Annotated in this window: 55 protein-coding genes (2 of these 55 running past the window's edge); 14 read left to right on the top strand and 41 right to left on the bottom strand. The window is 61.3% G+C overall.

Going from position 1 to position 55819, the window contains the following annotated elements; translation table 11 throughout:
- The 23 genes from PMI24_RS12570 to tssA form a co-directional block, all read right to left on the bottom strand.
- A protein-coding gene (locus PMI24_RS12570) for a serine/threonine-protein kinase (protein ID WP_007954392.1) crosses the window boundary here: on the bottom strand, nt 1-230 show its 5' portion. Its footprint begins 772 nt before the window's first position; the window shows 230 of its 1002 coding nt (coding positions 1-230); the start codon lies at nt 228-230; the stop codon falls past the left edge of the window.
- Nucleotides 227-955: a PP2C family protein-serine/threonine phosphatase gene (locus tag PMI24_RS12565; RefSeq protein WP_007954391.1), complete on the bottom strand. Its 729-nt coding sequence runs from the start codon at nt 953-955 to the stop codon at nt 227-229. Before PMI24_RS12565 ends, PMI24_RS12570 begins: the two co-directional genes overlap by 4 nt.
- Entirely contained in the window at nt 955-4494 is a 3540-nt protein-coding gene (tssM, locus tag PMI24_RS12560; RefSeq protein ID WP_007954390.1) for a type VI secretion system membrane subunit TssM, read from the bottom strand. The genes PMI24_RS12565 and tssM overlap by 1 nt, the downstream gene beginning before the upstream one ends.
- Before the next feature lie 13 nt (nt 4495-4507).
- Nucleotides 4508-5383, bottom strand: a complete 876-nt coding sequence (gene icmH / locus PMI24_RS12555; protein WP_007954389.1) for a type IVB secretion system protein IcmH/DotU — start codon at nt 5381-5383, stop codon at nt 4508-4510.
- Nucleotides 5384-5388: 5 nt separating this feature from the next.
- The gene (tssK, locus tag PMI24_RS12550) at nt 5389-6720 is read right to left on the bottom strand and encodes a type VI secretion system baseplate subunit TssK (protein ID WP_007954388.1); all 1332 of its coding nucleotides are present in this window, start codon (nt 6718-6720) and stop codon (nt 5389-5391) included.
- A gap of 2 nt (nt 6721-6722) precedes the next feature.
- Entirely contained in the window at nt 6723-7223 is a 501-nt protein-coding gene (gene tssJ / locus PMI24_RS12545) for a type VI secretion system lipoprotein TssJ (RefSeq protein WP_007954386.1), read from the bottom strand.
- 5 nt (nt 7224-7228) lie between these two features.
- Entirely contained in the window at nt 7229-8422 is a 1194-nt protein-coding gene (tagH, locus tag PMI24_RS12540; protein WP_007954384.1) for a type VI secretion system-associated FHA domain protein TagH, read from the bottom strand.
- Nucleotides 8423-8440: 18 nt separating this feature from the next.
- On the bottom strand, nt 8441-8581 hold the full coding sequence (locus PMI24_RS12535; RefSeq protein ID WP_003229566.1) for a hypothetical protein: 141 nt from the start codon (nt 8579-8581) through the stop codon (nt 8441-8443).
- A 93-nt stretch (nt 8582-8674) separates the two neighbouring features.
- The gene (locus PMI24_RS12530) at nt 8675-10201 is read right to left on the bottom strand and encodes a sigma-54 interaction domain-containing protein (protein ID WP_007954383.1); all 1527 of its coding nucleotides are present in this window, start codon (nt 10199-10201) and stop codon (nt 8675-8677) included.
- Nucleotides 10202-10211: 10 nt separating this feature from the next.
- Nucleotides 10212-12869 (bottom strand): type VI secretion system ATPase TssH, encoded by a 2658-nt coding sequence (tssH, locus tag PMI24_RS12525; protein ID WP_007954382.1) that lies wholly within the window; start codon nt 12867-12869, stop codon nt 10212-10214.
- Between the two features lie 11 nt (nt 12870-12880).
- Nucleotides 12881-13888, bottom strand: a complete 1008-nt coding sequence (gene tssG, locus PMI24_RS12520) for a type VI secretion system baseplate subunit TssG (protein ID WP_007954381.1) — start codon at nt 13886-13888, stop codon at nt 12881-12883.
- Complete coding sequence (tssF, locus tag PMI24_RS12515; RefSeq protein WP_007954380.1) at nt 13852-15639, bottom strand: type VI secretion system baseplate subunit TssF; 1788 nt, start codon at nt 15637-15639, stop codon at nt 13852-13854. Before tssF ends, tssG begins: the two co-directional genes overlap by 37 nt.
- A gap of 27 nt (nt 15640-15666) precedes the next feature.
- Entirely contained in the window at nt 15667-16098 is a 432-nt protein-coding gene (locus PMI24_RS12510; protein WP_045121734.1) for a hypothetical protein, read from the bottom strand.
- 17 nt (nt 16099-16115) lie between these two features.
- The gene (locus tag PMI24_RS12505; protein ID WP_007954377.1) at nt 16116-16559 is read right to left on the bottom strand and encodes a hypothetical protein; all 444 of its coding nucleotides are present in this window, start codon (nt 16557-16559) and stop codon (nt 16116-16118) included.
- Nucleotides 16556-16957 carry a hypothetical protein gene (locus PMI24_RS12500; protein WP_007954376.1) on the bottom strand — a complete coding sequence of 134 codons (402 nt, stop codon included), beginning with the start codon at nt 16955-16957 and terminating at the stop codon, nt 16556-16558. Before PMI24_RS12500 ends, PMI24_RS12505 begins: the two co-directional genes overlap by 4 nt.
- The gene (locus PMI24_RS12495) at nt 16954-17121 is read right to left on the bottom strand and encodes a hypothetical protein (RefSeq protein ID WP_162130478.1); all 168 of its coding nucleotides are present in this window, start codon (nt 17119-17121) and stop codon (nt 16954-16956) included. The genes PMI24_RS12500 and PMI24_RS12495 overlap by 4 nt, the downstream gene beginning before the upstream one ends.
- On the bottom strand, nt 17118-17462 hold the full coding sequence (locus PMI24_RS28845) for a hypothetical protein (protein WP_238553821.1): 345 nt from the start codon (nt 17460-17462) through the stop codon (nt 17118-17120). Before PMI24_RS28845 ends, PMI24_RS12495 begins: the two co-directional genes overlap by 4 nt.
- On the bottom strand, nt 17452-18276 hold the full coding sequence (locus PMI24_RS12490) for a hypothetical protein (protein ID WP_007954375.1): 825 nt from the start codon (nt 18274-18276) through the stop codon (nt 17452-17454). Before PMI24_RS12490 ends, PMI24_RS28845 begins: the two co-directional genes overlap by 11 nt.
- Nucleotides 18277-18290: 14 nt before the next feature.
- On the bottom strand, nt 18291-18791 hold the full coding sequence (locus PMI24_RS12485) for a PAAR domain-containing protein (protein ID WP_007954374.1): 501 nt from the start codon (nt 18789-18791) through the stop codon (nt 18291-18293).
- Between the two features lie 11 nt (nt 18792-18802).
- The gene (gene tssE, locus PMI24_RS12480; RefSeq protein ID WP_007954373.1) at nt 18803-19210 is read right to left on the bottom strand and encodes a type VI secretion system baseplate subunit TssE; all 408 of its coding nucleotides are present in this window, start codon (nt 19208-19210) and stop codon (nt 18803-18805) included.
- Between the two features lie 9 nt (nt 19211-19219).
- Nucleotides 19220-20695: a type VI secretion system contractile sheath large subunit gene (tssC, locus tag PMI24_RS12475; protein ID WP_007954371.1), complete on the bottom strand. Its 1476-nt coding sequence runs from the start codon at nt 20693-20695 to the stop codon at nt 19220-19222.
- A 28-nt stretch (nt 20696-20723) separates the two neighbouring features.
- Nucleotides 20724-21227: a type VI secretion system contractile sheath small subunit gene (gene tssB / locus PMI24_RS12470; RefSeq protein ID WP_003229587.1), complete on the bottom strand. Its 504-nt coding sequence runs from the start codon at nt 21225-21227 to the stop codon at nt 20724-20726.
- 32 nt (nt 21228-21259) lie between these two features.
- The gene (gene tssA, locus PMI24_RS12465) at nt 21260-22822 is read right to left on the bottom strand and encodes a type VI secretion system protein TssA (RefSeq protein WP_007954369.1); all 1563 of its coding nucleotides are present in this window, start codon (nt 22820-22822) and stop codon (nt 21260-21262) included.
- Between the two features lie 692 nt (nt 22823-23514).
- Here tssA and PMI24_RS12460 point away from each other — a divergent pair.
- The 3 genes from PMI24_RS12460 to PMI24_RS12450 are packed head-to-tail and all read left to right on the top strand — an operon-like array spanning nt 23515 to nt 25674.
- Complete coding sequence (locus tag PMI24_RS12460; RefSeq protein ID WP_007954367.1) at nt 23515-24147, top strand: CDP-alcohol phosphatidyltransferase family protein; 633 nt, start codon at nt 23515-23517, stop codon at nt 24145-24147.
- A complete protein-coding gene (locus tag PMI24_RS12455; RefSeq protein ID WP_007954365.1) occupies nt 24134-24733 on the top strand; it encodes a lysophospholipid acyltransferase family protein in 600 nt (199 codons plus the stop codon). The genes PMI24_RS12460 and PMI24_RS12455 overlap by 14 nt, the downstream gene beginning before the upstream one ends.
- Entirely contained in the window at nt 24730-25674 is a 945-nt protein-coding gene (locus tag PMI24_RS12450) for a phosphatidate cytidylyltransferase (protein WP_007954358.1), read from the top strand. Before PMI24_RS12455 ends, PMI24_RS12450 begins: the two co-directional genes overlap by 4 nt.
- 102 nt (nt 25675-25776) lie before the next feature.
- On the opposite strand, the gene PMI24_RS12445 is transcribed toward PMI24_RS12450, so the two are convergent.
- From PMI24_RS12445 to PMI24_RS12435, 3 genes are all read right to left on the bottom strand, one after another.
- Complete coding sequence (locus tag PMI24_RS12445; protein ID WP_003213368.1) at nt 25777-26052, bottom strand: HU family DNA-binding protein; 276 nt, start codon at nt 26050-26052, stop codon at nt 25777-25779.
- Between the two features lie 190 nt (nt 26053-26242).
- On the bottom strand, nt 26243-27391 hold the full coding sequence (locus tag PMI24_RS12440; protein ID WP_007954356.1) for an NAD(P)/FAD-dependent oxidoreductase: 1149 nt from the start codon (nt 27389-27391) through the stop codon (nt 26243-26245).
- 21 nt (nt 27392-27412) lie between these two features.
- Nucleotides 27413-27580, bottom strand: a complete 168-nt coding sequence (locus PMI24_RS12435; protein ID WP_007954349.1) for a rubredoxin — start codon at nt 27578-27580, stop codon at nt 27413-27415.
- A gap of 199 nt (nt 27581-27779) precedes the next feature.
- On the opposite strand from PMI24_RS12435, the gene PMI24_RS12430 reads away from it, so the two are divergent.
- Both PMI24_RS12430 and ubiA read left to right on the top strand, forming a co-directional pair.
- Nucleotides 27780-28331 (top strand): chorismate--pyruvate lyase family protein, encoded by a 552-nt coding sequence (locus PMI24_RS12430; RefSeq protein WP_007954348.1) that lies wholly within the window; start codon nt 27780-27782, stop codon nt 28329-28331.
- Entirely contained in the window at nt 28331-29221 is an 891-nt protein-coding gene (gene ubiA / locus PMI24_RS12425; protein ID WP_007954347.1) for a 4-hydroxybenzoate octaprenyltransferase, read from the top strand. The genes PMI24_RS12430 and ubiA overlap by 1 nt, the downstream gene beginning before the upstream one ends.
- 113 nt (nt 29222-29334) lie before the next feature.
- Here ubiA and PMI24_RS12420 read toward each other — a convergent pair whose 3' ends face one another.
- Complete coding sequence (locus PMI24_RS12420; RefSeq protein WP_007954346.1) at nt 29335-29718, bottom strand: COG4315 family predicted lipoprotein; 384 nt, start codon at nt 29716-29718, stop codon at nt 29335-29337.
- Between the two features lie 151 nt (nt 29719-29869).
- On the opposite strand from PMI24_RS12420, the gene phoB reads away from it, so the two are divergent.
- The 3 genes from phoB (at nt 29870) to PMI24_RS12405 (ending at nt 33372) form a co-directional block, all read left to right on the top strand.
- Complete coding sequence (gene phoB / locus PMI24_RS12415; protein WP_003229608.1) at nt 29870-30559, top strand: phosphate regulon transcriptional regulator PhoB; 690 nt, start codon at nt 29870-29872, stop codon at nt 30557-30559.
- A 74-nt stretch (nt 30560-30633) separates the two neighbouring features.
- The gene (gene phoR, locus PMI24_RS12410; protein WP_218887987.1) at nt 30634-31920 is read left to right on the top strand and encodes a phosphate regulon sensor histidine kinase PhoR; all 1287 of its coding nucleotides are present in this window, start codon (nt 30634-30636) and stop codon (nt 31918-31920) included.
- A 111-nt stretch (nt 31921-32031) separates the two neighbouring features.
- The gene (locus tag PMI24_RS12405) at nt 32032-33372 is read left to right on the top strand and encodes a hemolysin family protein (protein ID WP_007954342.1); all 1341 of its coding nucleotides are present in this window, start codon (nt 32032-32034) and stop codon (nt 33370-33372) included.
- A gap of 6 nt (nt 33373-33378) precedes the next feature.
- Here the strand turns inward: PMI24_RS12405 and PMI24_RS12400 are convergent, their stop codons facing one another.
- The 8 genes from PMI24_RS12400 to PMI24_RS12365 form a co-directional block, all read right to left on the bottom strand.
- Nucleotides 33379-34275, bottom strand: a complete 897-nt coding sequence (locus tag PMI24_RS12400; protein ID WP_007954336.1) for a peptidoglycan DD-metalloendopeptidase family protein — start codon at nt 34273-34275, stop codon at nt 33379-33381.
- A 207-nt stretch (nt 34276-34482) separates the two neighbouring features.
- Nucleotides 34483-35439 carry a response regulator gene (locus tag PMI24_RS12395; protein WP_007954335.1) on the bottom strand — a complete coding sequence of 319 codons (957 nt, stop codon included), beginning with the start codon at nt 35437-35439 and terminating at the stop codon, nt 34483-34485.
- Nucleotides 35440-35616: 177 nt separating this feature from the next.
- The gene (gene phoU, locus PMI24_RS12390; protein ID WP_007954334.1) at nt 35617-36378 is read right to left on the bottom strand and encodes a phosphate signaling complex protein PhoU; all 762 of its coding nucleotides are present in this window, start codon (nt 36376-36378) and stop codon (nt 35617-35619) included.
- 71 nt (nt 36379-36449) lie between these two features.
- A complete protein-coding gene (pstB, locus tag PMI24_RS12385) occupies nt 36450-37283 on the bottom strand; it encodes a phosphate ABC transporter ATP-binding protein PstB (RefSeq protein WP_007954333.1) in 834 nt (277 codons plus the stop codon).
- 82 nt (nt 37284-37365) lie between these two features.
- Nucleotides 37366-39036, bottom strand: a complete 1671-nt coding sequence (pstA, locus tag PMI24_RS12380; protein WP_007954332.1) for a phosphate ABC transporter permease PstA — start codon at nt 39034-39036, stop codon at nt 37366-37368.
- A 16-nt stretch (nt 39037-39052) separates the two neighbouring features.
- On the bottom strand, nt 39053-41086 hold the full coding sequence (locus tag PMI24_RS12375; RefSeq protein WP_177323247.1) for an ABC transporter permease subunit: 2034 nt from the start codon (nt 41084-41086) through the stop codon (nt 39053-39055).
- A gap of 424 nt (nt 41087-41510) precedes the next feature.
- Nucleotides 41511-42512: a phosphate ABC transporter substrate-binding protein PstS gene (locus PMI24_RS12370; protein ID WP_007954316.1), complete on the bottom strand. Its 1002-nt coding sequence runs from the start codon at nt 42510-42512 to the stop codon at nt 41511-41513.
- 154 nt (nt 42513-42666) lie between these two features.
- Nucleotides 42667-43965, bottom strand: a complete 1299-nt coding sequence (locus PMI24_RS12365; protein WP_007954313.1) for an MFS transporter — start codon at nt 43963-43965, stop codon at nt 42667-42669.
- Nucleotides 43966-44343: 378 nt separating this feature from the next.
- Between PMI24_RS12365 and PMI24_RS12360 the strand changes: the two genes are divergently transcribed.
- Complete coding sequence (locus PMI24_RS12360; protein WP_003229628.1) at nt 44344-44748, top strand: acyl-CoA thioesterase; 405 nt, start codon at nt 44344-44346, stop codon at nt 44746-44748.
- 57 nt (nt 44749-44805) lie between these two features.
- Nucleotides 44806-45705 carry a D-hexose-6-phosphate mutarotase gene (locus PMI24_RS12355; RefSeq protein WP_007954310.1) on the top strand — a complete coding sequence of 300 codons (900 nt, stop codon included), beginning with the start codon at nt 44806-44808 and terminating at the stop codon, nt 45703-45705.
- Nucleotides 45706-45751: 46 nt separating this feature from the next.
- On the opposite strand, the gene PMI24_RS12350 is transcribed toward PMI24_RS12355, so the two are convergent.
- The 5 genes from PMI24_RS12350 to PMI24_RS12330 form a co-directional block, all read right to left on the bottom strand.
- Nucleotides 45752-46288, bottom strand: coding sequence for a DUF3299 domain-containing protein (locus tag PMI24_RS12350; protein ID WP_007954308.1), 537 nt, complete (start codon nt 46286-46288; stop codon nt 45752-45754).
- Between the two features lie 103 nt (nt 46289-46391).
- The gene (locus tag PMI24_RS12345) at nt 46392-46637 is read right to left on the bottom strand and encodes a GlsB/YeaQ/YmgE family stress response membrane protein (protein WP_003229635.1); all 246 of its coding nucleotides are present in this window, start codon (nt 46635-46637) and stop codon (nt 46392-46394) included.
- A 112-nt stretch (nt 46638-46749) separates the two neighbouring features.
- On the bottom strand, nt 46750-47832 hold the full coding sequence (locus tag PMI24_RS12340; RefSeq protein WP_007954299.1) for a 5-(carboxyamino)imidazole ribonucleotide synthase: 1083 nt from the start codon (nt 47830-47832) through the stop codon (nt 46750-46752).
- A gap of 10 nt (nt 47833-47842) precedes the next feature.
- Nucleotides 47843-48334, bottom strand: a complete 492-nt coding sequence (purE, locus tag PMI24_RS12335; RefSeq protein WP_007954291.1) for a 5-(carboxyamino)imidazole ribonucleotide mutase — start codon at nt 48332-48334, stop codon at nt 47843-47845.
- A 216-nt stretch (nt 48335-48550) separates the two neighbouring features.
- Complete coding sequence (locus PMI24_RS12330) at nt 48551-49468, bottom strand: LysR substrate-binding domain-containing protein (RefSeq protein WP_007954288.1); 918 nt, start codon at nt 49466-49468, stop codon at nt 48551-48553.
- Between the two features lie 180 nt (nt 49469-49648).
- Between PMI24_RS12330 and aspA the strand changes: the two genes are divergently transcribed.
- The 3 genes from aspA (at nt 49649) to PMI24_RS12315 (ending at nt 54065) form a co-directional block, all read left to right on the top strand.
- On the top strand, nt 49649-51073 hold the full coding sequence (gene aspA, locus PMI24_RS12325; protein WP_003229645.1) for an aspartate ammonia-lyase: 1425 nt from the start codon (nt 49649-49651) through the stop codon (nt 51071-51073).
- Nucleotides 51074-51515: 442 nt separating this feature from the next.
- Nucleotides 51516-52961, top strand: coding sequence for an alanine/glycine:cation symporter family protein (locus PMI24_RS12320; RefSeq protein ID WP_007954286.1), 1446 nt, complete (start codon nt 51516-51518; stop codon nt 52959-52961).
- Between the two features lie 99 nt (nt 52962-53060).
- Entirely contained in the window at nt 53061-54065 is a 1005-nt protein-coding gene (locus PMI24_RS12315) for an asparaginase (protein ID WP_007954284.1), read from the top strand.
- Between the two features lie 69 nt (nt 54066-54134).
- Here the strand turns inward: PMI24_RS12315 and PMI24_RS12310 are convergent, their stop codons facing one another.
- Nucleotides 54135-54542, bottom strand: a complete 408-nt coding sequence (locus tag PMI24_RS12310; protein ID WP_007954282.1) for a hypothetical protein — start codon at nt 54540-54542, stop codon at nt 54135-54137.
- A 352-nt stretch (nt 54543-54894) separates the two neighbouring features.
- Here PMI24_RS12310 and PMI24_RS12305 point away from each other — a divergent pair, with 352 nt between their 5' ends.
- A protein-coding gene (locus tag PMI24_RS12305) for an AraC family transcriptional regulator (RefSeq protein ID WP_007954280.1) crosses the window boundary here: on the top strand, nt 54895-55819 show its 5' portion. The gene runs 74 nt beyond the window's last position; the window shows 925 of its 999 coding nt (coding positions 1-925); it begins with the start codon at nt 54895-54897; the stop codon falls past the right edge of the window.

Here is a 55819-nt window from a genome sequence, read left to right as displayed (position 1 = left end):
TCGTGCAGCAGATCCCGGGCCCGGTAAACCGCACCCATGCCACCGGCCCCGAGCAGGCGCTCGAGGTGGTAACGGCCTGCCAGAACATCCGGCAGTTCGCCGACGCTGGCCTTGGTCGGCGCCAGCGCGGGTTCGGCGTTGTGCTGCTTTGCAAAAGCGAAATAGGTCAGGTTGTTGGCCTGCTCTTCGCTCATCAGCAAGTCGTCGACTGAGGATTCGAGTTCAGTCATTGGCGGATCACCACGGCAGTCAGATTGTCCCGGGCGGCGCCACGCAGGGCGCCGTCGAACAGACGTTCCAGCGCCACGTGTGGCGCCGCCAGGCTGAGGGCGTTGCCGAGGGCGTCGCTGCTCAGGCCTTGATACAAACCATCGCTGCACAGCAGGAACACATCGCCCGGATAAACTTCGAGTTCCAGCACATCCAGCGTCAGTTGTTCCGCCGCGCCGACCGCCCGGGTCAAGGCCTGGGCTGCCGGGTGCGCCGCTGCCTGTTCGACGCTCATCTGCTGCTCGTCGATCAGTTGTTGCTGCAGCGAGTGATCCTTCGACAGCTGATACAACCGCTGCCCGCGCCACAGGTAGCAACGGCTGTCGCCGGCCCAGATGCAGGCCGCGCGATTGCCGTCCACCAGCAACGCCACGACGGTGCTGCCCATGATGCTGTCGTGACGCCCGGCGGTGACGGTCAACTCCTGCCCCAGGCGCCGGTTCAGCCAGTGCAGGCACTGCCGGATGGCTTTGAGGCGTTCGTCGAAGTCCTCGTGTTGCGGCAGTTCAGCCAGGCTGGCGACGATCAACTGGCTGGCGATATCGCCACCCTGATGACCGCCCATGCCGTCCGCGACCACCCACAGCCCATGCTGCGGGGTGTCGAGGAAGGCATCTTCGTTGCGCGACCGCACCTTGCCCGGGTCGGTTCGCGCCGCGCTGCGCCAAGGACTGGCCACCAGCATCAGAGCTGCACCGGCATACGGAAGGTACGCATCACGCCCATGTCGAACGGGTTCGGCGTGCGCTGGCTGGTCAGCAGGTAGTTGGCGCGCAGTCCACCTACGTCGGCTTTCAGCACCAGCACGTCGCGACCGGTCAGGTACTCGGTCTGCATCAGGTCGAACAGACGGAACAGCGACCACGGGCCGGAGTTCTTCTCGATGCCGATCGGGCGCCCGGCCATCTTGTCCATGACCAGGCTGGTGCGACCGTCTTCAGCATCGGTCGGCCACTTGAAGTTCATGGGCAGGATCGGACCGTGGCGGTATTCCATGGTCTTGTCGCCGAACTTGAACTCGGAACGGCTGACCGCCGGATCGAGGGTGTACGGCTCCAGCTTGAACTGCACGGTCGGCTCGGCCGGGTTGATCGAGAAGAAGCTCTGGCGAATGTTCAGTGCAGCCGCCATCTGGTCGAGGAACACCTTCGACACCGGCAGGCTGCGACCGTCGATGCTGCGCATCCGGTAGTTGCCCGGATCACCGCTGACGAACGGACGCATGTAGCTGTCGAAGAAGCGGTCGATGGTGCCTTGAGCCCGGAAGAACTCGCGGAAATCGCTGATCGCCACGTCGCTGGTGCTCGACGCGCTGAACGGGTAACGCTTGCTGATGGTTTTGCCATACACGCTGTACAGCTCGTTCTGATAACGGCCGTTCAGGTATTGGTAGGCATCGTTGAGCACCAGGCGCCACGAGTCTTCGGCCAGCACGTTGAACCACACGCTCAGCGGACGCGGCAGGCGACCGGACGCATTGCGCAGGTTGGTCATCGCATCACGCTGGCCGCTCATGCGGGTCTTGGCCAGTTCGAACGCGGCCTGCTCCGGCGTGCTGGAACGGGCCAGGCCCGCCAGTTGCAGTTGCAGGTCGTTGAGCGCTGTGAATGCCGGGGTCAGGTCAGCGGCCGGGCCGTTGTTGTCGTCGAGCAACTTGTGCAGCGGTTCGAAGCGACGTTGCAGGGACTTCTTGGCGGTGTCCGGCAGGTTCTTCGCCACGTTCATGGCCGAAGCCTTGTCCGCGACAGCGGAAGCGAGTTTGCCGACCTTGCCCAGTTTGCCCTTCTGACCCGCCAATGCATCGGCGGCATCACCGGCTTCATCCACCGGCTCGGGAGCCGCCGGGAAGCGAGTGTTTTCACGCACTTCGGTCAGCAACGCCAGCACCGGCGAGTTGGCCGAGGTCAGGCCCGCCAGTTGCTCGGCGCCTTCACCGGCATCGCTGATCGGCGGCAGTGCCACCTGGCCAACGGCCTCGCTCCAGTAGTTGGCGTAGTCGCGGAAGTACAGTTGCTCCAGCTCGACCATCAGGCGACGCAGATCCATGTCGCTGATGCCGGCGCCTTCGCCCAGCACCCAGTTGTCACGCAGGATGTCGGTCACCAGCGACGCACCTTGTACCGAGAAATACTGCTGATAACCGGTCTGGGTGTAGAAGCCCGGGATCACGTATTCGGTGCCGATGAACAGCGAGCCCTGCGGCCCGAGGTGTTGGCTGAAGCGATAGTCCGGCAGGTTGCGCGCCTGCTCGCGGAGCATGCGATAAACCACGTTTGCCAGCGATTCACTGCGCAGAACCTGACGCGCCTGAGTCACCAGTTGCTCGTTGAGCGGATAGATAAACGGCAGCTTCAGCAGACGCTCCAGATGCGCATTCAAACCGTTCTGCACCGCGGTGTTGCCGTTGTAGCGCTGGGACCAGTCGGTAGCGACCCAATCCTTGAGCCACGCCGCGTCACGACGATCCTTCATGTTCAGCATCAGGTACGCGCGCAGGCTGTTGATCAGCTTTTCGCGGTCCTTCATGTTGGCGCGGATCTGGCCTTCAAGCATGGTTGCAACGCGTGGCAGCAGTTGCTTTTCAAGCTCGCGCTCGTAAGCCTCCTTGACCACCGGATTGACGTCCTGGCCCTGATACAGCCCCATCCGCTCGTGGTACGCAGCGTCCCCCTTCTTCGGGAACACCTGAGTCGCGGCGTAGCTGGTGTCGAGGGTTTTCAGCGTGCCCATGGCGTCATCACGCGGCGACAGTGCCGTGCGCTGCTGGGTCCAGTTCTGCGCCAGGTTGCGCAGGTTTTCCAGACGCTCCCAGTTGGCCGAGAAACCACCGGCCCAGAGCATGCCGAACAGCACCAGCGCGCCCAGTGCACCGACGTACAACGCACGCTGGCCCCAATGGATGCGGCTGCGCTCACGCTTGTCCAGACCGGCGAGGTCGGACTCGGGGAAAATCACCCGGCTGAGCAAATGGTGGATGAAACGCGAACGACCGCTGCGCAGTGTCGGCAACACGCCGGCGCTCATGCCCAGACTCGCGCCGATACCGGCGGTGGTCGAATCCATTTCGTGGGTCAGGTGCGGTGCGCTGGTCAGGTAGAAACCACGCAATAGCGTCGCACGCTGGTAGCGGTTGCCGGTGAACGCCATGTCGACGAACAGGCACAGGCGCTCGCCGATCTGGCCCATCTGGTGCGGGAAGTCGAGGATGCGGCCACGGCGCTGGGTGTCGCGCTCGGAGTGCATGCGCATGATCACCTGGCTGTTGAGGCGACGCAGCAGCTCTTCGAATTCGCCGCGCAGCACAGCCACGTCGGTGCCGAGCTGATCCTTGCGGAAACTGGTGCCCAGCACCTGATCGCTTTCTTCGCGGGTCAGTTGGTCGAAGAACTCGTCGAAGCCCAGCAGCTTGTCAGCCTTGCTCAGCACCAGATACACCGGCACGTCGACGTGCAGCTTCTGATAGACGTCTTGCAGACGCGCGCGCACTTGGCGGGCCAGGGTGTCGATGTCCTGCTCGCTGCCACTGGTGAGGGTTTCCACCGGAATGGTCACCAGCACGCCGTTCAACGGACGACCGCGACGACGCTTGCGCAGCAGTTCCAGCAAGGTGGTCCAGGCGCTGCCGTCGACTTCCGAATCCGGTTGGGTCAGGTAACGGCCGGCGGTGTCGATCAGTACACCGTGATCGGCGAAGTACCAGTCGCAATGACGGGTGCCGTGGGTGTCGCGGGTCAGCTTGCGGTCGATCTTGTTGATCGGGAATTCCAGTCCGGAGAAGTCCAGCAGGCTGGTCTTGCCGCTGGCCTGCGGGCCGATCAGCAAATACCACGGCAAGTCACTGCGCCAGCGCTCGCTGCGGCCGCGATACAGGCTCGAGGTCTTGAGGGTTTTCAGGGCGTCCTTGAAACGCTCCTTCAACTCTTTCTGCTCTTCGTCGATCAACTCTTCGCGGCGGATACGATCCTGGCCGTCTTCGGTTTCTTCGACGGCTTTCTTGCGGATACCGGCGCGCCAGCTGACGAAGACCATGGTCAGGCCCCAGATCAGGAACAGCACGCTGATGGTCAGCAGGCGCGAAGTCGCGCTTTCCCAGAACTTGTAGTCATCCACCGCCAACAGCGGGCCGACGAACCACACCAGCAGCGCCACGAACAGCACCAGCAGCAGGGTCCAGACCCAGGTCTGGCGCAGGAAGGCGCCGACTTTCTTGAAAAACTTTTTCATCACACGTCCCTGTTTACGGCTGCGACTGCGGCTGGACCGCGGCCGGATCAAGCGGCTGATAAGGTTGCAGAACGGTGTCGCGCTGCTCGCCCAAGACCCAGGCGAAGCCCGAATACATCATCACCAGGCAGACGAAGGTGAACAGCACCACCATCCACGCCGGCACGATGCGCACCAGGTTGCGGCGCTGATCGTTGAGGCCTTCCCACTGCGGCGACAATTCGCGCGGCACGTCGCCACGCAACTGACGGATCTGCCGGTACAGGGCGTCGCGGATGCCTTCAAGTTCCAGCATGCCGCGCGCCTGCACGCGGTACTTGCCCTCGAAACCGAGGGACAGGCACAGGTACATCAGCTCCAGCATCGGCAGGTGCTTGACCGGGTTTTTCGACAGCCGATCGAGCAGCTGGAAGAACTTCTCGCCACCGAAGGTTTCGTTGTGGAAGCTGCTGAGCAGGCTCATCTGCGACCACTCGCTTTCGTTGCCCCACGGCGTGGTCACGACGGCTTCGTCGACCACGGTGCAGAGCACGTAACGGGCGGCCATCACCTGGCTGCTTTCGGCGCCGTTGTGCAGGGCGCGTACTTCAAACAGCTTGAGCCCGGCGGTCAGGCGCTCGTTGAGCGCGTAGAGGTCTTCGCGGGTTTCGCTGTGCTTGAGGCGCACCACTTCCGACAACAGTTCGGACGACGCCGCCACCAGCGAATTGAGGCTGATGTTGAAGGCTTCCGCCGGGCGCAGGCGCGCGGCGTAGATCATCCGTTCTTCCAGTTGTTCGAAGCGCGGCGGCGCTGCGAAGTCGGTCAGCGGACTCGCCGCCGGGCCATGGCCCTGACGGTCGAGCAGGACGGTTTTGTCGTCCTGGTTGTGTTCCATGTCCTTGATCATGTCGGTCAGTTCCTGATGGCCCAGAATTTCAGTTCAAGCTCGGCGAATTCGCCGGACACGTGGAACGCGAAGCCGCCGGAGCGCTCGAGTTGTGCCAGGTCTTCGGAACTGAGTTCGAGGATGAAATAGGTTTTGTTGGAGTGGAACGCGATCTGCCGCGGGGCCACCGGCAACGGTTTGACCTTGATCCCCGGCAGGTGCAGGTTGACCAGCTGGCGGATGCGCTCCACCGGGCCGACCTTGAGGTGCGCAGGCAAGCGGTTGCGCAGTTCTTCGGAGTCGCAGTTGGCACTGGCTGCCAGCACGAACGACGCCGAGCCCAGCAGTTTGTGGTCGTGCAGCGGTGACACGATGATCCCGTACTGACGCGCTTGCAGGATCAGTTCGATGGCGTGCTGTTCCAGCACCATCGACAGCACCTGACGGATCGACTCCATCAGTTTGCGGAAGCTCGCACCCTGGTCGGCGTGGGAGTAGCGGCTGTCCAGACGCGGGCGTTTGCTGTCGCTGGAGAACGTCGCCAGATCGCCGAGCATGGTCAACAGCGTGCGGTACAACTCTTCCGGGTGAACCTGCTCCAGGCCCAGGTAGTGGCGCAGCAGCAGTTCGGTGCGGTTGATCAGTTGCAACATCATGAAGTCGCCGATTTCCGCGCCGCCGACCTTGCCGTTCGAACGAATGCGCTCGGCAATGGTGTCGCCCCGGTGACCGAGCATGCTGATCACTTCTTTCAGGCATGACAGCAGATAGCTGGAGGCGTGGGCCTGAATGTAGGTCGGCACGAAGTCCGGATCGAGGCTGATCACGCCGTCCGGCGTGGTGTCGAGCACGTCGCAGATCTTCAGCTTCACGTAAGCCTGGTCACTCTGCTGCTCGCCGAGCAACAGCTTGAAGTCCGGCCGACCGCAGCTGACCTGGCTGGCCGAATCGTCACCGGCGTTGGAGTCGGCCACTTCAGTTTCATAGGCGGTGTAGCGCGCCAGCACGTCGGACTGCTCCGGGCGACGGGCCTCGATGTGGTTACCGGTGACCAGCGGCAGCGCCAGGTAGATCGGCATGTTGCCGGTGTTCGGCGGCACGTCCAGCGCCAGCGGTTCGGTGTTGCCGCCGAGTTCGAACAGGCTGCCGTCCGGCAGGATCCCCGAGGCTTCACTGATCACCAGTTTGCCCATGTTGAGGAACTGCAAGTCGATCTCAAGGTTCAGGAAACCCCAGGTGTAACCGCCCAGCAACTGGGTGCGGGTCTTCATCTGGTGATCGTAGTAGCGGTCGTTGTGCTGGAAGTGCTGCGGACGCAGCAGCATGCCTTCCTGCCAGATGACTTTATGGGTATTCATGATCAGTCATCCGCCTTGGCGAGCACTTCGTTGGTCTTGCGGATACCGGCCTGATCCAGGGTCAGATCAGCTTCGGTGACTTCCAGCGGCGTGATCGGGAATGTGTGGCGCCACTTGGTTTCCGGCAGGTCGCGGTACGCGGCGAGGATGCCGATGAAGCGGCTGCCCTCCTCCACGCTGAGTTTCAGCTCCACGGTTTCACCCGGGCGCAGTTCTAGTTCTTCGCTGGCCACCAGATCCGGGTTGAGGGATTCCTTGGCGCGTTCGTAGAGACTGAAGAAATCAGCATTCTCGAAGGTCACCGGGTGTTTGAGTTCGAACAGGCGCACCACGATCGGCGACGGACGACCGTTGAGGTCCGGGTTCAACTGATCGCTGCCGGTCAGCTTCAGGTTGATCTTGGTCACTTTCGAATACGGCGACAGCGACGAGCAACCAGCGAGCAGCACCATCAGGGTGAGCGCGGTCAGCGTCTTGAAAAAAGCGGTCGAGCGGCGAGACATGCGCATCATCCTTGGTGGTCGGTGTGGAGGGTGGAGATCAGGCGGATCTGTTCTTCGTAGGCCTGGGCGAAGTCGCGGGCCAGCAGGCGCTCGCTCCAGTCGTCGTCCTGACGCAGCGCATGGTGGTAACGGTTGAACGCTCTCCAGCGCCCGCCAGCAGTGGCGAGCAACGGCTTGTTGTCGCGCTCGAAACGCAGGGTCAGCTGCTCCGGCGAGAAGTGCTCCAGAGTGCCGCGCACCGCCGCGCGGCTGGCGGTCAGCAGCGCCACCTGATGCGCCTGCAAGTCGCGGAACGCACGGGAGATCGCCTGCTCGGCCGGCAAGTGGCCCGGCTTGTTCGGCTGCAACAGGATGTCCAGCGCTTCGCTCGGGTCGACGGCGAACTTCAGCGGATTCTTGTTGGTGCCTTGCACGGTGGTCTGGGCCAGACGCAGCTCGTTCTTCAGCTCCGAACGGGTGCGCAGGCTCTGTTGCAGACCGCCGATACTCTGGCGCAGCAGACGTGCAGCGTTCAGCGCGAGGGCTTCACGCTCGTCGTGGCTGAGGTTCTTCACGTTCACGCCGAGGGCCGCGCCGAATTTATCCCAGAAGGTTTCGCTCTGGCGCTCGACCGCTTTCGGTGCCGGTGCCGGCTCAGGCGTGGGCTCGACGATCAGCTCCGGCACCATCAGGCTTTCCATGTCGATGCGCGCGTAGTCGGCGCGCTGACGGGAGTCTTCAGGGTCGGTAACCGGGGCGAGCATCTCCTCGAATTCCGAGTACACGCGCTCTTGCTGCTCCAGCGACTTCAGCGGGTCGAGGTCGAGGAACGCGTCGTCCGGAATGATGCTGCCGGCGGCGCGTGGCTGGCCGACTTCACCGTCAAACGTCGCCGGGTCGCGCACCAGGCGCGCGCGAATCTCGAAGTCGCCCAGCACGTAGGTGCTGCCGTGCTCGATGCGCACCGGTTCGCCCTTGTGCAGGCGTGCGCCGCTGTCGCCGTCCTGAACACCGTTGCTGCTGGTGTCGGTCAGGAAAAACGTGCCCTCGCGATAGCTGACGATCGCGTGGTGATTGGACAAGTGACGCTTGCGGTCAGGGATGATCCAGTCGCAGTCCTCGCCCCGCCCGATCACGCCACCGGCCTGTTTGAAGGTCCGCTGGCACAGCTCGGTGGGCACGAACTGCTTGGTGTTCAGCATTTCGAAAACCAATTCCATGTTTGATGCTCCTTGCGGTCACTTGCCGCGATTGACCGCCTGCGGATCACCCAACGGGCGGTAATCGTTATCGTTGAATTTGTAATTGCCGCTGCAGCCGCCGAGGCCGCATAGAACGACGAGGGTCAGCAGGACAGCGTGCCAGTGACGAACAGACATCAGAGGGTCTCCAGGTGTAGACAAAGCACAAAGCGCCGACCCTCGCGGGCGGCGCTGAAATAGGTTTTCGAGGTGAATCCGACGGACTTTCGCCTACCCATCGAAATCACCCAGATTGATGTTCAAGCGGCCGAGCCGGTACAGCAGCGTGCGGCGCGGCAAGCCCAGTTCGCGGGCGGCGAGCGTCTGGTTGCCGTCGTTCTTGCGCAGGCAATCGAGCAACAGATTGCGTTCGACCGCTTCCAGTCGTTCGCGCAGATTGAGGCCGCAGTGGTCTTCCGGCGCCGGCGCCGACTCCAGGCGCAGCGCAAAATGCTCGGCCAGCAACTCGCCGCCCTCGCACAACAACACTGCGCGTTCGACCAGGCCTTTGAGTTCACGCACGTTGCCGGGGAAGGTGTAACCGGACAGGTGTTCCAGCGCCGCTTCCGACCAGCGCACCGGATCGCGTTGCAGAAAGGTGCAGGCCTTGTCGGCGAAGTGCTTGGCCAGGTCGAGGATGTCGCCTTCGCGCTGACGCAGGGCCGGCAATTCGATCGGAAATTGCGCGAGGCGGTAATAAAGGTCTTCGCGGAATTTGCCTTCGCTGACCAGCACCGACAGATCTCGGTGCGTCGCGGCGATGATGCGCACGTCGATCTTGTGGGTGTCGTTGGAACCCAGCGGACGGATCTCGCCTTCCTGCAACACGCGCAGCAACTTGGCTTGCAGCGAAAGAGGCATGTCGCCGATTTCATCGAGCAACAGGGTGCCGCCGTTGGCCGCGTCGAACAGCCCGGCGCGGTCGCGATCGGCGCCGGTGAACGCGCCTTTGCGGTAGCCGAACAGCTCGCTCTCCAGCAGGTTTTCCGGGAACGCCGCGCAGTTCTGCACGATGAACGCCTGGGACCGGCGCGGGCCGCAATCGTGGATCGCCCGCGCCACCACTTCCTTGCCGGTGCCGGTCTCGCCACGCAACAGCACGGTGTACGGGCTGTGCAGGACTTTGCTGATCAGCGAATAGGTCTGACGCATCGCCGCGCTCTTGCCGATCAGGCCGTAGCCGCTGGCACTCGGCAGGCTGCGCACGACCGGCGCGGCCGCATCCACTGGCTGGCGCAGGCGTTGCAACAGATGCAGCTGACCAAGTACGAACGAGCCCAACTGACCGAGGGAATCGGCAAAGCCTTGCAGGTCGATATGACGACGGCTGGCGCACAGCAACAGGCCTTCGACGGCCTTCTGCTGATTGACCAGCGGCACGCACAACAGCGACTGCCACGGCGTGGACGACACCGGCAGAAAACTGGTTTCGTGCAGGCTGCCGCCCAGGTCGTCGAAGCACACCACGCGGTTCTGGCACAGAGCGAACTGCAACAGTTGCTCGCCGTTGTAGTCCGCCGGCAGGCTCGCCGCGCTGCGCGGCTGCAACACGCCGTCGAGGCATTCGGCGTTCATCCCCAGCGACGTGTGCGTGGCGTCCAGCAAGTACAGCTGGGTCAGTTCGCAACTGCTCAGCCCGGCCAGACCGCGCACGAAGTCACCCAGCAGCGCAGCACCGTCCGCCGCGCGCGACAGGCTGGCGAACTGCGCCAGCAAGGCTTCGGCATAGAGCAGTGGCTGCGGCACTTGAGTGAACATCACACTCACCTCAGGCGAACTCGCAGGTCACGCTGGCTTCACCGTCGAGCGTCGCGTGCACGCGCTTGAGGCTTTCACCGGTGGCCATGGCGTCGAGCAGACGGTCGGCCACCAGCGGCAGCACGTGCTGATCGAGCAAGTGGTCGATCAGACGTGCACCGCTTTCGCTCTGGGTGCAGCGCTCGGACAGGTGATCGACAAGGTTCTGGCACCAGCTGAAGTCCAGCTGGCGACGGTTCAGACGCTCGCCCAGACGACCGAGTTTGATCTCGATCAGCTCGCGCAGCACCGGGCCGCCGACCGGGTAGTACGGCACCACTTTCATCCGCGCCAGCAGCGCCGGTTTGAAGTGTTTGCTGAGCACCGGGCGAATGGTTTCTTCCAGCACTTCGGCGGTTGGGCGCGCGCCGTCTTCGCAGAGGTCGCTGATCTTGTCGCTGCCCAGGTTCGAGGTCATCAGGATCAACGTGTTGCGGAAGTCGATCTCGCGACCTTCGCCGTCGTTGGCCACGCCTTTGTCGAAGATTTGGTAGAACAGGTTGAGCACGTCCGGGTCGGCCTTCTCGACTTCATCGAGCAGCACCACCGAGTACGGTTTCTGGCGCACGGCTTCGGTGAGCATGCCGCCCTCGCCGTAACCGACGTAGCCTGGCGGTGCACCGATCAGGCGAGAAACGGTGTGCTTCTCCTGGAACTCGGACATGTTGATGGTGGTGATGAAACGGTCGCCGCCGTACAGCAGGTCGGCGAGTGCCAATGCGGTTTCGGTCTTGCCGACGCCGCTCGGGCCCACCAACAGGAACACGCCGACCGGTGCGTCAGGCTTGTTCAGGCCGGCAGCGGTGGCGCGCATCGAGCGATCCAGTGCGTGCACGGCTTGTTCCTGACCACGGATGCGGGTGCGCAGGTCGGTGGCGAAGCTCGCGACCTTGGCGTTGTGTTCGCGGGCCAGTTGCGCCAGCGGCACGCCGGTCCAGGCGCTGATCACTTCAGCCACCAGACGCGGGCAGACTTCGAAGCTGACCAGACGCTCTTTGACCTGAGCAGCGGTCAGGGCGCTGTGGGTTTCGTTCAGTTGCGCTTCCAGCGCTTCGACGCTGAGGGCTTCGTCGACGTCGGCGGCGTGGGTTTCGATCACGGTGCCTTCGGCGTCTTCTTCAACGGTGACCACCGGCTCGACCGCAGCGGCTTCACGGGCCTTGGCCAGTTGCTGACGCAGTTCCAGCAGGCGCTCGGCCAGTTGTTTCTGCTCGGTCCACAGGGTTTCCAGTGCGACCATTTCGGCTTCGGCTTCGTCCAGACGCGCTTCCAGTGCATCCAGCGCTTCGTGGTCGATCAGCAGACCGGCTTCGGCATCGCGGCGCAGGGCCTGACGCTGACGGCCACCTTCGGCCAGTTCGCCACGCAGGCGTTCCAGGCTTTCCGGGGCAGCGGCGAGGCTGATACGAACGCGGGCGCACGCGGTGTCGAGCACATCGACGGCCTTGTCCGGCAGTTGCCGACCGGCAAGGTAACGGGCGGACAGTTCCGCTGCCGAAACCACCGCGTCGTCGCGCAGGTAGATGCCGTGGCTCTTCTCGTAGACTTGAGCCAGGCCACGCAGGATGGTCACCGCTTCGCTCACGGTCGGTTCGTGCAGTTGAACCGGCTGGAAACGACGGGCCAGCGCCGGGTCTTTCTCGAAGTATTTCTTGTACTCGGCCCAGGTGGTCGCAGCGATGGTGCGCAGCTCACCGCGAGCCAGCGCCGGCTTCAGCAGGTTGGCCGCGTCGGAACCGCCGGCATTGCCACCCGCGCCGATCAGGGTGTGGGCTTCGTCGATGAACAGAATGATCGGCTTCGGCGAGGCTTTGACCTCGTCGATCACGCCTTTCAGACGACGCTCGAATTCACCTTTGACGCTGGCGCCGGCCTGCAACAGGCCCATGTCCAGCGACAGCAGCTCGACGCCCTTGAGTACCTGCGGCACTTCACCGGCAGCGATGCGCGAGGCCAGGCCTTCGACGATGGCGGTTTTACCGACACCGGCTTCACCGACCACGATCGGGTTGTTCTTGCGGCGACGGGCGAGGATGTCGACCATCTGGCGGATCGCGCCATCGCGGCACAGGACCGGGTCGAGTTTGCCGTCACGAGCCTGTTGGGTCAGGTTGTGAGTGAAGCGCTCCAGCAGCGATTCGCCCTGGGCGGCCGGTTTGCCGTTGGCCGCTGCCTGAGGCTGTTGCGACAGGGCAAATTCCTTCAGGCGATCGATGTTCAGTTTGGCGAGCAACGGCTGGTAGCGGCTGCCGGCGTAGCGCATCGGGTTGCGCAGCAGCGCGAGGATCAGCGCCGCGTCTTCGACCGAGGTCTGGCCCAGTTCAAGGTTGGCCACCAGCAGTGCGTCTTGCAGCCACTGCACCAGTTCCGGAGCGAACACCGGGTTGCGCGAAGCGCTGTGCTCGACCCGCGATTGCAGGGCGGCGCTCAGTTCGCCGGCATCAACGTCGGCATCCTGCAGCGCGCGGGAGAGCAGACCGTTCGGGCGCTCCAGCAGGCCGAGCAGCAAGTCTTCGACCAGAATCTTGCTGCCGCCACGGGCCACGCAGCGCTCGGCCGAACGCTCCAGATCGCGACGGGTTTCGGCGTCCAGCGCCTGGATGAGTTGTTGCAGGTCTACGTTGATCATGGCTCACGTCCTTAATGAATTTTGCTGCCCAGGGTCACCACGCCGTCTGCTTTTTCGCAGCCCAGCCAACTGGTCCACCCCAGGCGACAGTCGTTCTTCTCGCCAATGCGCAGTTCGCGGATTTCTTCCGGGCGCAGCACCAGGCGAATGTCGTAATCGAGCGGGTCACGCAAGGTGAACCGCACCAGCGCGCAGAGCGGCTGGTAACCGAAACCGATGGGCAGGAATTCGTGGAATCGCTCCCAGTCGAGTTCGGTGATGTGAATGCGGAACTTGCCGCTGCGGTCGCGCACGTGTTCGCCCAGCACCAGGTCTTCGCCCAGCACGCTGTTGGCGAAGCCGAGGCGGTTGCGCTGTTCTTCGAGGATTTCCACGCGGCGCTCGATGCACTGCTCGATGACCAGGTCTTCGTGTTTGAAGTAGTAACGCAGCACCGCTTCAATCAGCGCCGCCGAGTGCGCCCGCAAGCTGAGCAGGCCGAGGTACGGCAGCAGGCGTTTCCAGTTCAGTTCCTTGGCCTTGCGGATCTCGTCGCCGCCGAGGCCGATCAGGGCAAACAGCTGCGACGAGAACGGGTCGACCGCGCCGCTCTGGAAGCTCGCGCGATAGCGATACTTGCGCCAGATCGGCAGCATCAGCCGTTGCAGGCGATGGTGGAACAGGTCGAGGAAGTTACGCGTCGGGTTGCCGTCTTCGCTGTCGCCCAGGGCTTGCTCGCCATAGAACGCCGGCAGCGGCGAGCCGGAACCGACCAGGCCGATCAGGTTGAACCGCAGGCGCGCGCGCATCTGCCCGTGCTCTTCGAAAAACTCGACACGATCGACATCGCTGCGCGGAAATCCGAGGCTCGGGTTGGCCTGGAATTCCAGCTGGTCGTACAGGTCGTCTTCGCTCAGGTACGGGTGCGCATCGCGCAGCCGGTCGATCACCAGCAGCACGGCCTGAAACAGCGAGTACTCGCGTATTACCTTCGTCAGCCCACTTAAAGCAGGGGCTGCAGGCCCATACGTGGTGTCCATTGGTACACCTCTCCCTGTGTGCTTTTTACCCGCAGCTCGTGGAATGAATTGAGACTGGCGTAAAGCGCGAAAAACTCGTTGAGAACCGAGGCGAAGACGAACAGATCGCCCTCACCGATATACCCTTCCGGGTCGATGGTCAGTTCGGTGCGCAAACCGCGCACCGGCAGACCACGGTGCAACCGGTCCACGTGGTGATGCTTGATCAGTTTCAGTCCGCCGAGCAGGCGTTTGCTGACCTTCTCCGCGTGCTGGTCGTAGTAGCGCGGCAGGTCGTAGGTTTCCAGAATCACCTTCAGTGCATTGACGTCGGCCAGCGACAGATAGTTAAGCGACATGTTGCTGATCAGCTTCCACAGGAAGTCACGGTTCAGCGGCGGCGCAAAACTGGAAGTGGCCGGGGTGATGTTGCGGAAACTCAGGAACTCCGGGGTCTCTTCGCAGGCCATGCAGATCTGCCCGAGCTTGAGTTTGCGCGGCAGGTTCTGGTTGGTGCAGACCAGCTCGATCGACAGGGTTTCGTGGGCTTCGGTGTGGCGAATACCGAAGCTCAGGTAGGTATCGAGGCCGTCGTGCAGCAGCGACGAACGCTGGCGGATGCTGTAGTGCGGACGGCTGTTGGGCACGTCGAAGCTCGGGTCGTGCTCGAAGGATTCGAACGGCACGTACTCCTGATAACCGAGGCCGCCGGGCTTCCAGCCAGTCACGGTTTCCACCGAGAACACACCGCAGTTTTCGAGATCGAATTCCGCTGGCAGCAGCAGGTATTCGTCCTGCTTGCCGTCGAGGCGGATCGGCAGTGCGTCGTGCTTGAACAGGTTGACGATCGGTGTGCAGAACAGCTTCACGTTATCCGTCGTCGGACGCATGCGCATGATGCCGCTCTTACGGATATCGAAGCGCAATTCCAGGCCACGCATCTGCTTGAGGGTGTCTTCCGGCAGCGCCTTGAGAATGTCCAGGCCGTGGACATCGACGAACAGGAACTTGTCCTGGAAGGCGAAGTATTCCTGCAGGTAGCGATAGCCGCGGAAGGTGTTCAGCGGATACGGGATCAACGCTTCTTCTTCGGCAAAGCCCACTGGCTTCACGCGGTCGCCCGGAATCTTGAACGCCATCGGCTTGCCGCTCACGCCATCGATCGGCTTGCCGGCGCCGTCGAGCGGGATCAGTTCGATGCCGTCGAGGTTGCGCAGCAGGCTCAGATAGAGCATCTGGCTTATGTAGCGCTCGCCGGCAAAGTGCAGGCGCAGCTTGCTCAGCTCCAGCTCGCCGAGGTGGCCGTCGGCACTCATCTCCAGGCGCAGGCTGAGCAGCGAACCGTCGCCCTTCACCGAGTAGTTCAGCGCGGCCAGATCCAGCGCCATGACTTCGGTCGGGTAGCAGGTGCGGAAGCGGCAACGCACGTCTTCGATCGGCACGCTTTCAATCGGCGTATCACGCTCGACCTTCAGCGCCGGCCCGGAACGCTTGAGCGGATCGAACTGCAGAATGCTGAACGCCGGCAGCGGGCGCATGTAGTTCGGCCACAGCAGCTGCATCAGGGAATGGCTGAGCTCCGGCAGCTCGTCATCGAGCTTCTGGCGCAGCCGTCCGGTCAGAAACGCAAAGCCTTCCAGCAACCGCTCCACATCCGGATCACGCCCGGCCTGCCCCAGGAACGGCGCCAACGCCGGACTACGCTCGGCGAAACGGCGGCCCAGTTGGCGCAGTGCGGTGAGTTCGCTTTGGTAGTAGTGGTTAAAGGACACGGGTTACCTGCCTGGTAGTGGAACTCATCAAAAAAATATCCTGTAGAGCGCAACCGTCACGCCGGCACACACGTAACCGCCGATCAGGAGGTACGGCACGAGCAGGATCCAGCTGTAGGCCATGAAAGCACTGTAGAAGGGCCCGGCGACCACACTGCACAGTCCATAAAGCATCCAGGGCACCGCGTAGAAAGGGATGCACTTCAACGGCGCCAGCCAGACCATCCGCAGCGCCTGCTGCTCATTGCGGCTCTTCGCGGCCCGCGAGCCCCACAGCGCAAACAACAACAGTCCGGGCATGCCGAACCACAACAGATACACCCAGTGGGTCTCGGACGAATCGAATGTCGAATAATCGCCAATCCACAGGCCATAGGATGAAAACGCCAGCATGGCCAAGAATGGCGTCCACAAGGCACCCATGAAAAAACCCAGCTGCGCGCGGCTGAGGATGGGCATCTGGTTCGATACACCGATCACGGGCAAGCCCTCGTCTTCGAAACCACGTCCTGCGAAGCAATCGCAGGCATTGCCTGCCGCATCAACGCGCGCTTCTCCAGGCGCAGCTCAATGACCTGCGTGGCCAGAATCGCCAGCAACGTCACCCCGCCCTGAGCCACGGTGTAGAACAGCGCCCGCAACGGGTTGTCGGGCATCATCATGAATAGAATCCAGGCAACCATTAGTGTGAGCAGGCCCAGCTTGGCCCACAGTTTCGGGATAATCGCGGCCAGCGCGTTCACCCCGAAAAAGATGTAAATGAACATGTAGTGAGCAATACCGATCGCCACCCCACGGGTAGTAAATCCGCCGTTAAACGCCTTGTAGGCCACAACGACTGCGTTGTTCAGAAATACGTAGGCCACGCATCCCACCGCGTGAATCACCAGACACAGAGCAAGGCGCACGTAGATATTCATCGCTGCGCAATTCCCTGTTTTTGCGGCGTGATCGCGACGCCCGTGTACAGATAGAGTTCGACGCCATCGTAGCCGCCGACAGCTGCGGCGCTGAGCGGATAGCTGTCTCGGGTGCCGTACCGAACCCAGCCTTCAGTCCACATACCGCCACTCTCGTGACGAATCTCCACGTAATAATCCGGCGCCTCACTCCTGGTAACTTCAACGAATACCCCGCCGTCCTCGGCACCCACCCACAACGCATTTGGATGCGCGAACAGCTTCGGCTTCGTCGAACTTTCCATTCGCAGCAGCAGCGTGAAGCCAACCAGAATCGTCAGCAAACCAACCGCGCACAGAAAAGCGACAAGGCACTGCCACACTCTGAGCGTCATCGAGCCAGTCTGGAAAAAATTCATGGGCAGAAAGAACCATCTGCAATGACCCATGAACGAACAGCTTTTTTTACAGTTTTCTCGGTACTCGCGACTGCCTTTCGCAAGGTCTGCGCGTCGATGGTTTTGGATGCGGCCGGGCTTTTGATCGACAGGCTGAACTGATCACTGATCTGGCCGCTGATCATTTCTTCGCACCTTGTTTCGCACTGCACCATGTAATGAAATTCGAGGGATCAAATCCGTGACATACATTTGTTTTGGAAATAAATATGTACGGCGCGACCGCGTCATAAGAAAAATAATAATAATTCTCGCCGTCCTTGCCATAGATCCAGTAAGACGACGACCCTTGATTTATCTCATAGGGTTCAAAGGTGAGAATTGAAGACTCTGATGGAATAAAATTAACGCCGTCCATCAACAGCATCAGTGAATTCGAGAAAATATTAGTCCACACGCCCGCCACCAAAGCCAAAGTGCCAGCAACCAGTGCAAGGGTGGTAGATATCGACAATTTATTTTTCATAAAAGTATAACCACGCAGTACCGGCTTTCGCTGCCTCCAACAACGTCATCGCATCGCTTGAATACTTTTCTGCAAGCGGCCCCGAGCCGTTATAGGATGCAATCACCTTTTTCAGCTGATCGGCGGTCAACGTCCCGGAGTGACAGCGAGTCCCGGTAACCCGGTCAATCAGCTCACGTAGATGGCCGGAGCAATAATAGAGGTCTGCCTTCCAATCATCACCCGGGATTCGCGTGTCCTGGTTCCAACCAAAAATCCGGTACTGAACGTCTTCAGGCAATGGTTTCTTGCAGTAATAGTTTTCCGTGTATTGAACGGATTTTTGCAATGTTGCGCGGCTCATATTGGCAAAACCACTGGAACCGCCAGCCAACTTGTCCGGCACAGCATCAAAGGCCACATTGTCGACAATTGCCAACAGCGTAGTTAAAGAACGCTCGCCGAATTGCATCGCCTGAAGAAACTTGCTGCCTTTTGGTCCATTCTCTTGCTGCAAGATAACCGCGAGCAAGATATGCGGGATCCCGTAATATTCAGCCGCCTGCTTTATCCAGACACGAATCTCCGTATCGGAAAAACTTGCTTTGAGCAGTTCTTTCGTTTTGGGTACATACCACATTATTTGCAGGGGTGAAGGGAGCTCTCCGGTATAGCTCGGGACACTGTCGTACCCGGCTACCGTCGTAACTTCCTTCCCATTGCAACGACACACTTTTAATTCGACGGGCGCAACATCAGAGGTTTCTGTGCTCGTAGCTGTCCCGGCAGGAACATATTCCTGTCCGTCTTTAATGATCTTTTCAGGCTCGGCCATATACGACTACTCCCTCAGCTCTCAATAAAGACTTCGATTTTTTCGGAAGCCGTGTGCGCCGACACTCGATGAGTGAGACCCAATTCGTTGGTGACTCCACTTTCAACGGAACCATCCGCTCGACGGAGTAGGTATCTGGTATCCGCAAGCGGATTACCCAAGCCATTTTTGAGCTGGAACTGAGCATCAAAGCCCGGAATGATCAACGGCAATGGCGGTACAAACGGTACAGGCGTATGCGAGTTCCCGATGATTACCGTCCCGGACCCGGCAGTGACCTTGTTGCCATGGGCTCCGACCGACCCTACGGTTGCGGCCGGTTTGCCGTTGATCAGAACGGTGGTCGCAAGGTCGCCGACCAATGCACTGCCACACGCCGAGGCATCGCCCTGGCGGGCCGCCGGGAGGCCGTCGAAGAACACGTCGCCGGAACCGGCGGCGATCGGATTGGTGCCGTGGCCGGGGAGCGGGCAAGCGGTGGGGTCGGATACGCGTGCTGCTGGTTTGCCAGACATCGGGGTTCTCCTTAGTTGACCTTCACTTGACCGCTGCCATCCAGGCGCGCGGCGAAACTGACCTGACGCTTGAAACCCTCGACTTCCAGCAGGCCTTCGATGCTGAAGGCCAGGCGAAGCTGATCGTGGTCACGCGGCAGGGAAATGACACGCACGTTGCTCAGGCGCGGCTCGTAGGCTTCGATGAAGCTTTCGATGGCCAGACGGGCCTGACTCAGGGAGTCGTGCAGGCTCAGGCGCATGTCATTGAGATCGGGCAACCCGTAGTCGGACAGCGTTTGCACGCTGCCGGCCCGGGTGCTGAGCATTTTGGCCAGATGGGCAGCCACCGACGCCATGGCAGAAGCCTCGAGGCTCCTGCCCTTGCGTAGTTCCGCGTCGCCGTTGAGGCGTTCGAAAAGGCTGCCGTATCCGTCCATGAGTCGCTCTTACTCTTTGTCCAGCTTGCCAACCAGCGACAGGGTGAAATCGGCACCCATGTACTTGAAGTGCGGGCGCACGTTCAGGCTGACGCGGTACCAGCCCGGCTCGCCTTCAACGTCGCTGACGATCACTTGCGCAGCGCGCAGCGGACGACGGCCACGTACTTCGGCGCTCGGGTTTTCCTGGTCGGCCACGTACTGGCGGATCCACTTGTTCAGTTCCAGCTCGAGGTCGGTACGCTCTTTCCACGAACCGAGTTGCTCGCGCTGCAGCACTTTCAGGTAGTGAGCCAGGCGGTTGACGATCATCATGTACGGCAGTTGGGTGCCGAGCTTGTAGTTCAGCTCTGCAGCCTTGCCTTCTGCGCTGATGCCGAAGAACTTCGGCTTCTGCACCGAGCTGGCGGAGAAGAACGCCGCGTTGTCGGAGCCTTTACGCATGGTCAGGGAGATGAAGCCTTCCTCGGCCAGTTCGTATTCACGACGGTCGGAAACCAGAACCTCGGTAGGAATCTTGGTTTCGATTTCGCCCATGCTTTCGAAGTGGTGCAGAGGCAGGTCTTCAACGGCGCCGCCGCTCTGCGGGCCGATGATGTTCGGGCACCAGCGGAATTTGGCGAAGCTGTCGGTCAGCTTGGTGCCGAACGCGTAAGCAGTGTTGCCCCACAGGTAGTGCTCGTGGCTGTTGGCAACGTTTTCCTTGTACACGAACGATTTGACCGGGTTTTCTTCCGGGTCGTACGGGTTACGCAGCAGGAAACGCGGAACGGTCAGGCCAACGTAGCGGGAGTCTTCCGAGGTACGGAAGCTCTGCCATTTGGTGAATTGCGGGCCTTCGAAGTGATCTTTCAGATCCTTCAGGTCCGGCAGACCGGTGAAGCTTTCCAGACCGAAGAATTTCGGACCGGCAGCGGCGATGAACGGCGCGTGGGACATGCAGGCTACGCTGGACACGTACTGCATCAGTTTCACGTCCGGCGAGCTTGGGGACAGGTAGTAGTTGGCGATGATCGCGCCAACCGGCTGACCACCGAACTGGCCGTATTCAGCGGTGTAGATGTGCTTGTACAGGCCCGACTGCATCACTTCCGGCGAATCTTCGAAGTCGTCCAGCAGGTCGTCCTTGGAGACGTTGAGGATTTCGATCTTGATGTTTTCGCGGAAGTTGGTGCGGTCGACCAGCAGTTGCAGGCCACGCCACGACGATTCCAGCGCCTGGAAGTCCGGGTGGTGCAGGATTTCGTCCATCTGACGGCTGAGCTTGGCATCGATCTCGGCGATCATGCGGTCAACCATGGCTTTCTTGACCGGCTCACCGTTGTTCTGCGGCTTGAGCAGCTCTTCGATGAACGCCGACACACCGCGCTTGGCGATGTCGTAGGCTTCGTCGTCCGGCGTCAGGCGGGTTTCGGCGATGATGCTGTCGAGGATGCTGTACTCGCCGTTTTCTGCGGCGTTCTGTTGTGCTGCGCTAGTGCTCATTGTGTTGGCTTCCTTGGCTGCTGGAGTCTCAAGCGTCCGGGGCTGCGGCGTTCAGGCCCAGCTCACCGAGTACGCGACCGCGGGATTCGTCGTCGGCGAGCACGCCTTCGATGGCTTTACGGAACGCAGGTGCGTTACCCAGCGGGCCTTTGAGGGCCACCAGCGCGTCGCGCAGTTCCATCAGTTTTTTCAGCTCAGGCACTTGCTCGACCAGGCTGGCCGGGTTGAAGTCCTTCATGGAGTTGACGCGCAGTTGCACAGCCAGCTCGTCGGCCTCGCCATCTTCCTGCAGACGGTTCGGCACGCTCAGCGTCAGACCCAGCTCTTGCTTGGCCAGCACTTCGTCGAAGGTCATCTTGTCGATGCTGATCGGCTTGCGATCCTCGATCTTGCGATCGTCCTTGCGGTGGGTGTAGTCACCGATTGCCAGCAGCTTCAGCGGCAGTTCAATCTCTTCCTGAGCACCGCCGGTGGCGGGTTTGAAGGTGACGTTGATGCGTTCCTTGGGGGCTACCGAGCCTTCTTTGGCCATGGCTTTTCTCCTTGCGGTTGTGGCCCTGGGGCCTATTCGAGTACCACTTCGAGATCGAGGTGGCACAGCCTGCGATAAATCTCTTCCTTGCGTTCACGTACGGCATGGTTCTGCGGTAACAACTCGCAGCAACTGTGCAGCAGGTGCAGCACTTCCAATGCAAGATCGGGCTCCCAGGCGTGCAGGCCTGAGTCCTGTAATGTCTGATCGAGGGTTTCGAGCTGGTTCTTGGCGAGTTCGTATTTCTTGGCCAGGAAGCACAGCCGCGCGAGGGCGAACTGCCAGAAGAAGCGTTCGCGCCCGCCGTGCGCCGATTGCAGGCCCTGCTTGAGGATCTGCACCGCCGGTTTGAGGCCTTCCTTGCGCAGGATCGGCTGGACTTCTTCCAAGGCCTTTTCCCAGGCTGGCTGGGTTTCGACGTTCTCGGTCTCGACCTTGCGCGGCGCACTGGCGCTTTGCAGGTGCGGCATGACGTTGCCGGCGATCCACGCCCGGGTGGACGGATCGGCGAACGGCGCGCCGTCATGGAAACGCAGCTCGATGATGCCGGGCAGGCGCTGAATCAAAAGCGCGAAGTGGATTTCCACTTCGCGCATGGCCAGCTCGGCGTTGAGGTTCTGGAGACATTCCCAGACCATCCTCTGGCCATCGAACCAGAACGGCGCCTTCGCCAGGCTCGCCTCCAGTTCCACCAGCAGGTCGGCGTATTTGCCCTGATCGAAACGGTCCTGATACTGCTTGAGCTTGTCGACCGGCAACCCGCGCAGCACGGTGATCTGCTCGGCGTTGCGTTCGGGCACCGCATCGATCGTCATCCACAGCAAGGTGCGGTTGAGGCGCAGCGCGCGCAGGTCGGTGGCTTTCTGCTTGAGCCACCAGGCGCACAACGGGCGGGCGCTTTCCTGCTGCGCGCGCAGGGCCTTGTGGGCTTCTTTCTCGTTGTCGATCGGCGCGCCGGGCGCCAGCAACTGGCTGGCGGCCTGCTTGACCTGCGCCACCGCCGCGCCCACCACGCCGGGTGCCGGCTGGTTATCGGCGGCGCGCTGGATCATGGTTTTCAGGCGGCGGGAGAGCGGCAACAGCAGCGGCGCATCATCGCCCAGATGCTCGGTGCAGGCGGCGTCGAGACCGGACAGGTGCTCGGACAGTTGCCGGAACATCGGCAGCTGTTCCTTGATCGCGATGTTCTCGGTGATCACCTGCTCAAGACGCGGCACCAGCCAGCCAATGGCGGCGGCCCGGGTGCGGGGTTTGAGCGGGTGAACCTCGGCCCAGTTGTTTTCCGACAAGTGGTGCAGCAAACCGAGGCCGGCCAGCAGGCCGGGGAAGGATTCACGCTGGTACAGCGACCAGGTCAGCCAGGCGCCGACACGCAAATCCTTGGATTGGGTACGCAGGAGGTTTTCGCTGTTTTCGCGAATTTTCAGCCAGTCGATCTGCCCGCTTTCGTGCATCGAAGAGGCTTTGGCCAGCTCGCTTTCCAGGGCCTCGAATTCGCTCGAGAAACGAACGTCTTCGCCCGCAAAATTCTCTTTGGAAACAGAGACTTTAGCGAGTTCGAGGTAATGGGCGGAAAGTTTGCTTGAGTAGGACATCCATGGCCTTTGTTTGGATTACGGTCGTGCGCCTATTGGAGTTGCAGCGGCGCCGGGACAGTATCGAAGAGCAGTGAGAAGACTCATCCAATTGAGTGTGTGCTCTTTCAAGTGGGCGCATCGTAATCACTATGATGGCCACTAGCAAGCATCTGATTAAACAACAAGACGAACTGTTCATTGGGCGCTGTAGGAGATCGCCCTATATGTGTCAGGGGTTTCCCTGATATCGGCTTATATCGACCGTGCCTTTCAAACCCCGGCGCAACCAGCGTCCCAGAGCGGCTGCCTGAAACCCGCCGACACCTCCTTGAACGCACGTTCCAAAATACGGACGAAAGCATGACAACACTGGAAAGAAAATAAAGTAGGAATCTTCCGAAAACAGATAGGCATCTTTAAACAAATCCCGGAGGACAACAGGTAACAATAAAAGTGCCATCAATTTGATGTCATCGCACACTTTGCATACTTCACAAGACTTCTTTACCCGCACAATTGCAGGACTTCACGCAAGTCGCCGTCAATCCATCAAGCCTTCGCCCTGCTTAAGCACACACTTTCGATGTGGATTGTTCTGACAAATGTCGCGGACTGTTCTTACATCAATATATTTCATGCTTCGAACGTGCCTTTATATTGCCAGCCTCAGTCATCAATTGACGGCTTACCACTGATACGGACATTAGCAAATGGATGAAAACAGACGGCCCATCAAGACCCGCTCGGCGGGTTGGGCGAGACGCTTCACGGATGAACTGGTCAAGCGGGACATCTCCCCCAACCAGATCTCCGTCATCAGCATGCTCTTCGCGCTGTTCGGCGCGGTGACCCTGAACATCGACAACGGCTTGGCCGGTTCAATCTTGTGCATCGTCGGCATTCAGTTGCGGCTGCTGTGCAATCTGTTCGACGGGATGGTGGCAATCGAAGGCGGCAAGCAGTCGGCCGTTGGCAGCCTGTACAACGAGTTTCCGGACCGGGTTGCCGACAGCCTGCTGATCGTCGGGCTGGGTTTTGCCATCGGCCAGTCCGATCTCGGCTGGTTTGCCGCACTGGCCGCTGCGCTGACGGCGTATGTCCGGGTGTTCGGCGGCGCTCTAGGGCTCACCCAGAGTTTCATGGGGCCGATGGCCAAGCAGCACCGGATGGCGGTGATGACCGTGGCGCTGCTGTTGAACGTGTTCGAAACCATTTACTACGCGACCCACTACGCTTTGCTGATCGCGCTGGTGATCATCGCCCTTGGCTCCGTTGCCACCTGCGTCACGCGCACCCTGGCCATCGCCAGACAACTGAAGGGGAATGCTCATGTGGATCAGTAATGCGCTGATTTCGGTGCTGCGTTTCTTGATCGGCGTGACCGCCCGCTGGGAAAGCCCGCCGGACCTCACGCGCCAGCGCATCTACTACGCCAACCACACCAGCCACATGGACACCCTGGCGATCATCGCCGCACTGCCGCCGGAAGCGCGGTTGAACGTGAAACCGGTGGCGGCCGCCGACTACTGGGGCAAGAACCGCTTCCTGTCGTACATCTCGCAGAAAGGCCTGAACGCGGTGCTGATCGAGCGTAATCCGGCACCGGGCACCAACGTGCTGGAGCCGATCTTCAATGTGGTGCGGGCCGGTCATTCGATCATCATTTTCCCCGAAGGCACTCGCTCCACGCAGGCGCTGCCCGGTGAATTCAAATCCGGAATCTTCCGCCTGGCCGAGACCTTTCCTGACGTCGACCTGGTGCCGATCTACCTGGAAAACCTGCATCGCTCGATGCCAAAAGGCAAACATGTGCCGCTGCCGATCATCTGCACGATCCGCATCGGCGATCCGCTGCAAAGGATAGAAGGCGAGGAAAAACAGGCGTTTCTGGATCGGGCGCGTGACGCCATCGTGAGGTTGTCGAAATGAGTCTGGAAACCAAGTTCCTGTGGTTCTTCGCGGCAATCGCTGCACTGCTGGCGGTGGCTTCGCTGATTGGCGGCGTACTGGCCAGACGCGCAAAGAGCGAAAGCTCGATCGCGACCATCGAAAACCTCAACCAGCGCGTGAACGCGTGGTGGGGGATGGTCATTATTTTCTTCGTGTCCTGGCTGCTCGGCCCCAATGCGACGGTGGTGCTGTTCGGTTTCATTTCGCTGTTTGCGCTGCGCGAGTTCATCACCCTGACGCCCACCGCGCGCGGTGACCATAACGCGCTGTTCTCGGCGTTTTTCATTCTGATCCCGCTGCAATACCTGCTGATCGGCACCCATTGGTACTCGATGTTCACGCTGCTGGTGCCGGTTTACTCGTTCCTGCTGCTGCCGGCGATTGCCGTGCTGAGCCAGGACACCGAAGGCTTTCTGGAGCGCACCGCGAAGATTCAATGGGGCGTGATGATCTGCATCTACTGCATCAGCCACGCACCGGCGCTGTTGTTGCTCGACCTGCAGGGTTTCCAGGGCCAGAACGCCCTGCTGCTGTTCTATCTGGTGTTCGTGGTGCAGATGAGCGACGTGTTGCAGTACGTGTTCGGCAAGCTCTTCGGCAAACGCAAGGTCGCGCCGCTGGTGAGCCCGTCGAAAACCGTGGAAGGGCTGGTTGGCGGCGGACTGTCCGCCACGCTGATCGGTGGCTGCATGTTCTGGATGACACCGTTCAGCTTCTGGCAGTCGCTGCTGATGTCGCTGGTCATCGTGGTGATGGGCTTCCTCGGCGGCCTGGTCATGTCGGCGATCAAACGCAGCCTGAGCGCCAAGGACTGGGGCACGATGATCAAGGGCCACGGCGGGATGCTCGACCGGATGGACTCGATCTGTTTCGCCGCGCCGATCTTCTTTCATCTCACCCGGTACTTCTTCTCGGTCTGAGCCGGGTAATTGTTACAGACACAAAAAATGGGCACCCGACCGCAATCGGAGTGCCCATTTTTTCACTACGGCTCTCCCCGCTATTCAGGGAGTGCACCGCAATTATGGATTGACGCTGTCTTTCAACGATTTGCCTGGCTTGAACGCAACGGTGTTGCTGGCCTTGATCTTCACCGGTTCACCGGTTTGCGGGTTTTTGCCGGTGCGTGCACCGCGGTGGCGTTGCAGGAAGGTGCCGAAGCCCACCAGCGTGACGCTGTCCTTGCGGTGCAGGGCGCCGGTGATTTCTTCGAGAACGGCGTTGAGAACGCGGTTGGCCTGCTCTTTGGTCAGATCCGCTTTTTCAGCGATTGCAGCGGCGAGTTCTGGTTTACGCATTAGTGAAGCCCCTTTGACGGTTTTTTGTTGTTATGTCCGTGCTGTTCTCGTTGGAACAGCGCCCAAGGCGCCGCAGGCTCTACTCTGCGGCAGACGGGAGTGAGGATGGCACGCGGATAAGGGCGGCGCCAGTCTCCCCGCGACCTTTGTGGGGGCAAAAGCGGGGTGATTCCGACAGAACGACCGGTATTTACGCCAGCAAGGCCGGAAGCTGTTTGTTCAGCGCGAGTTTTTCCATCACCGCCGCGCCGGTCAGGGCGTAACCGAGCAATTGCCCGTCTGCGTCGTGGCACAGCACCTTGATGTCGGCGCCCTGCCCTTCGACCGTCCAGACACCCTCGCGGCCCCGTGGCGGCGGGGAAACCACCAGCGGGCAGACCGGAGTTTTCACGGTGATCGGCATCGGTCCGTAGTTCACCACGGTCGGGTTGCCGGCCAGGGTTTGTGCCAGCGCTCGCGCACAACTCATGAGGGGCATGACGTACAGAAGATTCAGCCCGTCGACCTCGGCGCAGTCGCCCAGGGCGTAAATGTTGGCGTGAGAAGTTTGCAGATGACGGTCGACCACTACGCCGCGATTGGTCTGGATGCCGGCTGCCGCCGCCAGATCGATCCGCGGGCGCAGGCCGATGGCCGAGACCACCACATCGCACGGGACGACCTGGCCGTCGGACAGGTGCGCTTCCAGCCCATCCACGACTTTTTGCAGACGGGTCAGCACCGGGCCGAGGTGGAAACGTGCACCGAGGCTTTCCAGCCCGGCCTGCACCGCAGCCGCAGCGGCCGGGTGCAGCAGGGTCGGCATCACCTGCTCGCAGGGTGCAACCAGTTGCACCTCATAGCCGCCCAGCATCAAGTCATTGGCGAACTCGCAGCCGATCAGCCCGGCACCGAGCAGCAACACTCGGCGCTTGCCGGCGGCTGCGGCGCGAAAGCGGGCGTAGTCTTCGAGATCGTTGATCGGGAACACCAGGTCCCCGCCATCGCCTTCGATCGGCACGCGCACGGTTTCGGCGCCCCAGGCGAGGATCAGGTCGCGATAGCTCACCGCTTCCTCACCGATCCACAACCGCTTGTGGCCCGCATCGATGCCGCTGATGCGGGTGTGGGTGCGGATTTCGGCCTTCAACTGCTCGGCCATGGCGCCCGGTTCGGCCATGCTCAGGCCGTCGGCGTCCTTGTTCTTGCCGAAGCCGGTGGACAGCATCGGCTTGGAGTAGGAGCGACCGTCATCGGCGGTAATCAGCAGCAGCGGGGTTTCGCCATCGAGCTTGCGAAACTCGCGGGCCAGGTTGTAACCCGCAAGCCCGGTGCCAACGATTACGACAGGTGCGCTCATGCCCTACTCCTCAGTGTTTTCTCAGTTGATTTCGATCATTTCGAAGTCCATCTTGCCGACGCCGCAGTCCGGGCACAGCCAGTCTTCCGGCACGTCCTGCCACAGGGTGCCCGGCGCAATGCCGTCATCCGGCCAGCCGTCGGCTTCGTTGTAGATCAGGCCGCAGACCACACATTGCCACTTTTTCATTCAGGTACTTCCTCAGGATTCAGGCTTTAGCCGGCGCGGACGGTCGATGGTGCAGCGCTGCCGTCCGGCTCAGGGCGTTTTGTACTGATCGGGCCGGGCAGATGCAAGCCTGTTCGGCGCAGCGGCGACCCGGATCAATCAAACTCGCGGCTCGCCATGGTAAGCTCGCCGCCTCATTTGCTGCCAATAATGACTCATTGTGCAACACACAAACGCTCCGCTGTGGCGCCCGCAAAGCGAACTGACACCCCTCCCCGACACATCCACGCTCGACTGGCTGTTCGACGAAGGCTCCCTGACCCGCCGACTGACGCGCCTGTCCGATGACGGCTTCAGCGTGACGCCGCTGTTCGAAGGCTGGCAGACCCTGCGCGACGACGAATGCGCCGCCCTGGACCTCACCGAAGGCAGCGAAGGCTGGGTGCGCGAGGTGTATCTGCGCGGTCATGGCGAGGCCTGGGTGTTCGCCCGCAGCGTGGCGTCGCGCAGTGCCTTGCAGGGCGATGGCTTGCACATGGATGAACTGGGCAGCCGCTCGCTGGGCGAACTGCTGTTCTGCGATCACGCCTTCCAGCGCCGCGCCATCGAAGTCTGCCATTACCCGGAACATTGGCTGCCCGAAGGTTCCCGGGCTCCTGGCCTGTGGGGGCGGCGTTCGCGTTTCGACCGTGGTGCATTGAGCGTACTGGTGGCGGAGATTTTCCTGCCTACGCTGTGGGAAGCCGTCCGCGCCCGTCCGGAGAACTGCTGATGTACCAAAGCCTGCTCAAATCCCTGAATCGCTTGAACCCGCGTGCCTGGGACTTCATCCAGCTGACCCGGATGGACAAGCCGATCGGCATTTACCTGCTGCTGTGGCCAACGCTCTGGGCGCTGTGGATTGCCGGCAAAGGCTCGCCATCCCTGGCCAATATCGTGATTTTCGTCCTCGGTGTGGTGCTGACCCGTGCCGGCGGCTGCGTGATCAACGACTGGGCCGACCGCAAGGTCGACGGCCACGTCAAACGCACTGCGCAGCGACCTATCGCTGCCGGCAAGATCAGTTCGAAAGAGGCGCTGGTGTTCTTCGCGCTGCTGATGGGCGTGAGTTTCCTGCTGGTGCTGTGCACCAACGCAGCGACGATCTGGCTGTCGCTGGGCGGTCTGGCGCTGGCGTTCACCTATCCGTTCATGAAGCGCTACACCTATTACCCGCAAGTGGTGCTGGGCGCGGCGTTCTCCTGGGGGATGCCGATGGCGTTCACCGCCGAAACCGGTGAGTTGCCGGCAACGGCCTGGCTGCTGTGGATCGCCAACCTGTTGTGGACGGTGGGCTACGACACTTATTACGCGATGACCGACCGCGACGATGACCTGAAGATCGGCGTGAAATCCACGGCGATCCTGTTCGGCGAAGCGGACCGGGTAATTATCCTGACCTTGCAGGTACTGTCGCTGGGCTGCCTGGTGCTGGCGGGGTCGAAATTCGAGCTGGGGATCTGGTTCCACCTCGGCCTGCTGGTGGCGGCCGGGTGCTACGCCTGGGAATTCTGGTACACCCGCGACCGCGACCGGATGCGTTGCTTCAAGGCGTTCCTGCACAACCACTGGGCCGGGCTGGCGATTTTCGTCGGGATCGTGCTGGATTACGCGTTGCGCTGAAACACAAAACCTGTGGGAGCGAGCTTGCTCGCGAAAGCGTTGGGTCAGTTGCCACATAGGCTGACTGAAAAGACGCCTTCGCGAGCAAGCCCGCTCCCACAGGGGATTTGCGTTTATTTGTGCTCGTGAACCACGTGCCACACGTCCTTCATCTTGTCGCCGGTCATATCGCCCGGCTTGGCATCTTTCACGAAGGTGTACAGCGGCTTGCCGTCGTAGGCGTACTGCATCATGCCGTCATCACGTTTGATGACTGTCCATTTACCTTCAGCCTTGGCATCTGCCGGCGCCATCAGTGGCGGCCAGTTCTTGGCGCAATCGCCGTTGCACATCGACTTACCGCCACTGTCCTTGTCGAACGTGTAAAGCGTCATGCCCTTGTGGTCGACCATCATTCCGTCTTTCATCATGGCCGGCTCGGCCGCCATCGCCAGTCCAGGCAGAGTCAGGGCGGCAGCCATCAGCAAAGCCTTAAAGGAAGCAGTCATTTGTGTCATGGAAACCTTCTCTTGTGGTTGTCAGGATTCGGACTTAGAGCTTAGTTCAGGATTTGCACAATCGCCGCCGGACTAAAATACTGTCACACGACTGCAATAATTCCGTTATCTAATGCGGCGCAAGACAGTTAAATGACAAGAGGATTAAGGCATGGTTGGCAGGAGCATTCTGATCGTCGACGACGAAGCGCCCATTCGCGAAATGATCGCCGTTGCGTTGGAAATGGCCGGCTATGACTGCCTCGAGGCAGAGAACTCGCAGCAGGCCCACGCCATCATCGTCGACCGCAAGCCGGACCTGATCCTGCTCGACTGGATGCTGCCCGGCACTTCCGGCATTGAGCTGGCCCGCCGCCTCAAGCGTGACGAGCTGACCGGGGACATCCCGATCATCATGCTCACCGCCAAGGGCGAAGAGGACAACAAGATCCAGGGTCTGGAAGTCGGCGCCGACGACTACATCACCAAACCGTTTTCCCCACGCGAGCTGGTGGCACGCCTCAAGGCTGTGCTGCGTCGCGCCGGTCCGACCGATGGCGAAGCGCCGATCGAAGTCGGCGGCCTGCTGCTCGACCCGATCAGCCACCGCGTGACCATCGATGGCCGCCCGGCGGAGATGGGCCCGACCGAATACCGTCTGCTGCAATTCTTCATGACCCACCAGGAACGTGCCTACACCCGTGGCCAGTTGCTGGACCAGGTCTGGGGCGGCAACGTCTATGTTGAAGAGCGCACCGTCGACGTGCACATCCGGCGCCTGCGCAAGGCCCTCGGCGATGCCTACGAAAATCTGGTACAAACCGTGCGCGGCACCGGCTACCGGTTCTCCACCAAAGCCTGAGCCGAGCGCCAGCCCCGCAGACAAGGACCGCATTTTCCGTGAACCAAAACTGGCATGGCACCCTGATTCGCCACATGCTGTTGCTGGTCACCGGCTGCCTGGTGATCGGTCTGATCACCGGCTACTACGGCTGGAGTCTGGCGGCGGGACTGGGCCTGTACCTGGCCTGGACGCTCAAGCAACTGCTGCGCCTGCACGAATGGCTGCGCCTGCACCAACCCGATGAAGCACCGCCCGACGGCTATGGCCTGTGGGGCGAGGTGTTCGACAGCATCTACCACCTGCAACGCCGCGACCAACGGGTACGCGGGCGTCTGCAAGCGGTGATCGACCGCGTTCAGGAGTCCACCGCCGCGCTGAAAGACGCGGTGATCATGCTCGACAGCGACGGCAACCTGGAATGGTGGAACCGCGCCGCCGAAACCCTGCTCGGCCTCAAGACCCCGCAGGACAGCGGCCAACCGGTGACCAACCTCGTCCGCCATCCGCGCTTCAAGGAATACTTCGAGCAGGAAAGCTACGCCGAACCGCTGGAAATCCCCTCGCCGACCAACGATCGCGTGCGCATCCAGCTGTACCTCACGCGCTACGGCAACAACGAACACTTGATGCTGGTGCGCGACGTCACGCGCATCCATCAACTGGAACAGATGCGCAAAGACTTCATCGCCAACGTCTCCCATGAGCTGCGCACCCCGCTGACGGTGATCTGCGGCTACCTGGAAACCCTGCTCGACAACGTCGAGGAAGTGAACCCGCGCTGGAGCCGTGCCCTGCAGCAGATGCAGCAACAGGGCGGACGCATGCAGACCCTGCTCAACGACTTGCTGCTACTGGCCAAGCTGGAAGCCACCGATTACCCGTCGGACAACCAGCCGGTGCACATCGACACTTTGTTGCAGTCAATCAAGAGCGATGCGCAGCAGTTGTCCGGTTCGAAAAATCAGCGCATCACCCTGGAAGCCGACACCAGCATTCTGCTCAAGGGCAGCGAGGCGGAACTGCGCAGTGCGTTTTCCAACCTGGTGTTCAACGCGGTCAAATACACCCCGGCCGAAGGCAATATCCGCATCCGCTGGTGGGGCGACGATCAGGGCGCACACTTGAGCGTGCAGGATTCCGGGATCGGCATCGACAGCAAACACCTGCCGCGCCTGACCGAACGCTTCTACCGCGTCGACTCCAGCCGCAACTCCAACACCGGCGGCACGGGCCTGGGTCTGGCCATCGTCAAACACGTGCTGCTGCGCCATCGCGCACGGATGGAGATCAGCAGCGTGCCCGGTCATGGCAGCACGTTCACCTGCCATTTCGCCCCGGCGCAGGTCGCTCAGGCACGGGTCATCAGCGCCGCTGAGTAATGCCGGACTAGGCAATCGCCAGGTCAGCCGCTACATTGGCTGACTTGCGCCTGCCTTTCAGGTGCGGATTTTTCTTTCTTTCGAATCACACGGAACCCGCAAAACTCCATCATGGACCCTTCCCCTGGCTTGTCCCTCGCAACAATATTCGCCGATTTCGGCATGATTCTTTTCGCTCTGATCCTGGTTTTGCTCAACGGCTTCTTCGTTGCGGCGGAATTCGCCATGGTCAAACTGCGCTCGACCCGGGTCGAAGCCATCGCTGAGCAGCACGGCTGGCGCGGGCACATCCTGCGCACGGTGCACAGTCAGCTCGATGCTTACCTCTCGGCGTGCCAGCTCGGTATCACCCTCGCCTCCCTGGGCCTTGGCTGGGTCGGCGAGCCGGCGTTCGCGCACATTCTCGAACCGCTGCTGAGCGCGGTCGGCGTGCAGTCGGCCGAAGTCGTCAAAGGCATCTCGTTCTTCACCGCGTTCTTCATCATTTCGTACCTGCACATCGTGGTCGGCGAACTCGCACCCAAATCCTGGGCGATCCGCAAACCCGAGCTGCTGTCGCTGTGGACGGCGGTGCCGCTGTACTTGTTCTACTGGGCCATGTACCCGGCGATCTACCTGCTCAACGCCAGCGCCAACACCATCCTGCGCATTGCGGGGCAAGGTGAACCCGGCCCGCATCACGAGCACCATTACAGCCGTGAAGAACTGAAACTGATCCTGCACTCCAGCCGTGGCCAGGACCCGAGCGACCAGGGCATGCGCGTGCTGGCCTCGGCGGTGGAAATGGGCGAGCTGGAAGTGGTCGACTGGGCCAACTCCCGCGAAGACCTGATCACCCTCGAATTCAATGCCCCGCTGAAAGAAATCCTGGCGATGTTCCGTCGCCACAAGTTCAGCCGTTATCCGGTGTACGACAGCGAGCGCAAGGAATTCGTCGGCCTGCTGCACATCAAGGACCTGCTGCTGGAACTGGCAGCGCTGGATCACATTCCCGAGTCGTTCAACCTCGCCGAACTGACCCGCCCGCTGGAGCGCGTCTCCCGGCACATGCCGCTGTCGCAGCTGCTGGAACAGTTCCGCAAGGGCGGCTCGCACTTCGCCGTGGTCGAAGAGGCCGATGGCAACATCATCGGCTACCTGACCATGGAAGACGTGCTGGAAGTGCTGGTCGGCGATATCCAGGACGAACACCGCAAGGCCGAGCGCGGCATCCTCGCCTACCAGCCGGGCAAGTTGCTGGTACGGGGCGATACGCCGCTGTTCAAGGTCGAGCGCCTGCTGGGGATCGACCTGGATCACATCGAAGCCGAAACCCTCGCCGGGCTGATCTACGAAACCCTGAAACGGGTGCCGGAAGAGGAAGAAGTGCTGGAAGTCGAAGGCCTGCGGATCATCATCAAGAAGATGAAAGGTCCGAAGATCATTCTGGCCAAGGTGCTGATGCTCGACTGACGGGGTTTACTGCTTGCCCAACGCAAAGTTGGGCAACGCCCCCAGCGGCTGGTTGAACTGATACGGAATCGACACCAGCCCCATCCCGGTGTTGCGCTGCACCACAAAGTGCAGGTGCGGGCCGCTGCTGTTGCCAGTGTTGCCGGACAGCGCCAGCGGACTGCCCACCGCCACTCGCTGCCCCTCGCGCACACTCACCGACCCTTGCTTGAGATGCAGGTACACGCCCATCGTGCCGTCGTCGTGCAGGATCCGCACGAAGTTGCCGGACGGATCGGTGCCGCGCCCGTTCTGGGAATTCTCGGTCTTCACCACCACCCCGGCTCGCGCCGCAATGATCGGCGTACCGACCGGCATGGCAATGTCCATCGCGTATTTGTTCTTCGGCCCGAAGTGGCTGTAATCGCCATTGGCGCCCTGACTCAGTCGGAAAGGCCCGCCACGCCACGGAAACGGATAGCGATAGCCCTGAGCCGCGCCAGCGGGGTCACCGAGGGAATACTGGAACATCGGCGTGTACACCAGCGGCTTGCCACCGGATACCGCCGTCAGCAGCGCCAGCCGCGTATTGCTGCGCGCCGGCAACACCCGGCGGATCGTTTGCGCCGGAGCACCACGCACGTTGCTCATCCCGGTAAACGCCAGCGCAACCTCGACCGGCGCGTACAGGTCGTTGCGCACGAACACCACGTCCGCGCCCTTCTGCTTCTTGATGTCGAGATAGACTTGGCGCTCCAGGCGCTCGACCATCCGGTCCTGAAACACGAACACCTGGGAGCCTTTGCTCGGACGGTCGCTGTACGAAACCACTCCGTTGGCATCGGTGGATTTGTAGATCGTCATGGCCACAGTCGAGGTGGAGGCCATGAACAGACCACAGAAAAACAGCAGGCGCAGGGGCATGGGCAAAAGTTCTGTCGAGTAAGGCCTGGGAATGAGCCTAGCAGCTGAAGCAGACCAGGCTAGTCGACAGATGTTTCAAATTGGGCAACGCGAGAGATGGGTGGTGGTTTTGATGGCCCCATCGTCAGCAGGCTGGCTCCCACAAGTTCGGTGTGAACCCTGTGGGAGCCCGCCTGCTGGCGATGGCGGACGGTCAGGCGACGAAGATTACGCGCCCGGAACGAAGTGCTTCTGCGCCGTGCCGCGGGCGATCAGGCGGGAGATGTAGTCGAGCTTCTGCGCGTCCTGGTCGACGAAACGGAAGGTCAGTTGCAGCCAGTCGCTGTCGGGTTTCGGCTCGTGGGCGACGACGGCGTGCAGGTAGCCGTTGAGGCGGGCGATTTCGGCGTTGTCGCCCTGCTCCAGATCGAGCACGGCGCTGTCGAGGATCTGCGGCAGGGTGTCGGTGCGTTTCACCACCAGCAGCGCTTCCTTGATGCTCAGGGCCTTGATCACGCATTGCTGGGTGCCGCTCGGCAGGCGCAGTTGGCCCTGACCGCGACCGCTGGCCGGAGCGCTCGAGGCTGCCGGGGCTTTCACAGGCGGGCTGTTGAGCAGGCCACGCTGTGGCGCGGCGGCAGGTGCCGGGGCCGCAGCGGCAGGCTTGGCAAACGGATTCACAGCCGCAGCAGTCGGTGCGGAACCGACCACGGCAGCCTTGCCGCCGGTCAATGCGCTCAAAGAGTCGTTGCCGAACGCCGAGTTCATCTTGGTCGGGGCGCTGTTCATCAGGGTGTCGAGCTTGCCGACCTTGTTCAGGGCCTGCTTGACCTTGGTCAGCAGTTGCTCGTTGGTGAACGGCTTGCTGACGTAACCGGTGACACCGGCCTGGATCGCCTGCACGACGTTTTCCTTGTCGCCCCGGCTGGTGACCATGATGAACGGCATGGTCTTGAGGTTGTCCTGCTCACGGCACCAGGTCAGCAGTTCGAGGCCGGACATTTCCGGCATTTCCCAGTCGCACAGCACCAGGTCGAAGGCTTCCTTGGCCAGCATGGCCTGGGCCTTCTTGCCGTTGATGGCGTCCTCGGTGCGGATCCCCGGGAAGTAATTACGCAGGCACTTTTTCACCAGGTCACGAATGAACGATGCATCGTCCACGACCAACACACTGATCTTGCTCATCCAACACCCCTATTAAAATCCCGGCAAGCATAACGCTGGCTGATGGCACATTGCCAAAACTCTTCAGTCACGCCGGGACTTTTCGTTCGCGGGTGCTGCTTTTTAATTCGCTTCTGCCTATGAAAAGCAGAAACAAAAACGCCCGGCCAAAGGGCCGGGCGCTTTTCTCAGGCAATCTTACTTATCGTCAGCATCGCCCGGAACATTAGCGGTTTCGCCACTTGTCCCTTCAACTTCTTCCTTCATGCGCTTGAGGCCCATGTGGCGCACATCGGTGCCGCGCACCAGGTAAATCACAAGCTCCGAGATGTTGCGCGCGTGGTCGCCGATCCGCTCCAGCGAACGCAGCACCCAGATAATGCTCAAGACCCGCGAGATAGAGCGCGGGTCTTCCATCATGTAGGTCGCCAGCTCGCGCAGGGCGGTCTTGTATTCGCGGTCGATGATCTTGTCGTACTGCGCCACCGACAGCGCCAGATCGGCGTCGAAACGGGCAAAGGCGTCCAGTGCATCACGGACCATGTTGCGCACCTGGTCGCCGATGTGACGCACTTCGACGTAACCGCGCGGCGCTTCGCCTTCTTCGCACAACTGAATCGCACGACGGGCGATCTTGGTCGCTTCGTCACCGATGCGCTCCAGGTCGATCACCGACTTGGAGATGCTGATGATCAGACGCAGGTCGGAGGCCGCCGGCTGACGACGGGCCAGAATGCGCAGGCATTCTTCGTCGATGTTGCGTTCCATCTGGTTGATCTGGTCGTCGATCTCGCGCACTTGCTGGGCCAGGCCCGAGTCGGCCTCGATCAGCGCGGTGACCGCGTCGTTGACCTGCTTCTCGACCAGCCCGCCCATGGCCAGCAGGTGGCTGCGCACTTCTTCCAGTTCGGCGTTGAACTGCGCGGAAATGTGATGGGTAAGGCCTTCTTTACTAATCATGTTGGCGTCCTTGGAGCGTCCGGTAAGGTGCGGCGGGCCGCAGCGTCAATTCTGTGAATAACCCGCAACTGTCAGCCGTAACGACCGGTGATGTAGTCCTCGGTCTGCTTCTTGGCCGGATTGGTGAACAGGGTATCGGTGTCGCCGAATTCCACCAGTTTGCCCATGTACATGAACGCCGTGTAGTCGGACACCCGCGCCGCCTGCTGCATGTTGTGGGTCACGATGACGATGGTGAACTTGGATTTGAGCTCGTAGATCAGCTCTTCGACTTTCAGGGTCGAGATCGGGTCGAGGGCCGAGCACGGTTCGTCGAGCAGTAGCACTTCCGGTTCCACGGCGATGGTACGGGCGATCACCAGACGCTGTTGCTGACCACCGGACAGGCCGAGTGCCGAGTCATGCAGACGGTCTTTGACTTCGTCCCACAGGGCCGCGCCTTTCAGTGCCCACTCGACGGCTTCGTCGAGGATGCGCTTCTTGTTGATGCCCTGGATGCGCAAGCCGTAGACCACGTTCTCGTAGATGGTTTTCGGGAACGGGTTAGGCTTCTGGAACACCATGCCGACCCGGCGACGCAGCTCGGCCACGTCTTCGCCCTTGCGGTAGATGTTGTTGCCGTACAGGTTGATCGCGCCTTCGACGCGGCAGCCGTCCACCAGGTCGTTCATGCGGTTGAAGGTCCGCAGCAGCGTGGACTTGCCGCAGCCGGACGGGCCGATGAAGGCGGTCACGCGCTGTTTCGGGATGTTCATGCTGACGTCGAACAGTGCTTGTTTCTCGCCGTAGTACAGGCTCAGGCCCGGCACTTCGATGGCCACGGTTTCCTGCTCGAGGTTCAGGCTCTGCTTGTCGCGGCCCAGGGCAGACATGTTGATGCCGTGGGTATGTGTTTCGTGCTGCATGGGAGATCCCCTGTGCTAACAAATTCGGTTCGGTTGGCTGCCGGTATACAGGCCGGCAGCCCTTCAATTCTTGTGACGGCGATCAGCTGTCCAGCGCCTTGTACTTCTCGCGCAAGTGGTTACGGATGTACACCGCCGACAGGTTCAGAGTGGCGATCACCAGCACCAGCAACAGCGCCGTGGCGTACACCAGCGGCCGTGCGGCCTCAACGTTCGGGCTCTGGAAGCCGACGTCGTAGATGTGGAAGCCCAGGTGCATGATCTTCTGATCCAGGTGCAGGTACGGGTAGTTGCCGTCCACCGGCAGCGACGGCGCCAGTTTCACCACACCCACCAGCATCAGCGGCGCCACTTCACCGGCGGCGCGAGCCACGGCGAGGATCATGCCGGTCATCATGGCCGGACTGGCCATCGGCAGAACGATCTTCCACAGGGTTTCAGCCTTGGTCGCGCCGAGGGCCAGCGAGCCTTCACGCACGGTGCGCGGGATACGCGCCAGACCTTCTTCTGTTGCCACGATCACCACCGGCACCGCCAGCAGCGCCAGGGTCAACGAAGCCCAGAGCAGACCCGGCGTACCGAAGGTCGGTGCCGGCAGCGCTTCAGGGAAGAACAGACGGTCGAGCGAGCCACCGAGCACGTAGACGAAGAAGCCCAGACCGAACACGCCGTAAACAATCGCCGGAACACCCGCCAGGTTGTTCACCGCGATCCGGATCACCCGGGTCAGGGTGTTCTGCTTGGCGTATTCACGCAGGTACACCGCCGCCAGCACGCCGAACGGGGTCACGATCATCGCCATGATCAGGGTCATCATCACGGTGCCGAAGATCGCCGGGAAAATCCCGCCTTCGGTGTTCGCTTCACGCGGGTCGTCGGACAGGAATTCCCAGACCTTGCTGAAGTAGAAACCGATCTTGGTGAACGTACCCATCGCGTTCGGCTGGTAGGCGTGAACCACTTTGCCCAAGCCGATTTCGATTTCCTTGCCGTTGGCATCACGAGCGGTCAAGGCGTCACGGTTGAACTGCGCGTGCAGATCGGCCAGACGGGCTTCGATGTCCTGATAACGGGCGTTCAGCTCGGCGCGCTCGGATTCCATGTCCGCTTGCGCGGTGGCGTCGAGTTTGCCTTCCAGCTCCAGCTTGCGACCGTGCAGACGGATGCGCTCGAGGCCGGCGTTGATCGCGCCGATGTCGGTTTTTTCCAGCGACTTGAGCTGCGCCGCGAGGCCGCTCACACGGTTGATCCGCGCTTGCAGTTCAGGCCAGGCCGCTTCGCCTTCGGCGATCACCTTGCCGTCCTGTTTGACGTTGACCAGGTAGCCGTAGAAGTTGCCCCACTCACGACGCTCCAGCGCCATCAGTTCCACCGGCGTGGTCTGGTTGGTCAGCCACTCGCCGACGATCCAGGTGAAGTCGTTGCCGTTCAGGTCACGGTTGCCGACCTTGATCAGCTCGCGGGTCATGAATTCCGGACCTTCGTCCGGCACCGGCAGGCCGGCGCTCTTCAGACGGGCGCGTGGCACTTCTTCTTTCTGCACCACTTCGCCCACGACCAGATGCTGGCCCTGGCCCGGTACGTCATAGCTGGCGTGGATCAGATCCGCCGGCCAGAAGTGACCCAGACCGCGCACGGCGATCACCGCCAGCAGGCCAATGGTCATGATGACCGCGATGGACACCGCGCCGCCGCTGATCCAGACGCCGGGGGCGCCGCTCTTGAACCATCCTTTCAGGGAGTTCTGTTTCACAGACTTCTACCTTTGCTTAAAGCGACGAGTATTTCTTGCGCAGACGCTGACGAATCAGTTCCGCGAGGGTGTTCATGACGAAGGTGAACAACAGCAGCACCAGCGCCGAGAGGAACAGCACGCGGTAGTGGCTGCCGCCGACTTCCGACTCCGGCATTTCCACCGCGACGTTGGCGGCCAGGGTGCGCAGGCCTTCGAACAGGTTCATTTCCATGACCGGGGTGTTGCCGGTGGCCATCAGCACGATCATGGTTTCGCCGACCGCACGGCCCATGCCGATCATCAGCGCCGAGAAGATGCCCGGGCTGGCGGTCAGGATCACCACGCGAGTCATGGTCTGCCACGGCGTGGCACCGAGGGCCAGCGAGCCCAGGGTCAGGCCGCGCGGCACGCTGAACACGGCGTCTTCGGCGATCGAGTAGATGTTCGGGATCACCGCAAAACCCATGGCCAGACCGACCACCAGAGCGTTGCGCTGGTCGTAGGTGATGCCCAGGTCGTGGGAGATCCACATGCGCATATCACCGCCGAAGAACCAGTTCTCCATGAACGGGCTCATGTACAGCGACAGCCAGCCCACGAACAGGATCACCGGGATCAGCAACGCACTTTCCCAGCCGTCCGGGACTTTCAGGCGGATCGATTCAGGCAGACGGCTGAAGGTGAAACCGGCGATCAGGATGCCGATCGGCAGCAACATCAGCAGGCTGAAGATGCCCGGCAGATGCCCTTCTACATACGGTGCGAGGAACAGGCCGGCGAAGAAGCCGAGGATCACCGTCGGCATCGCTTCCATCAGCTCGATCACCGGCTTGACCTTGCGGCGCATGCCCGGGGCCATGAAGTACGCGGTGTAGATCGCAGCGGCGACGGCCAGCGGTGCCGCCAGCAGCATCGCGTAGAACGCGGCTTTCAGGGTGCCGAAGGTCAGTGGCGACAGGCTCAGTTTCGGTTCGAAATCGGTGTTGGCCGCAGTCGATTGCCAGACGTATTTAGGCTCGTCGTAGTTCTCGTACCAGACCTTGCTCCACAGCGCGCTCCACGAGACTTCCGGGTGCGGGTTGTCGAGCAGCAGCGGTTGCAGCTTGCCGCCGGCTTCGACGATCACGCGGTTGGCACGCGGCGACAGACCGAACAGGCCCTGGCCTTCGACCACTTGATCAACCAGCAAGGTGCGGTGCGCGGTGCTGTGGAACACGCCGAGCTTGCCGCTGGCATCCAGGGCCAGGAAGCCCTTGCGACGTTCTTCGGCGGAAATTTCAACGATCGGCGTGGTGCCCATCTGGAAGGTGCGGATCTGCTTCAGGCGCAGCTCGCCATCGGTGTCGCGGGCCATGAACCACTGGGCCAGGCTACCTTTGGAGTCACCGACGATCAGCGAGATGCCACCGACCAGTTGCGTGGTCGCAGTGACTTCAGCGTCAGCGTTTTCCAGCAGTTTGTAGCGACCGTTGAGGCTCTTGTCGCGCAGGCTGAACACGTCGGCCTGGGCACGTCCGTTGACCACGTACAGCCACTGCTGGCGCGGGTCGACGAAGATGTTTTTCACAGGTTCAGTCATCTGCGGCAGATCGATACGTTTTTGCTCGTTGGTGACTTCGCCGGTCATCATGTTTTCTTCGCTGGTCAGCGACAGCACATTGAGTTGCGAACCGGTGGAACCGACCAGCATCAGGGTCGAATCGGTGGCGTTGAGGCTGACGTGCTCCAGCGCACCGCCGCTTTCGTTCAGCGCGATCGGTGCATCGCCATACGGATACTCGATGGCCGGGGTGATGGTTTTCTTGCCATCCGGGTAGCTGACTTTATAAGTGTGACGGAACACCAGCGCCTGACCATTGGACAGACCCACGGCCACCAGCGGATGGCCCGGCTGGTCTTCGCCGATGGAGGTCACACTGGCGCCTGCCGGCAAGGGCAGATCGACGCGCTTCAATTCAGCGCCACTGTCGATGTCGAAGAACAGCGCCTGGCCCTTGTCGGAAACGCGCATGGCCACCTGATTCTGCTCTTCGAGCGAAATCATCAGCGGCTTGCCGGCGTCCTGCATCCAGGCCGGGGTGATTGCATCTTTCGCGCTCAGGTCAGCACCCTTGAACAGCGGCGCGACCACGTAGGCGAGGAAGAAGAAGATCAGGGTGATGGCTGCCAGCACCGCCAGACCGCCGACGAGGACGTACCAGCGAGTGAAGCGATCCTTGAGCGCGCGAATGCGGCGCTTGCGTTGCAACTCAGGCGTATTGAAGTCAATGCGCTTGGGAGGGTTCGTAGTCATTTTGGAATTGGCCAGATCATTCATGCGCACACCCTAGCGATCCTGTATGACAGAAAGATGACAATGCAGTGACGCACCAAATCCGCCGCCAGCAGGGCACTGGCAGTGGATAGAAGAATTCGGGGAGTGTGGGGGCCGGGCCGCTTGCGGGCCGGGCCCCACACGTGAGTCAGGCGGGGTTCACCCCTGACTCAGTTTGTTACTTTTTTGCGACTTCAGCGCCGCCTTCCTGCAGACCCAGGTCAGCCAGTGCTTTTGCAGCAACCTTGGCTGGCAGCGGGATGTAGCCGTCTTTCACGACCACTTCCTGGCCCTGTTTCGACAGAACCAGTTTCACGAACTCGGCTTCCAGCGGGGCCAGAGGCTTGTTCGGGGCTTTGTTGACGTACACGTACAGGAAACGCGACAGCGGGTACTTGCCGTTCAGGGCGTTTTCTTCGGTGTCTTCGATGAAGTCAGTGCTGCCCTTCTTCGACAGAGCAACGGTTTTCACGCTGGCGGTCTTGTAGCCGATGCCCGAGTAACCGATGCCGTTCAGCGAGGAGCTGATCGACTGCACGACCGAAGCCGAACCTGGTTGCTCGTTGACGTTAGGCTTGTAGTCGCCTTTGCACAGGGCTTCTTCCTTGAAGTAGCCGTACGTGCCGGATACCGAGTTGCGACCGAACAGTTGAACCGGCTTGTTGGCCAGGTCGCCGGTCACGCCCAGGTCGCCCCAGGTTTTCACGTCGGTCTTGGCGCCGCACAGACGGGTGGACGAGAAGATCGCGTCAACCTGTTCCATGGTCAGGTGCTGGATCGGGTTGTCCTTGTGTACGAAAACAGCCAGGGCGTCCACGGCAACCGGGATAGCGGTTGGCTTGTAGCCGTATTTCTGTTCGAAGGCCGCCAGTTCGGTGTCCTTCATTTTGCGGCTCATCGGGCCCAGGTTGGAGGTGCCTTCAGTCAGCGCAGGTGGCGCGGTGGCGGAGCCAGCGGCCTGAATCTGGATGTTTACGTTCGGGTATTCTTTTTTGTAGTTCTCAGCCCAGAGGGTCATGAGGTTGGCCAGGGTATCGGAGCCGACGCTGGACAGGTTGCCCGACACACCAGTGGTCTTGGTGTAGCTCGGGATAGCAGGGTCAACAGCGGCAACCGCGTTGGCAGTCGCAACGCCAGCAGCGACAAAAGTCATTGCCGCCATCAAACGCTTCAGTTTCATGCCTTACTCCTAGCAGATAGGGTGTGTTAAGTCGGGGCCAAGTATCAGCAGGCCGTGTGAACACTCTATGGCTGAAATATGACAATTGGATGAAAGGCCAGCATCCCTGTCGGAAGGCTGGCCTTTCAGTTGTAACGGCAAGTGTGAAGATGACTCAGCGACCTTTGCTCCAGAGCCACGCGCCGACCAGGATCCCCATCCCGCAAAGCACCGCCACATAGTAGGCAGGCCCCATCGCGCTTTCTTTCAGCAACAGGCTGACCACCATCGGCGTCAGGCCGCCGAAGATGGCGTAGGCGACGTTATAAGAGAAGGACAGACCGCTGAAGCGCACTACCGGCGGGAATGCTTTCACCATCACATAAGGCACCGCGCCGATGGTGCCGACCAGGAAACCGGTCAACGCATACAGCGGGAACAGCCAGTTCGGGTGATCGGCGAGGCTGTGATAGAAGGTCCAGGAACTGGCCAGCAAACCCAGGCAACCGAACACGAACACGCGACCGGCACCGAAGCGATCCGCCAGTGCGCCGGAAATGATGCAGCCCAGGCTCAGGAACACGATCGCCAGGCTGTTGGATTGCAGCGCGGTGGTCGGCGAGAAGTGATAGACCGTTTGCAGCACGGTCGGGGTCATCAGGATCACCACGACGATACCGGCAGACAGCAACCAGGTCAGCAGCATCGACACCGCGATCGCCCCGCGATGGTCACGCAGCACCGCGCGCAGCGGCACTTCTTCGGCCAGCGCCTTGCGTTGTTGCAGTTCGGCGAACACCGGAGTTTCGTGCAGCCAGCGGCGCAGGTAGACCGAGAACAGACCGAACACGCCACCCAGCAGGAACGGGATCCGCCAGGCGTAATCCGAAACTTCCACAGGCGTATAAATGCTGTTGATCGCGGTGGCGACCAGCGAACCGAGGAGGATGCCCGCCGTCAGGCCACTGGTCAGGGTGCCGCAGGCGTAGCCGATGTGCTTGCCGGGTACGTGTTCGGAAACGAAGACCCACGCCCCCGGCACCTCACCGCCGATCGCCGCGCCCTGAATGACGCGCATCAACAGCAGCAGGATCGGCGCCCACAGGCCGATCTGCGCGTAGGTCGGCAGCAGCCCCATGATCAGGGTCGGCACGGCCATCATGAAAATGCTCAGGGTGAACATCTTCTTGCGTCCCAGCAGGTCGCCGAAGTGCGCCATCACTATCCCGCCCAGCGGCCGCGCGAGGTAGCCGGCGGCGAAGATGCCGAAGGTCTGCATCAGGCGCAGCCACTCGGGCATGTCGGCCGGGAAGAACAATTTGCCGACCACGGTGGCGAAGAACACGAAGATGATGAAATCGTAAAACTCCAGCGCGCCCCCCAGGGCCGATAGCGACAGAGTCTTGTAGTCATTGCGGGTCAACGGTCGTGCGGGTTGGTCGGGCTGCGCGAGGCTCGAGGGCGCTGTGGTCATGGCAAGGTCTTCTCTTATAGTCGGATCTGCCGCCACAACAACGCTGGCTGTGGCTCGGGCAGGTTCGGCACCATAGCAAATTGTTCGAAAAAGCACATAGAGGCGCGTATTTGCCGGTCGAAATCAGAACCGGACGGTCGTCGCGGAGTCTACCGACCGATATACTCGCAACCTTGCTCCGGTTTGTAAGGGGTTGCTGTGCGAAAACGTCGTTGGCCCGACCCTTGCTCGGGATTAGCCGGTTTCGCAGAGTTTCTCCTTAGGCGCCTGATGGAAAACGTGACGAACGTAGTATGTTCGGTGCTGAATCGTTTTTCCCGAAGACGGCTACCACCAGCAATACCCAACGAAGAGTCACGGGTCAGAGGCACCCCCGGCATGATAGAGCTCGAACAAGAAGATCCGATCCCGCAAGGCGACCTGGCCCTGCAAATCACCGCGCTTCCTCGCGAAACCAACGGCTTCGGCGATATTTTCGGCGGCTGGCTGGTGGCGCAGATGGACCTGGCCGGCACTGCCATGGCCAGCCGTGTTGCCGGCGGCCGTGTCGCGACCGTGGCCATCGATCGCATGGCGTTTCTGGTGCCGGTGGCTGTCGGCGCGCAATTGTCCTTTTATACCCAGACCCTGGAAATCGGCCGCAGCTCGATCCAGATGATGGTCGAGGTGTGGAGCGACGACCCGCTGTCCAGCGAGTGGCGTAAAGTGACCGAAGCGGTGTTCGTGTTCGTTGCCATCGATGGCAGCGGCCGCACCCGTTCGGTTCCGCCACGCGCACGTTAAACCTCGCGGCCGTTTCACGGTCGATAGTCGTCCAAGTTGCTGATCGAGAGTTGTCCCATGAACACGCCAAACGTTGAAGCCGTGAAACTGGATGAACTGAACTGCTGGCGCATTCGCCACGGTCAGGCCGAAGTGCTGGTGGCCCAGCAAGGCGCGCACATCCTCAGTTATCAGGTGGACGGCCAGCCGCCACTGATCTGGCTGAACGACAAGGCCGTGTTCAAGACCGGCAAGAGCATCCGCGCCGGCGTGCCGGTGTGCTGGCCGTGGTTCGGCGTCTTCGCCCGCAACCCGCAGAGCGTGCAGGCGATGCGCGTCAGCGAAGAACCGGCCGCCGCCCACGGGTTTGTCCGGGCGATGGATTGGGAACTGGGCGGTATCGAAACCGAAGGTGAAAGCCTCAAGGTCGAGTTCACACTGCCCTACCCCGAAGGCGGTTTTCCGGGCTGGCCGCATCAGGTCGACCTGACCCTGACCCTGCGCCTCGACGATCAGTTGCACATCAGCCTGACCAGCCACAACCGTGGCGCCGACACCGTCAGCATCAGCCAGGCGCTGCACAGCTATTTCGCGGTCAGCGATGTGCGCAACGTGCGCGTTGAAGGCGTGGATGGCCTGGATTACATCGAGACCCTCGACGACTGGAAGACTCACACCCAGCAAGGCGACCTGCGTTTTGCCGGGGAGACCGACCGTATCTACCTCGACGCTCCACCGCAACTGAACATCGTCGACCCGGCCTGGGAACGGCGCATCGTGCTGACCGCTACGGGCTCACGTACGGCGGTGATCTGGAACCCGTGGATCGACCGCGCCGCCGCGTTCAGCGACATGGACAACGACGGCTGGCAGCGCATGCTCTGCATCGAAACGGCAAACGTGATGGATGACATCGTGACCCTCGCGCCGGATGCCCGCCACACCATGGGTGTCAGCGTCGGCAGCAAGCCGCTCTGAAAACAAAAACGCAGCCCTGAGGCTGCGTTTTTTTTGCGGGTCTGAATTACAGATCCGATTCCTGCACCACCCGCACCTTGTCCGCCTCCAGCGCATACGCCGCATCGGCCAGATCATTGCTGACCTTCTCGATCTTTAGCGTGCCGGTCACCCACAGCGGCGTGTAGATGTCATCCAGCTTCAAGCCTTTCGGATAACGCACCAGCACCAGTTGATTCGGCGGCGGTGGCGGCACGTGGATGCACGCGCCCGGGTACGGCACGAGGAAGAACAGCGTGCTGCGGCCCTTGGCGTCGGATTCCAGCGGCACCGGATAACCGCCGATGCGGATGTGTTTGTCATTCATCGACGCCACAGTCTTGGTCGAATACATCACCGCCGGCAAACCCTTGGTCTGCTTCATCCCGCCTTTCTGGGTGAAGGTGCCGGTGGCTTCCGGGGAGTTGTGGTCGATTTCAGGCATGGCCTCGAGGGCTTTCTGATCCGACTTGGGCATCAGTTCCAGCCAGTCGGTTTCCGGCAGATCGCCGGCGTGGGCCAGACCGCTGCCCAGCAAAAGGAGAGTCAACAGAAGACGGCGCATGAAGGTGCTCGGTAAAGGATGCTCGAATAAGGAGGGAACGCTGAATCGCCGAGCATTCTAGCCCTCCCCGCCGGGTTGGCAGAGAGGGCTTTGTCGCTTTGGATCAGTTCTTTTTGATCAGGCCGTAGATCACCAGCAGCACGATCGCGCCGACCAGCGCGCCGATGAAGCCGGCGCCCTGACCCGCCTGATAGATGCCCAGGGCCTGGCCGCCGTAAGTGGCTGCCAGCGAACCGCCGATACCGAGCAGGATGGTCATGATCCAGCCCATGCTGTCATCGCCCGGTTTCAGGAACCGCGCCAGCAGGCCGACGATGAGGCCGATAAAGATGGTTCCGATAATTCCCATGGCATTTCCCTCTGATTAAGTGGCTATGCGAAAGCCTAGTCAGACTTTCGCATCCTGCCATGAGAGAACGGCGGCCCTTTAATGGTTCCGCCGCTGCCAGATGAAACTGTCGTTACTCGGCGATCAGCGCTTCGACCTTGAGGATCTGCTGCTCGAGGGTCGCCTTGTCCTTGCAGCGCAGGTTGGCGTGACCGACCTTGCGTCCGGCCTTGAAGGCCTTGCCGTAGTGATGCAGGTGGCAATCGTCGATGGCGATGACCTTCTCGACCGGCGGAACCACACCGATGAAGTTGAGCATCGCGCTCTCGCCGACCTTGGCAGTCGAACCCAACGGCAGACCGGCAACGGCCCGCAGGTGGTTTTCGAACTGGCTGCACTCGGCGCCTTCGGTGGTCCAGTGCCCGGAGTTGTGCACGCGCGGGGCGATTTCGTTGGCCTTGAGGCCACCGTCGACTTCAAAGAACTCGAACGCCATCACGCCGACGTAGTTCAGCTGCTTGAGCACGCGGCTGGAATAGTCTTCGGCCAGGGCTTGCAGCGGGTGATCGGTGCTGGCAACGGACAGCTTGAGGATGCCGCTGTCGTGGGTGTTGTGCACCAATGGATAGAACTTGGTCTCGCCATCACGGGCACGCACGGCGATCAGCGACACTTCGCCGGTGAACGGCACGAAGCCTTCCAGCAGGCAGGCCACGCTGCCCAGCTCGGCGAACGTACCGACCACGTCTTCCGGCTTGCGCAGGACTTTCTGGCCCTTGCCGTCGTAACCCAGAGTACGGGTTTTCAGCACGGCCGGCAGACCGATCGACGCAACGGCGGCGTCCAGGTCGGCTTGCGACTGGATGTCGGCGAACGCCGGGGTCGGAATCCCCAGGTCCTTGAACATGCTCTTTTCAAACCAGCGGTCGCGAGCGATGCGCAGGGCTTCGGCGCTCGGGTAGACCGGCACGAATTGCGAAAGGAAGGCCACGGTTTCAGCCGGAACGCTTTCGAACTCGAAGGTCACCAGATCGACTTCATCGGCCAACTGGCGCAGATGATCCTGATCGCCGTAATCGGCCCGCAGGTGTTCGCCCAGCGCAGCGGCGCAAGCGTCCGGCGCAGGGTCGAGGAAAGCGAAGTTCATGCCCAGCGGGGTGCCCGCCAGGGCCAACATGCGACCCAACTGGCCGCCACCGATTACACCGATCTTCATCTCAACAACCTCAGGCAATACGTGGGTCTGGATTGTCCAGGACGCTGTCTGTCTGCTCGGCACGGAAGGTTTTCAGTACCGCGTGGAATTGTGGATGCTTGGCGCCCAGGATGCTCGCCGACAGCAGCGCTGCGTTGATCGCACCGGCCTTGCCGATGGCCAGGGTGGCAACCGGAATACCGGCCGGCATCTGCACGATCGACAGCAGCGAGTCGACGCCCGAAAGCATCGCCGACTGCACCGGAACGCCCAGCACCGGCAGGTGGGTCTTGGCCGCACACATGCCTGGCAGGTGGGCTGCGCCACCGGCACCGGCGATGATCACCTCGATGCCGCGGCCTTCAGCCTCTTCGGCGTACTGGAACAGCAGATCCGGGGTGCGGTGGGCGGAAACCACCTTGACCTCGTAAGGGATGCCGAGCTTTTCCAGCATATCGGCGGTGTGGCTAAGGGTGGACCAATCGGACTTGGAGCCCATGATCACGCCAACCAGTGCACTCATCGTCGCGCCTCTTCTCTCTGGGCGCCCGCAGGCGCGTCAAAAACAACAAGCCACGCAGGATGCGTGGCTTGTTGTAGGAAAAATGGCCGGACGAACCGGCCGAAGGCCGCGCAGTATACCGCAAAGAAAGCAATAAACAGCCCCCGTTGCGACCATCTGTCATCTGCCGCAAAAGCCCGGTTTTATTGACTCGAAGGTCAGTGGCCGGGACATGTTTCACGCACCGGCCGGACCTTGCGCCGCACCGCCTTCCAGCTTGCGCCACAACAACCGCACATTGGCCTTGCGCACCAGCGCGCAGCGGTACAGGCGAATCTCCAGCGGCACATGCCATTGCGGGCCGCCACAAACTACCAGTTCGCCCCGGGCCAGCTCGGCCCGCACACTCAGTTGCGGCACCCAGGCAATGCCGAGGCCTTCCAGCGCCATGCTTTTCAGGCTGTCGGCCATGGCCGTTTCATAGATCGTGGTGAAGCGCAGCTGACGCTGGCGCAGCAAACCATTCACCGAACGCCCCAGAAACGCGCCGGCGCTGTACGCCAGCAACGGCACACTGCCCTCGCCTTCCAGATCGAACAGCGGCTTGCCATTGGCATCTGCCGCACATACCGGAAGCATTTCGGTCTGGCCCAGGTGCAGCGACGGGAAGATTTCCGGGTCCATCTGCATCGCCGCGTCCGGGTCGTAGAACGCCAGCATCAGATCGCAGCCACCTTCACGCAGCGCGTGAACCGCGTCGCCAACGTTGGTCGCCACCAGCCGGGTGGCGATGTTCAGGCCTTCGTTGCGCAGTTGCGCGATCCAGCGCGGGAAGAAACCGAGTGCCAGCGAGTGCGCCGCCGCTACTTGAATTACTTCGCCCTGCCCGCCTTCCAGATGATGAAGATGGCGCAGCACTTCACCGAGCTGTTCGACCACCGTGCGCGCGGTCACCAGGAACAGTTGCCCCGCCGCCGTCAGCTCGATCGGCGTACGCGAGCGGTTGACCAGCGTCAGGCCCAGCGCCGCTTCCAGGCTGCGGATCCGCCGACTGAAAGCCGGCTGGGTCACGAAGCGCCGTTCGGCCGCCTGCGAGAAGCTGCGGGTGGCGGCCAGAGCACTGAAGTCCTCGAGCCATTTGCTTTCCAGATTCATCACGTCCTCCCGGACACGCACCAAAACAGGTCACACGTCTGCCGCGCACGCGGCGTCACACGGGCATTATGCCGAATGTGCATAGGGCAGTGTTTAACAGCATTGGCCCAAAAATTCCCACAAGCCTAGCATTCGCAGCGTTCCGGCACAGACCGGGTCCATATCGAGATGATTTCTATCATGTCCTCCGCTGCATCATTCCGCACAGAAAACGACCTGCTTGGCGCCCTCGAAGTCCCTGCTCAAGCGTATTACGGCATCCAGACCCTGCGAGCGGTGAACAACTTCCGCCTCTCGGGCGTTCCGATTTCGCACTACCCGAAGCTGGTTGTCGGTCTGGCGATGGTCAAACAGGCCGCCGCTGACGCCAACCGCGAGCTGGGTCACCTGAGCGAAGCCAAGCACGCTGCCATCAGCGAAGCCTGTGCACGTCTGATCCGCGGCGATTTCCACGAAGAGTTCGTGGTCGACATGATTCAAGGTGGCGCCGGTACCTCCACCAACATGAACGCCAACGAAGTGATCGCCAACATTGCTCTTGAAGCGATGGGTCACCAGAAAGGCGAGTACCAGTACCTGCACCCGAACGACGACGTGAACATGGCGCAGTCGACCAACGACGCCTACCCGACCGCGATCCGTCTGGGTCTGCTGCTGGGTCACGACGCGCTGCTGGCCAGCCTCGACAGCCTGATTCAGGCGTTCGCGGCCAAGGGTGAAGAATTCAACCACGTCCTGAAGATGGGTCGTACCCAGCTGCAAGACGCCGTACCGATGACTTTGGGTCAAGAATTCCGCGCTTTCGCCACCACCATGGGCGAAGACCTGGCCCGTCTGAAGACGCTGGCCCCGGAACTGCTGACCGAAGTGAACCTGGGCGGCACCGCGATCGGTACCGGCATCAACGCCGACCCGCGCTACCAGGCCCTGGCCGTACAGCGTCTGGCGCTGATCAGCGGTCAACCGCTGGTTCCAGCCGCCGACCTGATCGAAGCCACCTCCGACATGGGCGCCTTCGTGCTGTTCTCCGGCATGCTCAAGCGCACCGCGGTCAAGCTGTCGAAGATCTGCAACGACCTGCGCCTGCTGTCCAGCGGCCCGCGCACCGGCATCAACGAAATCAACCTGCCGGCGCGTCAGCCAGGCAGCTCGATCATGCCAGGCAAGGTCAACCCGGTTATTCCGGAAGCCGTGAACCAGGTGGCATTCCAGGTCATCGGTAACGATCTGGCGCTGACCATGGCAGCCGAAGGCGGCCAACTGCAACTGAACGTGATGGAGCCGCTGATCGCTTTCAAGATCCTCGACTCGATCCGCCTGCTGCAACGCGCCATGGACATGCTGCGCGAGCACTGCATCGTCGGCATCACCGCCAACGAAGCGCGCTGCCGCGAACTGGTCGAACACTCGATCGGTCTGGTCACCGCACTGAACCCGTACATCGGCTACAAAAACGCCACCCGCATCGCCCGTATCGCCCTTGAAAGCGGCCGCGGCGTGCTGGAACTGGTGCGCGAAGAGGGTCTGCTCGACGAAGCCATGCTCGCCGACATCCTGCGCCCGGAAAACATGATTGCTCCGCGTCTGGTGCCTCTGAAGGCCTGATCCGACGCGTTACTTGTAGCACCGCTCACCAGGTCGAGGGACTAGACACCTCTCACCTTTTGAGGGCTTGGGGATCATTCCCCAAGCCCTTTTTTTTAACTGTTTGAACCTGAGAACCGTATGTATGGAAGCTGACCGCAAATCAGCTTTCACACAAACCCGACGCCGGTAACGTCGGGTGTTTCAAAGCCTCGTTTCGTCGCTTGCACCACAACCGTGCAGACGGGCGCCGCACTGATCGGTATAGTGCCGCCCCTCTTCGCGTGAGCGGTCGTCGGTAACGAGGCCATAACCCATGCGAAACCCGAACTAATAACAAACCCGCGATATGGATCCGGGACGAAACCCTCGCCTCGCCTGTTGTGCCGCGCGCGCACCGGTGTAACGCGATGTTTCCGACCATCCAGCATTTGCTTACACAATAAACAGCGAGGAAAAATCCATGCTCGAAGTCATCAACGACTTCCTCTCAGGGAAAGTACTGATCGTGCTCATTGTCGGGCTCGGTAGCTACTTCACGATTCGCTCGCGTTTCGTTCAATTGCGCCACTTCTTCCACATGTTCGCGGTGTTCCGCGACAGCCTCAAAGGCAGCGCCGGGCAACTCAGCTCGTTCCAGGCCCTGATGCTCAGCCTCGCCGGCCGCGTCGGTGCAGGCAACATCGCCGGTGTCGGTATCGCCGTGACCCTCGGTGGTCCGGGTGCAGTGTTCTGGATGTGGGTGACCGCTCTGGTCGGCATGTCCAGCAGCTTCTTCGAATGTACGCTGGCCCAGGTCTACAAGCGCGCCGATGGCGACGGCCTGTACCGTGGCGGTCCGGCCTACTACATCCAGCACGGCCTGAAACTCAAAGGCATGGCGGTGGTGTTCTCGATCCTGCTGCTGGTCACCTACGGCTTCGCCTTCATCGGCCTGCAGTCCTACACCGTGACCCACTCGCTGCAAAACGCCTTTGCCTTTGATCCGCAACACACCGGTATCGTCCTGGCTGTGCTGCTGGCCATCACCTTCATCGGCGGCATCAAGCGCATCGCTTCGGTGTCCGACCTGCTGGTACCGATCAAGACCCTGGCCTACATCGGCGTGACCCTGTACGTGATCGGCACCCAGATCGAACACGTGCCAGCCATGCTGGAAACCATCTTCAAGAGCGCCTTCGGTCTCGACCCGGCCTTCGGCGGCCTGCTCGGCAGCGCGATCGTGATGGGTGTGAAGCGTGGCGTGTTCGCCAACGAAGCGGGCCTGGGCAGTGCGCCGAACGTCGCCGCCGTGGCCGCCGTGAAGCACCCGGGCGCTCAAGGCGTGGTTCAGGCGTTCAGCGTGTTCCTCGACACCTTCGTGATCTGCACCTGCACCGCGCTGCTGATCCTGCTGTCGGGCTTCTACACCCCGGGCTTCGAAGGTGACGGCATCGTCCTGACCCAGAACTCGCTGGCCGCCGTGGTTGGTGACTGGGGCCGCATGTTCGTCAGCGTCGCACTGTCGCTGTTCGTCTTCACTTGCATCCTCTACAACTACTACCTGGGCGAAAACAGCCTGCAGTTCCTCACCCGCAACCGCGCTGCGCTGATGACCTTCCGCGGTCTGGTGCTGGCGCTGGTGGTCTGGGGTTCGATGCAAGACCTGTCGACCGTGTTCGCCTTCGCCGACATCACCATGACCTGCCTGGCCTTCGTCAACCTGGTGGCCCTGGCCATGCTGTTCAAGGTCGGCATGCGCGTGATGCGCGACTACGACGCGCAGCGCCGCGCCGGCGTCAGCCAGCCGGTGTTCGACTCCAGCAAGTTCAGCGACCTGGATCTGGACCTGAAAGCCTGGCCGGCCAATCCGTCGACCGACACTCAGGCTGACGCTCAGCCGCAAGGCATCCCCGCAGCGCAACGCTGATCGGGTAAAAACCGGGCGCAGGTCTTGCGCCCGGCGTGACACAAGCAGCGGTCGGCGTCATGCTCGACCGCATGCTGTCTTCGTTCAGGAGAACTCCCCATGAATTCCTCGACCTACCCTGCCGCCCAGCACGTCATGGTGCTGTACACCGGTGGCACCATCGGCATGCAGGCCAGCGCCAATGGCCTGGCCCCGGCGTCCGGTTTCGAAGCGCGGATGCGCGATTACCTGCACAGCCAGCCTGAGTTGGTGGTGCCGCAGTGGCGCTTTCGCGAGATGTCGCCGCTGATCGACAGCGCCAACATGACCCCGGCCTACTGGCAGCAACTGCGTGAAGCGGTGGTCGACGCCGTCGATGTGCAAGGCTGCGACAGCGTACTGATCCTCCACGGCACCGACACCCTGGCCTACAGCGCCGCCGCCATGAGCTTCCAGCTGCTCGGCCTGCATGCCCGCGTGTGCTTCACCGGCTCGATGCTGCCGGCCGGCGTCACCGACAGCGACGCCTGGGAAAACCTCAGCGGTGCGCTGGTCGCTCTCGGCCAAGGTCTGGCGCCGGGCGTGCATCTGTATTTCCACGGTGAATTGCTGGCGCCGACCCGTTGCGCGAAAGTGCGCAGCTTCGGCCGTCATCCGTTCAAACGTCTGGAGCGTCAGGGCGGCGGCGTGAAAGCCACTTCCTTGCCGGCGGAGTTGAACTACAACCAACCGAAGCAACTGGCCAAAGTGGCCGTGTTGCCGCTATTCCCGGGCATTGGCGCCGAGATCATCGACGGCCTGCTCGACAGCGGCATTCAAGGTCTGGTGCTGGAGTGCTACGGCAGCGGCACCGGGCCGAGCGACAACCCGCAATTTCTGGCCAGCCTCGGCCGGGCGCGGGACAACGGCGTGGTCGTGGTTGCGGTCACGCAGTGCCATGAAGGCGGAGTGGAACTGGATGTGTACGAAGCGGGCAGTCGCTTGCGTGGCGTAGGCGTGTTGTCCGGTGGCGGCATGACTCGCGAAGCAGCGTTCGGCAAGTTGAACGGATTGCTCGGTGCAGGACTGGAAGTCGCGCAGGTGCGGCAGCTTGTGGAACTGGATTTGTGTGGGGAACTGCACTGAGTACCGCAGCAACATGATCTGAATGCGCAAAGTGGGCAGGCCCTCCAACAGGAGAGCCTGCACCAATAATTATTCATCAGACAAATCAAAGACTCCGCTTGTAAACTTACTTTTTCCGCCGTCGAACTCAAACGCAACAGTGCCTTTGAACTTATTCCAAGGAAACCCCGCCACACTCTCGAGCTTTACTATCCCTTTGACATCGAGATGTAAAACCCCGGCTACCATAATCTCGCAGTGCGCATCATTCGGAACATCTATTTCCTTACCCAGATGCTCTTCTTTTACACTCATCGCGATTTTGTTTTTGAAATTTCCGCCAACAAGCTCGGCAAACACTAGATTGTTGAGTGGACCAACAATCATTCGCAAACCAGGGAGCGCAAAATCGCTACCATCCAGAAACCCTCTGATCATTCCCTTCGGAAGCGGCTCACTTGAAGCTTTTTCGTTGCTGACTTGCGAAACATTATCCATAGCCATTCTCCAGAACTTATTTAAACCAAGAGTTAGAAAGTGCACTTACGATGAAACCTAGCAACAGACCAACGGGTGGTCAAATATTAAATAAACAAACAAGATAATATTTTCCATCAGAAAAAATAGCCGACAAGCGGCAGCAATTTCGCAAAAAACCTGTCAACTTTGACAGTTGTCGAAATATCGTTTTTGTTTTAAATTTCCAGTGCCAACTATTATGTTTTAAGTTTTAACAACAGATAACACTTCAGATATTATCTTCGGCTATTTGTTAGCCGGGCGCATATCCATTAGCGCTAGCGGCACACAATTTGCTCGTCATTCCAGCACCCCAAGGCTGGAAGATCCTATGCTCCACTCCCACCTCACCACCCTCAACGCCGTCTCCCTGGTGCTCAACACCTTCCGGGATCAGGGCCTGTCCAGCGAAGCACTGCTGGCCGGCAGCGGCATCAGCGCGGCGGATCTGAGCCGGGCCGACACTCGCATCACCACAAACCAGGAGATGCAGGTCTGCGCCAACGCGGTCGCGCTCAAGCATGACATTGGCCTGGAACTGGGCCGGCGCATGCACGTTTCCTGCTACGGCATCCTCGGTTACGCGCTGCTGACCTGTGCCACCTTCGGTGACGCTTTGCGGCTGGCGATCCGTTATCCGGCGCTGCTGGGAACACTTTTCGAGCTGAGCCTGGAAGACGACGGCGAGCGCGTCTGGTTCGTCGCCGCCGATTACCGCGAGAGCCCGGCGATGGCGGTGTTCAATGCCGAGTTCTGCCTGGTGTCGCTGAAAATCATCTGCGATGACTTGCTCGGCCATCCGCTGCCATTGCTGGCCACCCGCTTCGAACACACCGCGCCGGATTACCGCGACAGCTACGCCGAACACTTCAAGGCGCCGCTGCACTTCGGCGCCAAGGACAACGCCTTCGCCTTCGACCGGCGCTGGCTCGACCAGCCGCTGCCGCTGGCCGACATCATCACCCACCAGGCCATGGCCGAGCGCTGCCGCAAACAGAACACCGAGTTCACCGGCCGGCAAGCGTGGCTGGGGCGGATCCGCCAGTTGCTCAGTGCGCAACTCAATGCCGCACCGGGGCTGGAAGGTCTGGCGCAGCAGATGAACTGCTCGCCGCGCACCTTGCGCCGGCATCTGAAAGACATGGGCTGCAGTTATCAGGAGCTGCTCGACGAACTGCGTTTCGAGCGGGCCAAGCAGATGCTTTGCGAGGATCAGTTGCCGATCTACCGCATCGCCGAAACCCTCGGCTTCAGCG

The organism is Pseudomonas sp. GM25 (assembly GCF_000282255.1).
GTDB lineage: Bacteria > Pseudomonadota > Gammaproteobacteria > Pseudomonadales > Pseudomonadaceae > Aquipseudomonas > Aquipseudomonas aphyarum.
This window is presented reverse-complemented; position numbering and strand designations above follow the sequence as displayed.

Excerpts from the sequence above, each read along its gene's own strand:
- PMI24_RS12330 (WP_007954288.1), bottom strand. The coding sequence starts at position 49,468 with ATGAATCTGGAAAGCAAATGGCTCGAGGACTTCAGTGCTCTGGCCGCC.
- PMI24_RS12375 (WP_177323247.1), bottom strand. The coding sequence starts at position 41,086 with ATGCAGGACGCCGGCAAGCCGCTGATGATTTCGCTCGAAGAGCAGAAT.
- phoU (WP_007954334.1), bottom strand. The coding sequence starts at position 36,378 with ATGATTAGTAAAGAAGGCCTTACCCATCACATTTCCGCGCAGTTCAAC.
- tagH (WP_007954384.1), bottom strand. The coding sequence starts at position 8,422 with ATGGAATTGGTTTTCGAAATGCTGAACACCAAGCAGTTCGTGCCCACC.
- PMI24_RS12510 (WP_045121734.1), bottom strand. The coding sequence starts at position 16,098 with ATGCCCATCCTCAGCCGCGCGCAGCTGGGTTTTTTCATGGGTGCCTTG.
- PMI24_RS12505 (WP_007954377.1), bottom strand. The coding sequence starts at position 16,559 with ATGAATATCTACGTGCGCCTTGCTCTGTGTCTGGTGATTCACGCGGTG.
- PMI24_RS12565 (WP_007954391.1), bottom strand. The coding sequence starts at position 955 with ATGCTGGTGGCCAGTCCTTGGCGCAGCGCGGCGCGAACCGACCCGGGC.
- aspA (WP_003229645.1), top strand. The coding sequence starts at position 49,649 with ATGTCCTCCGCTGCATCATTCCGCACAGAAAACGACCTGCTTGGCGCC.
- tssE (WP_007954373.1), bottom strand. The coding sequence starts at position 19,210 with ATGGACGGATACGGCAGCCTTTTCGAACGCCTCAACGGCGACGCGGAA.
- PMI24_RS12500 (WP_007954376.1), bottom strand. The coding sequence starts at position 16,957 with ATGAATTTTTTCCAGACTGGCTCGATGACGCTCAGAGTGTGGCAGTGC.
- PMI24_RS12450 (WP_007954358.1), top strand. The coding sequence starts at position 24,730 with ATGAGTCTGGAAACCAAGTTCCTGTGGTTCTTCGCGGCAATCGCTGCA.
- pstB (WP_007954333.1), bottom strand. The coding sequence starts at position 37,283 with ATGCAGCACGAAACACATACCCACGGCATCAACATGTCTGCCCTGGGC.
- PMI24_RS12400 (WP_007954336.1), bottom strand. The coding sequence starts at position 34,275 with ATGCCCCTGCGCCTGCTGTTTTTCTGTGGTCTGTTCATGGCCTCCACC.
- PMI24_RS12435 (WP_007954349.1), bottom strand. The coding sequence starts at position 27,580 with ATGAAAAAGTGGCAATGTGTGGTCTGCGGCCTGATCTACAACGAAGCC.
- tssA (WP_007954369.1), bottom strand. The coding sequence starts at position 22,822 with ATGTCCTACTCAAGCAAACTTTCCGCCCATTACCTCGAACTCGCTAAA.
- PMI24_RS12445 (WP_003213368.1), bottom strand. The coding sequence starts at position 26,052 with ATGCGTAAACCAGAACTCGCCGCTGCAATCGCTGAAAAAGCGGATCTG.
- PMI24_RS12490 (WP_007954375.1), bottom strand. The coding sequence starts at position 18,276 with ATGGCCGAGCCTGAAAAGATCATTAAAGACGGACAGGAATATGTTCCT.
- PMI24_RS12360 (WP_003229628.1), top strand. The coding sequence starts at position 44,344 with ATGATAGAGCTCGAACAAGAAGATCCGATCCCGCAAGGCGACCTGGCC.
- PMI24_RS12395 (WP_007954335.1), bottom strand. The coding sequence starts at position 35,439 with ATGAGCAAGATCAGTGTGTTGGTCGTGGACGATGCATCGTTCATTCGT.
- PMI24_RS12350 (WP_007954308.1), bottom strand. The coding sequence starts at position 46,288 with ATGCGCCGTCTTCTGTTGACTCTCCTTTTGCTGGGCAGCGGTCTGGCC.
- PMI24_RS28845 (WP_238553821.1), bottom strand. The coding sequence starts at position 17,462 with ATGAAAAATAAATTGTCGATATCTACCACCCTTGCACTGGTTGCTGGC.
- tssM (WP_007954390.1), bottom strand. The coding sequence starts at position 4,494 with ATGAAAAAGTTTTTCAAGAAAGTCGGCGCCTTCCTGCGCCAGACCTGG.
- PMI24_RS12355 (WP_007954310.1), top strand. The coding sequence starts at position 44,806 with ATGAACACGCCAAACGTTGAAGCCGTGAAACTGGATGAACTGAACTGC.
- PMI24_RS12340 (WP_007954299.1), bottom strand. The coding sequence starts at position 47,832 with ATGAAGATCGGTGTAATCGGTGGCGGCCAGTTGGGTCGCATGTTGGCC.
- PMI24_RS12365 (WP_007954313.1), bottom strand. The coding sequence starts at position 43,965 with ATGACCACAGCGCCCTCGAGCCTCGCGCAGCCCGACCAACCCGCACGA.
- tssC (WP_007954371.1), bottom strand. The coding sequence starts at position 20,695 with ATGAGCACTAGCGCAGCACAACAGAACGCCGCAGAAAACGGCGAGTAC.
- PMI24_RS12485 (WP_007954374.1), bottom strand. The coding sequence starts at position 18,791 with ATGTCTGGCAAACCAGCAGCACGCGTATCCGACCCCACCGCTTGCCCG.
- PMI24_RS12495 (WP_162130478.1), bottom strand. The coding sequence starts at position 17,121 with ATGATCAGCGGCCAGATCAGTGATCAGTTCAGCCTGTCGATCAAAAGC.
- tssB (WP_003229587.1), bottom strand. The coding sequence starts at position 21,227 with ATGGCCAAAGAAGGCTCGGTAGCCCCCAAGGAACGCATCAACGTCACC.
- PMI24_RS12345 (WP_003229635.1), bottom strand. The coding sequence starts at position 46,637 with ATGGGAATTATCGGAACCATCTTTATCGGCCTCATCGTCGGCCTGCTG.
- phoR (WP_218887987.1), top strand. The coding sequence starts at position 30,634 with ATGCTGTTGCTGGTCACCGGCTGCCTGGTGATCGGTCTGATCACCGGC.
- tssK (WP_007954388.1), bottom strand. The coding sequence starts at position 6,720 with ATGAATACCCATAAAGTCATCTGGCAGGAAGGCATGCTGCTGCGTCCG.
- PMI24_RS12440 (WP_007954356.1), bottom strand. The coding sequence starts at position 27,391 with ATGAGCGCACCTGTCGTAATCGTTGGCACCGGGCTTGCGGGTTACAAC.
- PMI24_RS12315 (WP_007954284.1), top strand. The coding sequence starts at position 53,061 with ATGAATTCCTCGACCTACCCTGCCGCCCAGCACGTCATGGTGCTGTAC.
- tssG (WP_007954381.1), bottom strand. The coding sequence starts at position 13,888 with ATGGACACCACGTATGGGCCTGCAGCCCCTGCTTTAAGTGGGCTGACG.
- purE (WP_007954291.1), bottom strand. The coding sequence starts at position 48,334 with ATGAGTGCACTGGTTGGCGTGATCATGGGCTCCAAGTCCGATTGGTCC.
- tssH (WP_007954382.1), bottom strand. The coding sequence starts at position 12,869 with ATGATCAACGTAGACCTGCAACAACTCATCCAGGCGCTGGACGCCGAA.
- PMI24_RS12535 (WP_003229566.1), bottom strand. The coding sequence starts at position 8,581 with ATGTCTGTTCGTCACTGGCACGCTGTCCTGCTGACCCTCGTCGTTCTA.
- PMI24_RS12320 (WP_007954286.1), top strand. The coding sequence starts at position 51,516 with ATGCTCGAAGTCATCAACGACTTCCTCTCAGGGAAAGTACTGATCGTG.
- phoB (WP_003229608.1), top strand. The coding sequence starts at position 29,870 with ATGGTTGGCAGGAGCATTCTGATCGTCGACGACGAAGCGCCCATTCGC.
- PMI24_RS12455 (WP_007954365.1), top strand. The coding sequence starts at position 24,134 with ATGTGGATCAGTAATGCGCTGATTTCGGTGCTGCGTTTCTTGATCGGC.
- PMI24_RS12370 (WP_007954316.1), bottom strand. The coding sequence starts at position 42,512 with ATGAAACTGAAGCGTTTGATGGCGGCAATGACTTTTGTCGCTGCTGGC.
- PMI24_RS12420 (WP_007954346.1), bottom strand. The coding sequence starts at position 29,718 with ATGACACAAATGACTGCTTCCTTTAAGGCTTTGCTGATGGCTGCCGCC.
- ubiA (WP_007954347.1), top strand. The coding sequence starts at position 28,331 with ATGTACCAAAGCCTGCTCAAATCCCTGAATCGCTTGAACCCGCGTGCC.
- PMI24_RS12310 (WP_007954282.1), bottom strand. The coding sequence starts at position 54,542 with ATGGATAATGTTTCGCAAGTCAGCAACGAAAAAGCTTCAAGTGAGCCG.
- PMI24_RS12405 (WP_007954342.1), top strand. The coding sequence starts at position 32,032 with ATGGACCCTTCCCCTGGCTTGTCCCTCGCAACAATATTCGCCGATTTC.
- PMI24_RS12460 (WP_007954367.1), top strand. The coding sequence starts at position 23,515 with ATGGATGAAAACAGACGGCCCATCAAGACCCGCTCGGCGGGTTGGGCG.
- icmH (WP_007954389.1), bottom strand. The coding sequence starts at position 5,383 with ATGATCAAGGACATGGAACACAACCAGGACGACAAAACCGTCCTGCTC.
- tssJ (WP_007954386.1), bottom strand. The coding sequence starts at position 7,223 with ATGTCTCGCCGCTCGACCGCTTTTTTCAAGACGCTGACCGCGCTCACC.
- PMI24_RS12530 (WP_007954383.1), bottom strand. The coding sequence starts at position 10,201 with ATGTTCACTCAAGTGCCGCAGCCACTGCTCTATGCCGAAGCCTTGCTG.